Here is a 47,797-nt window from a genome sequence, read left to right on the forward strand (position 1 = left end):
GGCGGCGGCCGGAGCGGCCTCGGCGGCAGTGGCGCCGGGCGGGCCGGCGGGCCGGGACGCGGCACGACGACGCCTGCGCGGCGGCAGGCTGTCGCTCGGGGTCGCGCTGTCGGCGTTGCCGGCGGCGGTGGGGTTGGTGTTCTCGGTCTCGTTGTCGAGCATGCGGGCGGTTCTCCCGTCACGCTCCCGGGCGCCGCGGCTGACATCCGGTCCGGCACGGCTTCGCGCGATGGGCGTGGAGCCGGCCTCCGGGGCGCGTTCGCCACACGGGAGCTCAGTTCGTGGCCGCCGGTTCCGTACGCGTTGTCGGTACGGCCTGGCGGAAGTCTTCAGGTCTGTGCGCTGCCCGACCCGGTTGGCTCCCGGGTGCCAGGGCGGCGCGACGACGGCGTTCCTTACGCGGCGGGACCTTCCAGAGCCTTCGCGTCGGCTGCTACGGCGGCCGTGGATGGGGCGGCCGTGTCAGCCTCGCGGTCGGGCGCGAGCGGGTCGGTCACCGTGCCGGACTCCTCGTCGAAGAGCCCCTGCGCCAGCCTGGTCACCGCTGCGGGGACCGGCGGCGCCAGGTCGGCCACAGCTCGGAGACCGGACAGGACGTCGTCGGGTCGCACGGCAGGTGTCAGATGCCGAACAACCAGCCGCAGTATCGCACAGGCATTGTCCAGTGGCCTATCAACCGGAGCGGGATGCGCTTCGAGGCTGACCACCGCGCTTCGGGTGTCGAAGGTCCTCATGCCGTTCTTGGTGCGGCGCTGGACCTCGACGGTATCGGCGGCGAGGAAGGCGGTCACGGCCCGTTCGGCGTCCGCGAGGTCCACGCCGTCCAGGCGCAGCTCCCACACGGAGGCCGTGAGCCGCTCGGCCAGCCCGGAGGTCCGGGCCTCGACGGCGTCGACGATGTCGAGTCCGACCGGCATCGACTCGTCGAGCAACTCGCGGAGCGTCGCGGGGTCGCGGGGCTCGGCGAGGGCGATCTCCAGGTACTCGGCTTCGCTGCCGGTGCCGGTGGGCGCGGCGTTCGCGTACGAGACCCTGGGGTGCGGGGTGAAGCCGGCCGAGTACGCCATGGGCACCTCGGAGCGGCGCAGGGCCCGCTCGAAGGCACGCTGGAAGTCCCGGTGGCTGGTGAACCGGAGGCGGCCGCGCTTGGTGTAGCGCAGTCGGATGCGCTGCACCACCGGTGCGGGAGGCGGGCCTTCGGGCTGTCGCTTGCCCAGTGGTTCTTCTCCTTGTGCGGGGCTCCGCGGCTCGCGCGTCGCCCTGAGGTCTGGTGAGCGGCGGGCCACTCTCCGCCCGGCGGCTCACCCCTGCGGCGCGCGCAGGGGGGTCTCGCGGGCGGGCGTGTCGCCCACGGCTGTCGTACTACCCAGAGTACGCGCCCGTGACCTCCCCGGTTCCCGGCCGGGGCCCCCGAACAGCACCTTCCGCACGTCGGCCCGGACCTCGCGGACGGTGGCGCGGACGGTGCGCCACACCTCTCGCACGACATGTCCGACCGGTGTCAGCACATGCCGGTACACCCGCGACAGGGGCCATCCCAAAAGCACCCACCCGATCAGCCGGAACGCCCGCCACACCGTCCGTACGACCAGGCCGGCGACGCGCCAAGCCCAGACGAGCGCCCGGCCGAGCGGCGCGAGCACATACCGGTACGCCCCGAGCGCGACGGGCCGCAGCAGGTACCGCCACAGCACCGCTGCGGTCCACGCGCACGCGTGCCCGACGGGGGTGAGCGCGTACCGGTAGAGGACGCCGCCCAGCCACAGCAGGCCCCGGCCGATCCGGGAGAACGCCCTCCCTAGCGGACGGAGCAGGTGCTCGTACAGCAACCGGCCGCCCGGAGCGAGCACATGGCGGTACACCGGCTCCAGCAGGAACCGCCACAACCCGACCCACGGCCAGACGAACACCAGCTTGAGCAGCACGGTCAGCGCCCACGCGACGCCGCGCAGCACCGGCCGGAGGACGTACACGAAAAGGGGCCGCAGCACATGCCGTCGCACGCCCCGCCCGAAGGCGACGAGCAGATCCCACACCACCCGTACGGGCAGTACGACGATCAGCGCCACGATCTTGACGGGCACCCGGACGACCCCCACCAGGCAACCGTCGCCGGGCTCCGCGTGCTGCCGCTTGTCGAGTTCCATACCTGTAAGGACACGCGAAACCCTCCGACCGTTGCGGCGAAGGGCCCGATGAACGTGCCCCCCACCGGATCGGGTGGGGGGCACGCCGAAGAGCGCGGGCTCAGGTCACTTCACGACCGTGAGCGGGAGCAGCTTCTTGCCGGTGGGGCCGATTTGTATGGCCGTGTCCATCTGGGGGCACACGCCGCAGTCGAAGCACGGCGTCCAGCGGCAGTCCTCGACCTCGGTCTCGTCGAGGGCGTCCTGCCAGTCCTCCCAGAGCCAGTCCTTGTCCAGGCCGGAGTCGAGGTGGTCCCAGGGGAGGACCTCCTCGTAGGTGCGCTCGCGGGTGGTGTACCAGGCCACGTCCACGCCGTAGGCCGGCAGGGTCTTCTCCGCCGCCTGCATCCAGCGGTCGTAGGAGAAGTGCTCGCGCCAGCCGTCGAAGCGGCCGCCCGATTCGTAGACCGCGCGGATGACGTCGCCGATGCGGCGGTCGCCGCGGGAGAGGAGGCCCTCGACGATGCCGGGCTTGCCGTCGTGGTAGCGGAAGCCGATGGAGCGGCCGTACTTCTTGTCTCCGCGGATCTTGTCGCGCAGCTTCGTCAGGCGGGCGTCCGTCTCCTCCGCCGACAGCTGCGGGGCCCACTGGAAGGGGGTGTGCGGCTTCGGCACGAAACCGCCGATCGACACCGTGCAGCGGATGTCGTTCTGGCCGGAGACCTCGCGGCCCTTGGCGATGACGTTGACCGCCATGTCGCCGATCTGGAGGACGTCCTCGTCGGTCTCGGTCGGCAGGCCGCACATGAAGTACAGCTTCACCTGGCGCCAGCCGTTGCCGTACGCGGTGGCGACGGTACGGATCAGGTCCTCTTCCGAGACCATCTTGTTGATGACCTTGCGCATCCGCTCGGAGCCGCCTTCGGGGGCGAAGGTCAGTCCGGAGCGGCGGCCGTTGCGGGTCAGCTCGTTGGCCAGGTCCACGTTGAACGCGTCCACGCGGGTCGACGGCAGGGACAGCCCCACCTTGTCGTCCGAGTAACGGTCCGCGAGGCCCTTGGCGATGTCCGCGATCTCGGTGTGGTCCGCGGAGGACAGCGACAGGAGGCCGACCTCCTCGAAGCCGGTGGCCTTGAGACCCTTCTCGACCATCTCGCCGATGCCGGTGATGCTTCGCTCCCGCACGGGGCGCGTGATCATGCCGGCCTGGCAGAAACGGCAGCCGCGGGTGCAGCCGCGGAAGATCTCGACGGACATCCGCTCGTGGACGGTCTCGGCGAGCGGGACCAGCGGCTGCTTGGGGTACGGCCACTCGTCGAGGTCCATGACCGTGTGCTTGGAGACCCGGTACGGGACGCCCGACCGGTTCGGGGCCACGCGCGCGATGCGGCCGTCCGGCAGGTAGTCGACGTCGTAGAAGCCGGGGACGTAGACCTGGCCGGTCTTGGCCAGCCGCAGGAGGACTTCCTCGCGCCCGCCCGGGCGGCCCTCGGCCTTCCAGGTGCGGATGATCTCGGTCATGTCGAGGACGGCCTGCTCGCCGTCACCGATGACCGCGCAGTCGATGAACTCAGCGATCGGCTCGGGGTTGAAGGCCGCGTGGCCGCCGGCGAGCACGATGGGGTGGTCGACCGTACGGTTGCGGGCCTCCAGCGGGATGCCCGCGAGGTCCAGGGCCGTCAGCATGTTGGTGTAGCCGAGCTCGGTGGAGAAGGAGAGCCCGAAGACGTCGAAGTCACCGACGGGGCGGTGGGAGTCGACGGTGAACTGGGGGACCTGGTGCTCGCGCATCAGTTCCTCAAGGTCCGGCCACACGCTGTAGGTGCGCTCGGCGAGCACGCCCTCCCGTTCGTTCAGTACCTCGTAGAGGATCATGACGCCCTGGTTGGGCAGACCGACCTCGTACGCGTCCGGGTACATCAGCGCCCAGCGGACGTCGCACTCGTCCCAGACCTTGACGGTGGAGTTGAGCTCACCACCCACGTACTGGATGGGCTTCTGCACATGCGGGAGCAGCGCTTCGAGCTGTGGGAAGACCGACTCGGACATCACGCGACTTTCGTGAAGCGGGCAGGGGGGCGACTCTCAAGCGTACCGCGCGGCTCGGTCGCCCCCCGCCGCTGTGATCACCGACCGCGGGCGAAGGCGGCGCCCCTGCGGGAGGTCTTCGCCCACACCCGCGGCAGCTCCCGTTCGTAGCGCTCCGCGAGCGCTTCCTCGCGGCCGTGCAGCAGGCCCCAGGTGAAGGAGGTCTCTCCGGCGCCGGCCGCCTGGACGGCCAGTGCGCGCAGGGCGTCCCGGGCGACGACGCTGTCCTGGTGGTCGCCGAGCAGGGTCTGCACCTTCTTGGTGGCCTTGGCGAGGCGCTCGGCGGGTTTGCCGATCGCGGGGGCGGCGGCGTCGGCGGCGTAGCGGGCGCGTTTGGCCGCCTTGCGGGCCTCGTGCAGGGCCAGGTCCCGCTCGTGGCCGGCGCTCGCGGCGAGGGCGCGTCGGACCCTGCGGGCGAGCCGGTCGTGGTCGCGTCGTACCGCCTTGGCCAGGACCTTCGCCGCCGGGCGGGACGCGGCCTTGCGCAGCGGCGGGGCGGCGAGCAGCGCGTCGAGGGAGTCCAGGAGGTCGAGGTACCGCTCGCTGTCGAGCGCGGCGAGCACCCGCAGGCGGGTCTCGGCGCTGCGGGCGGTGTCCCAGACGCGCAGGCGGGCGCGGACGGGGCCGAGCAGGAGGGTGACGTCGACCTCGTCGAGCCGGGTGCGCAGTCGGTCGCGCAGGACTTCCTGGTCGCGGTCGGCTCCGAGTTCGGCGGCCAGCCAGCGCAGTTCGGCGCGCAGCGGTTCGGTGGCCGTCCGGTCGAGCACCGTGCGGTAGGTGGCGAGGGCGCTGCGCAGGCGGCGGGTGGCGACGCGCATCTGGTGGACGGAGTCGGGCAGCTCACGGCGTACGGCGGGGTCGTGGGCGATGAGGGCCTCGCGCTGTTCGCGCAGGTACGCGAGGACGTGGCCGCCCGCGGTGTCGTCGGCGGGGCCGGGTGCGGGGCGGGCGGGCGGGGTGGCGCCCGTCTCCGCGAGCGCGCGGGCCAGTTTGGAGGGGGCGTCGCTGACCTTGAGGCCGGCCTTGCGGAAGGTCTTCTCGACCGCGTCGAGCAGCTTCGGGTCGACCCCGTCGGCGAGTTCGACCTCGACCTCGGTCCAGGCTGCGCCGGCCCGGCCGCGCTCGGCGGTGACGGTGTCGGTGCTCAGTTCGGCCAGCAGGGCGCCCTCGGCGTCGAGGAGGTGGGTGACCTTGCGCCGGGAGACGAGCCGTACCTGCGGCACGAGTTCGGCCTCGCGGGTCCTGGAGCGCAGGAGGGAGGCGAGGGACCGGGGGACGGTGTCGTCGCCGAGCGGGGCCGTGAGCTCGTCGCGGACGCCCGGGGCGACGGGCAGTTTGAGGTGCCAGCCCTCGTCCGCGCCGCCGGTCCGGCGGCGCAGGGTCAGGCCGTCGGCGGCGAGGCGCAGGTCGGGGGTGTCGTAGTAGACGGCGTCGAGCGTCGCGGTGCCCCGGCGGCGCACGGCCGTGATCGCGGCCGTGCCCGTCAGGTCCGGCAACCGTTTCTTCGCGGCCTTCCCCGCCGCCTTCCCCGCGCTCTTCCCCGCGGCCTTTCCCGCCGTCTTTCCGGGGGCTTCACCAGCGGCCTTCCCCGTGGCCGAAGTGAACTCGAATTTCCGTTCGATCTCTCGCTTCGTGTCCGCCATGCTTCGAACGTAGTCCTGAACGGATCACGACGTGAACGGAAGGCCACGGGTCGCCCCGCCGATCGGCCGGATCAGGCCGATATCGGCCGCTGGACCCTGATCGACTGCAACAGCCCCACCGCCACCCACACGGCGAACATCGACGACCCTCCGTAGGACACGAACGGCAGCGGCAGGCCCGCCACCGGCATGATGCCCAGGGTCATCCCGATGTTCTCGAAGGCCTGGAAGGCGAACCAGGCGATGATCCCGGCGCACACGATCGTGCCGTACAGCTCCGTGGTCTCCCGGGCGATCAGGCAGGCGCGCCACAGCACCACGCCGAGCAGGACCAGTATCAGTCCGGCCCCGATGAAGCCCAGCTCCTCCCCCGCCACCGTGAAGACGAAGTCGGTCTGCTGCTCGGGCACGAACTGGCCGGTGGTCTGGGAGCCCTTGAAGAGCCCCGAGCCGGTCAGTCCGCCGGAGCCGATCGCGATCCGCGCCTGGTTGGTGTTGTAGCCGACGCCCGCCGGGTCGAGCTCGGGGTTGGCGAAGGCCGCGAAACGGTTGATCTGGTACTCGTCCAGGATGCCGAGCTGCCAGATCAGGACCGCGCCGGCCGCTCCCGCGCTCATCAGGCCCAGCACCCAGCGGTTGGAGGCGCCGGAGGCGAGCAGCACTCCGAGCACGATCACGACCATGACCATGACCGAGCCGAGGTCGGGCATCAGCATGACGATGCCCATGGGGGCGGCGGCCAGGCACAAGGCCTTCACGACGGTGCGGTGATCGGGGTGTTCCAGGTCACCGGCGTCCACCCGGGCCGCCAGCAGCATCGCCATGCCCAGGATGATCGTGATCTTCACGAACTCGGAGGGCTGGAGGGAGAACCCGCCGCCGATCACGATCCAGGCGTGGGCGCCGTTGATGGTCGCGCCGAGCGGGGTGAGCACGGCGAGGACGAGCACGAGCGAGAGCCCGTACAGGATCGGCACCGCCCCCCGCAGGGTGCGGTGGCCGAGCCAGACGGTACCGATCATCAGCACCATGCCGATCCCGGTGTTCAGGGCGTGCCGTTCCAGGAAGTAGTACGGGTCGCCCTGGTTCAGGTGGGTGCGGTTGCGGGTGGCCGACCACACCAGCAGTGAGCCGATGAAGGACAGCGCGATCGCGGAGAGCAGTATCGGCCAGTCGAGCCGGCGCAGTACCGAGTCTCGTGCGGTGAGCCTGGTCAGCGTCCCGCGCTGCCGGGGCGCGTAGCGGGAGACGGAGAACTTGTTCGCGGTCTGCATCGGGTCCTCAGTCCTGCTTCGCGACGGGCGGAGCCGGCGGTCCCGCGAGGGCGGGTGGCGCGTCCTCCGGGGACGGCGGCACGTACGGCTTGATCTCGGGGGCGTCGATGGAGCCGTCCGGCTGGATGGTCGGCAGCGTCGCCTGCGGCTTGGGCAGCAGGGCCTTCGACAGGTCCTGCTTGCCGGCCATGTCGAGGCCGTAGATGGCGTTGTAGACGTTGCGCACGGCGGGTCCGGACGCGCCGGAGCCGGTGCCGCCCTGGGAGATCGTCATGACGATCGCGTAGTCGTCGGTGTACGTGGCGAACCAGGAGGTCGTCTGCTTGCCGTAGACCTCTGCGGTACCGGTCTTGGCGTGCATCGGGATCTGCTTCTGCGGCCAGCCGCCGAAGCGCCAGGCGGCCGTACCGCGGGTGGCGACGCCCTCCAGCGCTTCTCCTATCTGCTGCCTGGTCTTCTCGTCCATGGGGAGCTTGCCGTGCGCCTTGGGCTGGATCTCCTGGACGCTCTTGCCGTCGGCGCTGACGATGGCCTTGCCGATGGTCGGGTTCCACATGGTGCCGCCGTTGGAGATGGCGGCGTAGATGGTGGCCATCTGGATGGGGGTGACGAGGGTGTCGCCCTGTCCGATGGAGTAGTTGACGGCGTCACCGGCGCGCAGGATGTTGCCTTCGAGGCAGTTCTCGTAGTTGAGCAGCTCGATGTAGGTGCCGCCCTTCTTGCCGGTCTTGCACCACTGGTCCTTGTTGGCCGCCCAGAAGCGCTGCTTCCACTGGCGGTCGGGGACGCGGCCCTTCTCCTCGCCCGGGAGGTCCACGCCGGTCTCGGCGCCGAGGCCGAACTGGTGGGCGGCCTTGAAGAAGATGTCGCCGGGCTGCTTGACGGGCTTGAGCCCGCCGTCCTTGAGCCACTGCTGGTGGGCGAGGCCGTAGAAGACGGTGTCGCAGGAGACTTCGAGGGCCTGGCCGAGGGTGATCGATCCGTGGCCCTGGGACTCGAAGTTCTTGAAGACCTGGCCGCCGATGGAGTACGAGCTGGGGCAGGGGTAGCTGCCGTCGAACTTGTACCCGGCGTTGACCGCGGCGGTGGTCGGGATGACCTTGAAGATGGAGCCGGGGGCGGCCTGGCCCTGGATCGCCCGGTTCATCAGCGGGACGTTGGATTCCTTGGAGGTGAGCTTGGCGTAGTCCTTGCCGGAGATCCCGCCGACCCAGACGTTCGGGTCGTAGGTGGGGTTGGAGGCCATGGCGACGACGCGGCCGGTCTTGGCCTCCAGGACGACGATGGCGCCGGCGTCGGCCTTGTAGGGGACGCCGGTGTTGCGGTCGATCTCCTTGCGCGCCTGGACCATCGCGTTGTTCAGCTCGTACTCGGCGACGGCCTGGACCCGGGCATCGATGCTGGTGACGACGTGCGCGCCGGGGACGGCCGGGTCGTTCTTGGCCTCGCCGATGACCCGGCCGAGGTTGTCGACCTCGTAGCGGGTGACGCCGGACTTGCCGCGCAGTTCCTTGTCGTAGGTGCGCTCCAGGCCGAAGCGGCCGACCTGGTCGGAGCGCAGGAACGGCGAGTTGGTGTTCTTCGCCTTCTGGATCTCGTCGTCGGTGACCGGGGAGAGGTAGCCGAGCACCTGGCCGGTGTTGGCGCCGCCGGGGGCCGGGTAGCGGCGCACGGCGGTGGGTTCGGCGGTGATGCCGGGGAAGTCCTCGGGGCGTTCGCGGATCTGGAGGGCCTGTTGGGTGGTGGCTTCCAGGGTGACCGGGATCGGCTGGTAGGGGGAACCGTTCCAGCAGGGCTGCGGGGTCTTGGAGTCGCAGAGCCGGACCTTGTCCATGACGTCCTGCGGCTTCATGTCCAGTACGTCGGCGAGCCGGGTGAGGACGCCTTTGCCCTTGTCCTTTATCTTCATCAGCTCGGTGCGGCTGGCGGAGACGACCAGGCGGGTCTCGTTGTCGGCGAGCGGCACCCCGCGGTCGTCCAGGATCGAGCCGCGCACGGCGGGTTGGACGACCTGTTGGACGTGGTTGTTCTTGGCCTCGTCGGCGTACTCGGAGCCGTTGCGGATCTGGAGGTACCAGAGGCGGCCGCCGAGTGTGAACAGCAGCGAGAAGACGAGTACCTGGATGATGACGAGCCGGATCTGCACCCGGGGGGTGCGGCCGGTCTCCGGAATGTTGGTCACGCCTGGTCCCCCGTCACAGCTTCCTGACGCTCTTCACGCCTTTGACGCCCTTTATGCGGCCGGCCCGGTTCGCGCGTCCCCGCGCGGTCTTCAGCCGCAGCCCGCCGCGCTGGCTGCCGATCCGCAGCCCTGTTCCGCCGGCGAGCCAGCCGGAGGACAGGTCCTTGCCCTTGGGGGGTCCGCCGCCCGCTTCGACGGCCAACGGGTCGTTCTCGGCACGGCGGGCGAGCGCCATGACGAGCGGCACGGTGAAGGGCGCGAGCAGCAGGTCGTAGAGCATGGCGGTGAACAGCAGTTCGGTGAGACCGACGTGTCGGGCGGCCGTGTCGCCGACCAGGGCGCCGACGCCCGCGTAGAGCAGGGTGGAGCCGATCGCGGCGGCCACGACGGCCGTCAGCGGCCCCCAGGCCGAGCGGAAGCGCCCGTTGTCGGGGCGGGCCAGGCCGACGACGTAGCCGACGACGCAGAGCACGAGGGCGTACCGGCCGGCGGCGTGGTCGGCGGGCGGCGCGAGGTCCGCGAGGAGGCCCGCGCCGAAGCCGACGAAGGCCCCGCTGAGGTGCCCGTAGACCAGGGCGAGGGCGACCACGGTGAGCAGGAGCAGGTCGGGTACGGCGCCGGGGAGTTGCAGCCGGCCGAGGACGGTGACCTGGATGACGAGTGCGACCACGATCAGCGTGGCGGAGAGCAGCATCCGGTTGAAGCGCATGGGCGGTCGGCTCCTACTCGTCGGCCGGCTTGGCGGGGGCACTGGCGGACGCCGACGGGGTCACGGTGACGGTGACGGTCGGGGTGGGCTTCACTTCGGGCTTGGGCGGCAGGACGGCGTCGCGCGGGTCCTCGCGCGGCGGCATCACCACGACACCGACGATGTCCAGGCGCGAGAAGCCGACGAACGGACGCACCCACACGGTGCGGGTGAGGTCGCCGCGCGAGGGGTCGACCTTGACCACCTCGCCGATGGGGACGCCCGGCACGAAGGGCTTGTTGCCGCGCGAGCCGAAGGTGACGAGCCGGTCCCCCGGGGCGATCTTGGCCTTGCCGTTCAGCATCTGCACCGAAAGGGCGCGGTCGCCCTGGCCGGTGGCGAAGCCGAGTTCCCCGGTCTTCTCCAGGCGGGTGCCCACGGTGAAGTCGGGGTCGTTGGCGAGGACCACGGTGGACGTGTCGGGGCCGACGGTCGTGACGCGGCCGACGAGGCCGTCGCCGTTGAGGACGGTCATGTCGCGCTCGATGCCGTCCTTGCTGCCGGCGTCGATGGTGACGGTCCAGGAGAAGCCCTGGGCCGCTCCTATCCCGATGACCTCGGCGCCCTTGATGCCGTACTGTCCGGCGCCCGCCCGCTTGAGCATCTGGTCGAGTTCGTGGATCCGGCTGCGGGTCTGGTCGTCGCTGCCCAGCTTCGCCTTCAGCGCGGTGTTCTCGCGTTCGAGCGTCTTGATCCGGTTGTGGCGCTCGTCGGAGTCCCGTACGGCGCCTATGGCGTGGGCGACCGGGTCGACCGCGGTCGCGACGCCCTTCTCCACGGGGCCGAAGGCCGCCGCGGCGGCCTGCCGGGCGCCGTCGACCGGTGACTCCTCGCCCGCCCTGATGTCCACCGTGATCAATGCGAACGCGATGGCGATCAGAAGCACCAGGAGCAGCCGGCTCTCTCGTGTGTCCCTCACGTGCGGCGGCGTGCCTTCCTCGTAGGTATTCGCGGTGCCGGAGCCGCTCCGACGGAGCCGGGGCTCGCACCGGACTGTGCCTGTATATCAACGATCCGCCGCACAGGCGCGGTAGCACCCGTACGGCGGATCCTTGTGTTCCACATGCCCCGATACGGGGATTTCGATCAACGCCGGGGCTGGGCGTCCAAGACCTGCTGGAGTGCTTCGAACTCCTCGACGCACTTGCCGGAACCGAGTGCCACGGAGTCGAGGGGGTCCTCGGCGATGTGGATCGGCATGCCCGTCTCGCGGCGCAGCCGCTCGTCGAGTCCGCGCAACAGGGCGCCGCCGCCGGTGAGGACGATGCCTCGGTCCATGATGTCGCCGGAGAGTTCCGGCGGGCACTTGTCGAGGGTGGTCTTCACCGCGTCCACGATGGCGTTGACCGGTTCCTCGATGGCCTTGCGCACCTCGGCGGCGGAGATGACGACCGTCTTCGGCAGGCCGGAGACGAGGTCGCGACCCCGGATCTCGGTGTGCTCGTCCTTGTCGAGGTCGTACGCCGACCCGATCGTGATCTTGATCTGTTCGGCGGTGCGTTCACCGAGGAGGAGCGAGTACTCCTTCTTGATGTGCTGGATGATCGCGTTGTCCAACTCGTCGCCGGCCACCCGGATGGACTGTGCCGTGACGATTCCGCCGAGGGAGATGACGGCGACCTCGGTGGTGCCGCCGCCGATGTCCACGACCATGTTGCCGGTGGCCTCGTGGACGGGCAGGCCCGAGCCGATGGCGGCGGCCATCGGCTCCTCGATGATGTGTACCTGACGGGCGCCGGCCTGGGTGGACGCCTCGATGACGGCGCGGCGCTCCACTCCGGTGATGCCGGAGGGGACGCAGACCACGACGCGCGGACGAGCCAGGTAGCGGCGCTTGTGGATCTTGAGGATGAAGTACCGGAGCATGCGCTCGGTGATCTCGAAGTCGGCGATCACGCCGTCCTTGAGGGGCCGTACGGCGACGATGTTGCCGGGCGTCCGGCCGATCATCTTCTTCGCCTCGGAGCCGACCGCCAGGATTCCACCGGTGTTCGTGTTGATGGCGACCACGGACGGCTCGTTCAGGACGATCCCCCGGCCCCTCACGTACACCAGCGTGTTGGCGGTCCCGAGGTCGATCGCCATGTCACGGCCGATGAACGACATGTTGTTCCCCTTGTTCCCCATGAGGAGCGTCTGGCCTTCCAGTTGATAGCGGCTGCTGTCAGGTCGGCGAGGTGGGTGTGTGGGTGGAGGCCCCATCGTAGTGCCGCGGGTACGGACATCGCGCGACGGGACTCCGGCAATCCCGCCGGAACGGATACCCGCCCCCTTAGTGGTGACGTCGTGTCCTGCACATGCGTTCCCGCTCGCCGCCCGTCATACCGAAGGGCGACCGAAATTACTTCGGTCGCCCCAGGTCATGAGCGCTGTTTGGCTGATGCCGCGTCGGGGCGACGGGTGCTCGCGCGGCGCGTCGCGGGTTCCGCTTCGGCTCAGAGAGCGGGGAAGAAGAGCTTCAGCTCGCGCTCCGCCGACGCCTCGGAATCCGAGGCGTGGATGAGGTTCTCCCGGGTGATGGTGCCGAAGTCACCCCGAATGGAGCCGGGCGCCGCGGCGATCGGGTCGGTGGGGCCCGCCAGCTGTCGGACGCCCTCGATCACGCGTTCGCCCTCGACGACGAGGACGACGACCGGCCCGCTCGCCATGAAGCCCATGAGGGGCTCGTAGAAGGGCTTGCCCTTGTGCTCGCCGTAGTGGGTCTCCAGGGTCTCCTGGTCCAGCGTGCGCAGCTCCAGCGCGGGAACGGTCCAGCCGGCCTTCCGCTCGATCCGGCCGATGATCTCGCCGATCAGGCCACGACGGACGGCGTCGGGCTTGAGGATGACGAGCGTGCGCTGGGTCATGTGGTAACTCCTTGCGACATACGGGTGCGGTCCGACGAGGCTACAGGGGGCCCCGGGGCGGGTTACGCCTCGGCCGGCGCCTCGTTCTGCGCCGCCCAGCGGGCCTTCGCGGCGTCGACCTTGCGCCCGTAGTGCACGGAGCACCACCACAGGCCGGCGAAGACCGCTCCGAGGAAGAACATGGTCGGGACGACGAACCCGCTGAGGACCAGCCCGATCTGCAGGGCCCAGCCGAGCCCGACCGCGCCGGGGCGCGACAGCATCCCGCACAGCAGCACGGACAGCAGCATCGCGATGCCGCACACCGTCCACACGGTCGCCTGGGTCAGCTCCGGGTCCTTCATCGCCACCAGACCCGCGAAACCGATCACGAAGAACTCGCCGATCAGCGTCGAAGCACACAGCGTGCGCATTCCTCAACCCCTCTTCAGCAGGAGGCGGGCCTCGCCCACCGTGATCACGGAGCCGGTCACCAGGACCCCGGCCCCACCGTATTCGGCCTCTTCCTCCGCCAGGGTGATGGCCGCCTCCAGCGCGTCGTCCAGCCGCGGCTCCACCTGCACCCGGTCCGGCCCGAAGACCTCCACCGCGATGGCGGCGAGTTCGTCGGCCGAGATCGCCCGGTGGCTGGTGTTCTCCGTGACGACGACCTCCGCGAAGATCGGCTCGAAGGCCTCGAAGACCCCCTTGACGTCCTTGCCCTCGCTCGCGCCCACGACGCCGATCAGTCGGCTGAACCCGAACGCCTCGGTGACCGCCTCCGCGGTCACCCGCGCCCCCGCCGGGTTGTGCGCGGCGTCCAGGACCACGGTCGGGCTGCGCCGGACGACCTCCATGCGGCCCGGCGAGGTCACCGAGGCGAAGGCCCGACGGACGGTGTCGGCGTCCAGCTCCCGCGCGTGCTCGCCGCCGACGCCGAAGAACGCCTCGACCGCGGCCAGCGCCACCGCCGCGTTGTGGGCCATGTGGGCGCCGTACAGGGGAAGGAAGATGCCGTCGTACTCGCCGCCCACGCCGCGCAGGGTCAGCATCTGGCCGCCGACCGCCACCTCCCGGGAGACGACCCCGAACTCCATGCCCTCGCGGGCCACGGTCGCGTCGACCTCGACGGCCTTCTTCAGGAGCACCTGCGCCGCGTCCACCGGCTGCTGGGCCAGGATCACGGTCGCGCCCTGCTTGATGACGCCGCCCTTCTCCTGGGCGATCTCGGCCGGCGTGGAGCCGAGCCGGTCCGTGTGGTCCAGGCTGATCGGGGTGATCACGGCCACCGCGCCGTCGATCACGTTGGTCGCGTCCCAGGAGCCGCCCATGCCGACCTCGACCACCGCGGCGTCGACGGGCGCGTCCGCGAAGGCCGCGTAGGCCATCCCGGTGAGCACCTCGAAGAAGGAGAGCCGGTACTCCTCGGCGGCGTCGACCATCTCCACGTAGGGCTTGATGTCGTGGTAGGTCTCGACGAAACGCTCGGCGCTGATCGGCGCCCCGTCCAGGCTGATCCGCTCGGTGATCGACTGCACGTGCGGGCTGGTGTAGCGGCCGGTGCGCAGGTCGAAGGCGTTCAGCAGGGCCTCGACCATACGGGCGGTGCTGGTCTTGCCGTTGGTGCCGGTGATGTGGATCGAGGGGTACGCGCGCTGCGGCTCGCCGAGGACGTCCATCAGCGCGGCGATGCGCGAGACGGACGGCTCCAGCTTGGTCTCGCCCCAGCGGCCGGCCAGCTCCTGCTCCACCTCCTGGAGCGCCTTGGCCACCTCCGGGTCGGCGGGCACGGCGGGCACCTGCTCCTCCCGCGGCGCTCCGCCGTGTGCGCGCAGGGTGCGGCTGCCGGCCTCGATCACCGCCAGGTCGGGGTCGCGGTCGGACTCTTCCGCGACGATCCGGTCGAACTCGTCGGTCGCGTCGCTCGCGTCGAAGGGTCGGCCGAGGTCGTCGGGGCCGTGGCTGTCGGGCTGCTGCTCACTCACGGGGACCAGTCTACGGACGAGGGGCGGGGGGACCTTCGGCCCGGCCGTTTCGGGACCTTCGGCTGCCATCGCGACCGTTTCGTTATGCAAGCCTTGCGGGCAGCAGAGAGGGGAACGAATGCCGCAGACCAGCACCGACAAGACGACGTCCGGCCGTGACATAGCGATCGACCTGGGAACCGCGAACACCCTCGTCTACGCCCGGGGACACGGGATCGTCCTCGATGAGCCGTCCGTGGTGGCGGTCAGGACCGGTACGACGACGGCCCTGGCCGTCGGGACGGAAGCCAAGGAGACCCTCGGCCGCACCCCGGGTTCCATCACCGCGATCCGCCCGCTCAGGGACGGCGTGATCTGCGACTTCGAGGCCGCCGAGGAGATGATCCGGCACTTCGTGCGCAAGGCGGTCCCCGGTCGCCGGCCACGCACCCGGATGGTGATCTGCGTGCCGTCGGGCGTCACCCCGGTCGAGCGGCGGGCGATCATCCAGGCCTCCACCCGGGCCGGGGCCAAGTCCGTCCACCTGATCGAGGAACCGATGGCGGCGGCGATCGGGGCGGGGCTGCCGGTGTCCGAGGCGCGCGGCTCGATGGTGGTGGACATCGGCGGCGGCACCTCGGAGGTCGCCGTCATCTCGCTGGGCGGCATCGTCACCTCGCGGTCGCTGCGGGTCGGCGGCGACCGGATGGACGCCGCGATCACCGACCACGTGCGCAAGGAACACGCGCTGCTCATCGGCGAGCGCACCGCCGAGGACGTCAAGGTCGCCATCGGCTCGGCCTGGCCGGTCCCGGGCCTGCCGGAGTTGGAGGGCCGCACCCACACCGTGCGCGGGCGCGAGAAGGTCGGCGGCATGCCGAAGACGCTGGAGCTGACCGCACTCGACGTGCGGGCCGCCCTCGACGAGCCGGTGGAGGCGATCATCGCCGCCGTGCGCACCACCTTGGAGGAGTGCCCGCCCGAGCTGTCCGGTGACGTGATGGAGCGCGGCATCGTCCTGACGGGCGGCGGGGCGCTGCTGCCCGGGCTGGACCTGCGGATCGCCTCCGCGACCGGCATCCCGGTGTTTGTGGCGGACGCGCCGCTGAACTGCGTGGTGCTCGGCTCGGGCCGCTGTGTGGAGGACATGGACACGCTCGGCAGCGTGCTCGCCCCGGCGAAGGCGTAGGGGGAGGCGAAGGAACAGGCGCGGGAGTAGGAGCGTGGCCGGCCCCGCTCCTACCCGCGCGGCAGGGTCGCCTCGACGACGTACGCGTCCTCGGTGCGGGCCGCCGTCAGGGTCCCGCCCAGGCTGTGGACGCGTTCGGCCATGCTCGCCGTCCCCGAGCCGGCCGAGACGGGCGCGCGCGCCGGGGTCCGGTCGGGGAGCGCGTTGGCCACGCGGATGCGCAGACACCGTCCGTCGACCGTGACCGACACCTCGATGGTCTCGCCCCGGGCGTGCTTGGCGGCGTTGGTCAGGCACTCCTGCACCACCCGGTAGACCGCCGCCTGGCGCAGCGGCGACACGTCCCGCGCCTGAGGCTCGATCACCAGCCGTACGGGCGAGCCCGCTTGCCCGCTCCGTCGGGCGAGTTCTTCCAGCCCGTCCACCCCCGGGGTCGCCGCCCGCTCCCCGCGCTGCACGATGATCTCGTTGAGCACGAGGTGGGCACGGCGCGCCGTGTCGGCGAGCTCCTCGAACTCCTTCGCGTACTCGCTCTCGCGGGCCCGCACCGCCAGCACCTCCGAACGCACCGTCAGCAGGGTCAACTCCCGGCCGACGAAGTCGTGGACGTCGCGGGCGACGGAGGTCCGCTCGTCCCGGACGGCTTCGAGTACGGCGGACTCCGCCCGGCGCGTGTCGAGTTCGCGCACGAGGTCGTGCCGGTAGGCGGCGATGCCGACGGCGGAGGCGAGCACCCCGATCGGCACGACCAGGCTGAGGAAGGCGCTGAGGGTCTCCGCCCTCGGTTCGGGCCAACCCGGCAGGCTGAACACGGCGAGCGCGAAGGCCACGTAGCCGGTGGTGGCGAGGATTCCGGCCCGGCGGCCCCGATAGCGGCCGACGGAGTACAGGGCGAACTGGATCAGCGTCAGCTCGTGCAGCCAGCCGATGAACAGCAGCGCGGTGAGGTAGGCGACCCAGGGCAGCCGGCGCCGTACCAGCAGGCTCGCGCAGCCCGCGGTGAGGACGGCGGCGGCGGCCGGACCGTTCGGGGAATGGTCGGCGGCGGCGAGTCCCGGCAGGTCCAGCGCCATCAGAGCGAGGCAGCCCAGCGCCGTCAGGACGTCCAGGGCCCGCGGTGACCCGGCCCGACCCTCGGCGACCCGGCGACCGGCGGACACGACCCGGTGGAGCGCCGAGGCGACGGGCTTGACGTGCATGCCCCCCATCATGCGTGGTCGGCTCAGGCGATCGGATCGGGGTCGCGGGGGCGCGGGGGTGAGATGCCGCACTCCGGGCACGTACGGCGAAGGCCCCCGCACCGGCGGACGGTGCGGGGGCCTTGGCGGCCAACCCCGAAGGGGGCCCGGCGGCTACGCTGCCGGGAGCCCGTCCAGCTGGGCCTGGATGCGGGCGATGTCCGCCTCGGCCTTGGCGAGACGGCCCTTGATCTTGTCCACGACGTTGTCGGGCGCCTTGGCGATGAACGCCTCGTTCCCGAGCTTCGCCTCGGCCTGCTGCTTCTCCTTCTCGGCGGCGCCGAGGTCCTTGGTGAGGCGCTTGCGCTCGGCCGCCACGTCGATGGTCCCCGACAGGTCGAGGGCGACGGTGGCCCCGGCGACGGGCAGGGTGGCGGTGGCGTGGAACTCCTCGCCCTCCGGCTGGAGGCGCAGCAGCTGGCGGATGGCCGCCTCGTGCGCGGCGAGCGCCGTACCGGTCAGGTCCAGGCGGGCCGGGACCTTCTGACCGTCCTGGAGCCCCTGCTCCTTGCGGAAGCGGCGGACCTCGGTGACGACCGCCTGGACGGTCGCGACCTCGGCCTCGGCGGCCTCGTCGCGGAAACCGCTGTCCTTCGGCCACTCGGCGATGACGAGGGACTCGCGGCCGGTCAGCGTCGTCCACAGCGTCTCGGTGACGAAGGGGACCACCGGGTGCAGCAGGCGCAGCATGACGTCGAGGACCTCGCCGAGGACCCGGCCGGAGACCCCGGCCTGCTCGCCGCCCGCGAAGAACGTCGTCTTCGAGAGCTCGACGTACCAGCTGAAGACCTCGTCCCACGCGAAGTGGTAGAGCGAGTCCGACAGCTTCGAGAACTGGTAGTCCTCGTAGAACGCGTCGACCTCGGCCACGGTCTTGTTGAGCCGGGACAGGATCCAGCGGTCGGTCGCCGACATCTCCTCGGGGGTCGGCAGCGGGCCCTCGATGGTGGCGCCGTTCATCAGCGCGAAGCGCGTGGCGTTCCAGATCTTGTTGGCGAAGTTGCGGGAGGCCTGGACCCAGTCCTCGCCGATCGGGACGTCGACGCCCGGGTTGGCGCCGCGGGCCAGGGTGAAGCGGACGGCGTCGGAGCCGTACTCGTCCATCCAGTCCAGCGGGTTGACCGCGTTGCCGAAGGACTTCGACATCTTCTTGCCGAACTGGTCGCGGACCATGCCGTGCAGGGCGATGGTGTGGAACGGCGGGGTGCCGTCCATCGCGTAGATGCCGAACATCATCATCCGGGCGACCCAGAAGAAGAGGATGTCGTAGCCGGTGACCAGGACGGAGTTCGGGTAGAACTTCGCCAGGCTCTCGGTCTGGCGGGGCCAGCCGAGGGTGGAGAAGGGCCACAGGCCGGAGGAGAACCAGGTGTCGAGGACGTCGGTGTCCTGGGTCCAGCCCTCGCCGGCGGGCGGCTGCTCGTCCGGACCGACGCAGACGACCTCGCCGTTCGGGCCGTACCAGACCGGGATGCGGTGGCCCCACCAGAGCTGGCGCGAGATGCACCAGTCGTGCAGGTTGTCGACCCAGTCGAAGTAGCGCTTCTCCATCTCCTGCGGGTGGATCTTGACCTTGCCGTCGCGGACCGCGTCACCGGCGGCCTTGGCGAGCGGACCGACCTTGACCCACCACTGCATCGACAGACGCGGCTCGATGGTGGTCTTGCAGCGCGAGCAGTGGCCCACGGAGTGGGAGTACGGGCGCTTCTCGGCGACGATCCGGCCGTCGGCGCGCAGCGCGGCGACGATGGCGGAACGGGCCTCCAGGCGGTCCAGGCCCTGGAAGGGGCCGTGGGCCGTGATGACGGCGTGCTCGTCCATGACCGCGAGGTTCGCCAGGCCGTGGCGCTGGCCGATCTCGAAGTCGTTCGGGTCGTGCGCCGGGGTCACCTTGACGGCGCCGGTCCCGAACTCGGGGTCGACGTGCTCGTCGGCCACGACCGGGATGCGCCGGCCGGTCAACGGCAGCTCGATCTCGGTGCCGACCATGTGCTTGTAGCGCTCGTCGTCCGGGTGGACGGCGACGGCCGTGTCACCGAGCATCGTCTCGGCGCGGGTCGTCGCGACGACGATGGAGGCGTCGCCCTCGCCGTAGCGGATGGAGACGAGCTCGCCGTCGTCGTCCTGGTACTCGACCTCGATGTCGGAGATCGCCGTCAGGCAGCGCGGGCACCAGTTGATGATCCGCTCGGCGCGGTAGATCAGCTCGTCGTCGTAGAGCTTCTTGAAGATCGTCTGGACGGCCTCCGACAGGCCCTCGTCCATCGTGAAGCGCTCTCGCGACCAGTCGACCCCGTCGCCCAGACGGCGCATCTGGCCGGAGATCTGACCGCCGGACTCGCCCTTCCACTGCCAGACGCGCTCGACGAACGCCTCACGGCCGAGGTCGTGACGGGACTTGCCCTCCTTGGCCAGCTCGCGCTCGACGACGTTCTGGGTGGCGATGCCCGCGTGGTCCATGCCGGGCTGCCACAGCGTCTCGTAGCCCTGCATGCGCTTGCGGCGGGTGAGGGCGTCGATCAGCGTGTGCTCGAAGGCGTGCCCCAGGTGGAGGCTTCCGGTGACGTTCGGCGGCGGGATGACGATGGCGTACGGAGGCTTCTCGCTCTTCTCGTCCGCCTCGAAGTACCCACGCTCTACCCAGCGCTCGTAGAGCTTCCCCTCTACCTCGGCCGGCGCGTACTGGGTCGGCAGTTCGGAGTTGGGGCTGCTGGGTGTCTGCGTGTTCTCGGTCACGCACCACAGGATACGGGCGGCCCCGCCCCGGTTACGAATCCGTTCCACCCTCCGGCCCGCCTTGACCGGGGCATGACGGATCGGTCTCACTGTGCGCATGAACGAGATCACCGGGCAGCCCGCCGCGGCCCCTTCGGTACATCCCTACGCGTCCGTCCCCAACGTCCCGCCGAAGAAGCGGGTGCTCGTCAAGGTCGGGGTGGCACTGGGGGCGGTCGTGGGCGTGATCGCCGGCAAGGTGGCCGTGAGCGCGGTCCTCGACGGCGGCCCGTCCGACGCCGGACGGTACCGGCTGACGCCGCCCGCCTCCTTCCAGGGCCTGACGCTCCAGGACTCCGGGCCGCGCGTCGACGCGATCAAGCTGGGGCAGGGCCCGCGGAAGCCGGGCACCGAGCAGGTCGCCGTGGTCTACGCCGACGGGTCGGGCACCGCGCGGCTGGTGGTCAGCGGGGCGGCCGGCCGATTCGACGACCGGGACCCCGGCTCGGTGCTGACCCGCGGCCTCCACGACATGGGGGCGGCGGACACGGTCCCCAAGCCGGCCGGGACGCCGGAGGGCGCCGCCATGAGCTGCGGCACGGTCCGCATCGACGCCGGCACGCTCCCGGTGTGCATGTGGGCGGACCACAGCTCGCTCGTCACGGTCACCGTCCCGGTGGAGAACGAGCCGGTCGCGATCGCCGCGCTCGCGGAGCAGACCCGGGCGTTGCGGGGCGTGATGGAGGTCCGGGCGTCGTAGTTCGGTAACGCCTGGGGCCCCGGAGCCCGGGCCTGCGGGAACCTCGGCCAAGATATGACCAACATAAGAAGTTCCTAAAGGGGGACGCGGGTCATGAGTTACAACCAGCCGGGACCGTATGGTCAGCAGCCGCAGCAGCCGGGACCGTACGGGGGCCCGCCGCCGCAGCCCGCTCCCCCGTACGGCCAGCCCGCGCCGCAGCCCGGCTACGGCTACCCGCAGCAGGCCCCGCCGCCGGCCTACCCCCAGCAGCCGGGCTACCCCCAGCAGCCCCCGCAGCCGGCCTACGGCTACCAGCAGCCGGGCATGCCGCCGCAGCCCCCGTACGGCGGGATGCCCCCGCAGCAGCCGCCGAAGAAGTCCAAGGCGGGCGCGGTGATCGCGGTCCTGGTGGTCCTCGGCGTGATCGCGGGCGCCGGCTGGTACTTCACCAAGGGCGGCGGCGCCTCGGGCACGGTGGCGGCGGACACGAAGGGCTACAAGCTGGCCTTCCCGGCGTCGGTGGACGCCTACCAGTTGCAGCCGCAGAAGGCCGGCGCACCGGACCCGAACGCCCCTCTGCAGGGAGAGGGGAAGACGAAGGCCGAGGCACTCGGGGTCATGAACCCGCACAACGCGACCGCCTCGTACGCCAACAGCCCCGGCGGCAAGGGCAAGGTACTGAACGCCAACGGCATGTGGGGTGACGTCGGCTCACCGGAGAAGTCCGTGGACGCCTACTTCGCCAACATCAGCGCGAGCAACAAGGACACCGCGGCGCTCGGTTTCAAATACGAAGTGGTCGGCACTCCGAAGGCCTACACCCCGGCGGGCTTCAAGGGCGCCGTGATGAAGTGCGCCGACCTCAAGGCGACCGCCCTCAAGCCCACCAAGCCCGGCGAACCCAGCTCGGTCACGATTCCCCAGTGCGCTTGGGGAGACCACTCCACCGTCGTCGCGGTCAACGTGATCGACGCTGCCGCCGTCGCCATGGGCGGCAGCAGCGGCACCCAGGACGAGCTGTCCCAGCTGGTCGCCAAGCTCTACAACACCTCGCGCACCAAGGCCTGACGCCGGCGCATACGCGAAGGGGCGCCCCGGTGGACCGGGGCGCCCCTTCGCGTATGTCCGTTGCGGCTAGGCCGACTTCTCCTGCGGGCCCTGGTCCTTCGGGACGATGCGCGGGACCAGCGTCGGGTTGACGTTGGAGCGGACCACATCGGCGGTGATGACGACGCGGGCCACGTCCTTGCGGGACGGGACCTCGTACATCACCGACATCAGGACCTCTTCCATGATGGCGCGCAGGCCGCGCGCGCCCGTCTGGCGGAGGATCGCCTGGTCCGCGATGGCCTCCAGCGCCTCGCGCTCGAAGTCCAGCTCGACACCGTCCAGTTCGAACAGCCGCTGGTACTGCTTCACCAGCGCGTTGCGCGGCTCGATCAGGATCTGGAGCAGCGCCTCGCGGTCCAGGTTGTGGACCGAGGTGATCACGGGGAGACGACCGATGAACTCGGGGATCATCCCGAACTTCACCAGGTCCTCCGGCATGACCTCCTGGAACTGGTTGCTCGCCTCGATCTCGCGCTTCGAGCGGATGGTGGCCGCGAAGCCGATGCCCTTGGCGCCCGCACGCGACTCGATGATCTTCTCCAGGCCGGCGAAGGCGCCGCCCACGATGAAGAGCACGTTCGTCGTGTCGATCTGGATGAACTCCTGGTGCGGGTGCTTGCGGCCGCCCTGCGGCGGGACGGAGGCCGTCGTGCCCTCCAGGATCTTCAGCAGCGCCTGCTGGACGCCCTCGCCGCTCACGTCGCGCGTGATCGAGGGGTTCTCGCTCTTGCGGGCGACCTTGTCGATCTCGTCGATGTAGATGATCCCGGTCTCGGCCTTCTTGACGTCGTAGTCGGCCGCCTGGATCAGCTTGAGCAGGATGTTCTCGACGTCCTCGCCGACGTAACCGGCTTCCGTCAGCGCCGTCGCGTCGGCGATGGCGAACGGGACGTTCAGCATCCGGGCCAACGTCTGGGCCAGCAGGGTCTTGCCCGAGCCGGTGGGGCCGAGCAGCAGGATGTTGGACTTCGCGAGCTCGATCGCGTCGTCCCGGCCCTGCGCGCCGCCGTTCTCGCCGGCCTGGACCCGCTTGTAGTGGTTGTAGACCGCGACGGAGAGCGCCTTCTTCGCCGGCTCCTGGCCGACGACGTAGCTCTCCAGGAACTCGTAGATCTCACGGGGCTTGGGGAGTTCTTCCCACCGGACCTCGGAGGTCTCCGCGAGTTCCTCTTCGATGATCTCGTTGCAGAGGTCGATGCACTCGTCGCAGATGTACACACCGGGTCCTGCGATGAGCTTCTTCACCTGCTTCTGGCTCTTTCCGCAGAACGAGCACTTGAGCAGATCGCCGCCGTCACCGATGCGTGCCACGAGGTGCTTCCCCTTCGCCTGGGAGACGCCTGGTTCAGCGCTCCTGGTGCCTCATATCCGACGGTACCTTGCCGGGGGCCCCGAACGGGGCCCCCTTGACGTGGTTCACATCGCCGAATGCGACAGCGTGACCACGCCAACTCGCGGCAAGGATCAGACCGCGGTGCTCTTGCGGGTGGAGACGACCTGGTCGATCAGGCCGTACGCGAGTGCGTCCTCGGCAGTGAGGATCTTGTCGCGCTCGATGTCGTCGCGGATCTTCTCGATCGGCGTGGTCGAGTGCTTGGCCAGCATGGTCTCCAGCTGGTCGCGCATGCGCAGGATCTCGTTGGCCGCGATCTCCAGGTCGGAGAGCTGCTCACGACCGGTGCCGCCGGACGGCTGGTGGATCAGGACACGGGCGTTGGGCAGGGCCAGACGCTTGCCGGGGGTACCGGCGGCGAGCAGGACGGCGGCGGCGGAGGCCGCCTGGCCCATGCAGACCGTCGAGATGTCCGGCTTCACGAACTGCATCGTGTCGTAGATCGCCGTCAGCGCGGTGAAGGAGCCACCGGGGCTGTTGATGTAGATGGAGATGTCGCGGTCCGGGTCCATCGACTCCAGGCACAGCAGCTGCGCCATGACGTCGTTGGCCGACGCGTCGTCAATCTGCACGCCGAGGAAGATGATGCGCTCCTCGAAGAGCTTCGCGTACGGGTCGTACTCGCGCACACCCTGCGAGGTGCGCTCGACGAAACGCGGGATCACGTACCGGTTGTCCACCTGAGGGCCGGTGTAGAGGCCGCTCGCGGGAGAGAGGTTGTTCATGTGCATCTGGGTGTTCACCATCCTGGTGGCGTTCTGCGGGCGGGAGCTTGCCTGGTGCGGGGCCGGGGATCAGGCCCCGGTGCCGCCACCGCCGGGGACCAGGGACGCGGCGGAGATGATCTCGTCGATGAGGCCGTACTCCTTGGCCTCCTCCGCCGTGAACCAGCGGTCGCGGTCGCCGTCGCGGATGATGGCCTCCACGGTCTGGCCGGAGTGGTGAGCGGTGATCTCGGCCATCCGCTGCTTGGTGCGCAGCAGGTACTGGGCCTGGATCTTGATGTCCGAGGCGGTGCCACCGATGCCGGCGGAGCCCTGGTGCATCAGGATGTCGGTGTTCGGCAGCGCGAAGCGCTTGCCGGCCGTACCGCCGGTGAGCAGGAACTGGCCCATGGAGGCCGCCATGCCCATGCCGATGGTGACGATGTCGTTCTTGATGTACTGCATGGTGTCGTAGACCGCCATGCCGGCCGTCACCGAGCCGCCGGGGCTGTTGATGTACAGGTAGATGTCCTTCTCCGGCTCGGCGGCCAGGAGGAGGAGCTGCGCGGTGATCTTGTTGGCGATGTCGTCGTCGACCTGCTGACCGAGGAAGATGATGCGCTCGCTGAGCAGCCGGTTGTAGACATGGTCGCCGAGGCCACCACCGATGGACGGCTCACCCGCGGCGTAAGGCTTCAGATTCGTCACGTATCCACCTGCTCGTCTCCGACGGCCACATGCCGTCTCAGCGTCTCGTTCTGGGGCGCGGACCAGCCGGTGCGAACGATGTCCGCCGGCGTCGGGTACTCCCGTGCCCTCGTATTCATGGACCCTAACGCGCAGGTCGGACAACGCCATCCCGCTTCCCGAACTGTTCGCTCGGAGCGCAAGGTCCGGGGCCCTTCGCGCGGTACGACGGAGGGCCCGGACGCAGTCGCGTCCGGGCCCTCCGGGGCACTGCCGGGTGGGCGGGACCTGGGGCCCGCCCGGGGGCGTTACTTGGCCTCGTCGCCCTCGGTCTCGGCGTCGGCCTCGACGGCCGCCTCGACCGTCTCGGCGGCCGTCTCGACCTCGTCCTCGTCGTCGGAGAGGTCCACGACCTCACCGTTGGTGTCGACGACCTTGGCGGCCTCGACGACGACCGCGAGGGCCTTGCCGCGGGCGACCTCGCCGACCAGCATCGGGACCTGGCCGCCCTCGACGACGGCCTGGGCGAACTGGTCGGGGGACATGCCGGAGGACTGCGCGCGGCGCATGAGGTGCTCGGTGAGCTCCTCCTGGTTGACGCCCAGCTTCTCCTTGTTGACCAGGGCGTCCAGCAGGAACTGGGTCTTGATGCCCTTGACGGCCTGCTCGGAGGTCTCGGCGTCGAACTCCTCGACCGTCTTGCCCTGGATCTCCAGGAACTTCTCCAGGTTCAGACCCATCTGGCCGAGCTGGTGGTGCTCCAGGTTGTGCTTGCGGGTCTGGACCTCGTCCGCGAGCAGCTTCTCGGGAACGGGGATCTCCGCGAGCTCCAGGAACTTCTCCAGGACGCGCTCCTGGGCCTGGGTGGCCTGGTCGTACTGCTTCATGTTCTCGAGGCGCTTGCGGCTGTCCGCCTTGAGCTCTTCGAGGGTGTCGAACTCGCTCGCCATCTGCGCGAACTCGTCGTCCAGCTCCGGCAGCTCGCGAGCGGAGACCTTGGTGACCTTGACGGTGACCTCGGCGTCCTTGCCCTCGGCGGAGCCGCCCTTGAGCTGGGAGGTGAAGGTGGCCTCGCCACCGGCCTCCAGGCCCTTGACGGCCTCGTCGATGCCGTCGAGGAGCTCACCCGAGCCGATGGTGTAGGAGACGTCCTGGGCGACGCCGTCCTCCAGCACCTCGCCCTCGACCTTGGCCTCCAGGTCGATGGTGACGACGTCGCCGTCCTGGGCGGCGCGCTCGACGTCCTTCGTGGACGCGAAACGGTCGCGCAGCTGCTCGACCGACTTCTCGACGTCCTCGTCGGTGACCTCGACGGCGTCCACGGTGACCTCGATGCCGGAGTAGTCCGGGATCTCGATCTCGGGGCGGACGTCCACCTCGGCGGTGAAGGTCAGCAGCTCGCCGTCCTTCAGCTCCGTGATGTCGACCTCGGGCTGGCCCAGCGGGTTCAGGTCGGCCTCGTTGACCGCCTCGGTGTAGAACTTCGGGAGGGCGTCGTTGACGGCCTCCTCCAGCACCGCACCGCGGCCGAAGCGCTGGTCGATGACGCGGGCCGGGATCTTGCCCTTGCGGAAGCCCTTCACCGTGACCTGCTGGTTGATCTTCTTGTAGGCCGCGTCGAGGCTGTCCTTGAGCTCCTCGAAGGGCACCTCAACAGTGAGCCGAACCCGAGTCGGGTTCAGGGTCTCCACGGCGCTCTTCACGGTTCGGTCTCCTTGTGGCTGACTGCTGGGGGTTCTGCCGTCACGCTGTGATTCAGCGGTTCGGCGGATTCGGCCCGGCATCAGACACACGGGCACGCAGCTTGCATAGTAACCGCAAGCGGCAATCAGCCCACAACGCGATCACCGCGGCGATCTTCGGCGAGAGGGCCCGGGGACGACGCCCCGGGACACTGCGTGGAGAAGGTGCTACTGGTCGGGGTGGCCGGATTCGAACCGACGACCTTCCGCTCCCAAAGCGGACGCGCTACCAAGCTGCGCCACACCCCGTCGGTGCGACACGTAGGGTACATGCCCGAGGACGGTCCGACGCGCGGGTTTCCCTGGGATCCGGCCGCGCCGGCGGACACGAGCGCGACCGCGGACCGAAATGTGGTGTGCGATCCCCCCGCGCGACCCGCTAGGATGCTGTCCGTGCCGCGGTCCCCCGGACCTGCGGCGCGCGCGATGCGGGTGTAGCTCAATGGTAGAGCCCTAGTCTTCCAAACTAGCTACGCGGGTTCGATTCCCGTCACCCGCTCTCTACAGTTCAGGGCCAGGTCAGAGGACATTTCCTCCACCTGGCCCTGAGTCGTTCCCGGGGGCTGTGATCAGCCGTCCGTGTCCCCCGCGTGCCCCTTGCGCTCGTCCGTGTCTTTTCTGCCCCTCTCCACGAGCCCGCTCAGCGCGTCGGCGATCAGCCGGTCCCGGTCCGCACTGGCGTGCTGGTAGATCAGCGCGGCGCGGGCGGTGCTGTGGCCCATCCGCGCCATCAGTTCCCGCGTGCTGGCCCCCGTAGACGCGGCCAGGGTGTTGCCCGTGTGCCGAAGATCATGGAAATGAAGCCCCTTGATCCCTGCCTCGCGACACGCCTTGTGCCACAGCCGGTTGAAGTGGTTCCGGCGCGGCGTGGCCTTCTTGGCCCCGATGAAGACACGCCCGTCGGCACCCGGTTCGGCGTACAGGTTCAGATGGACGCGGATGTCCTGGATGATCACGCCGGGGATGGAGACCGTCCGCTTGCCCGCGGCGCTCTTGGGCGCCTTGATCTCCCGTTGCCCGTTCCCCAGCTCGGCGACGGACCGCCGGACGCGCACGCTGCCGCGCTCCAGGTCGATGTCCCGCCGGTGCAGGCCGATCAGCTCACCCCAGCGCAAGCCGAGGAACCCGGCCATGAGCACGAGGGTGCGGTAGCGCGGCTGGATCACATCGGCCAGCGCATACACCTCCTGGACGGTGGCGGTCGGCCGCTCCGGCGTGTGGACGGTGCTGGCTCCCTTGACCTGGCAGGGGTTCCGCCGGATCAGCTGATCCGACACGGCGGTGCCCAGGATGGCGCGCAGGAGGGCGTACGCCTTGGCCACGGTGGTGGGCCCGGTGCCGGCGGCGAGCTTGTCGGCACGCCAGCGCCGCACGAGGGGCGGCGAGATCTCCGCCAGGTTGACGGAGCCGAGGACCGGCTCCAAATGGTGCTTGAGGAGGGACCCGTAGAGCTGCCGGGTGGTGCTGGTCAGCTCGCGCTCTTTGATCCAGGCCAGGGCGTAGGGACCGAAGGCGACTTTCCCCGCGTCCGGGTCGTGCCAGTCACCCCGCCGCATCTCGATCTGCTTGTCGGCGAGCCAGTCATCCGCGTCCCTCTTGGTGCGGAACGTCTCCGGAGCGGGACGCAGCTGCCCGTCCGGGCCGACGTAACGAGCCTGGTACCGACCTGAGGGCAGCTTCCGCACCCGCCCGAACTGCCGGCGCTTCGCGGCCATCAGGCAGCCACCCCCATAGGGCGGCGGCGCGGCTCGACGGTGCGGGCGGCGATGTACTCCCGTACGGCGCTCTCCGGGATGCGGACGTGCCTGCCGACCTTCACATAGGTGATCCGTCGCTCCTCGATCAGGCGGCGGGGGAACCGCACAGTGGTGCCGAGCAGTTCGGCGACCTGGACGACGCTGAGATAGCGCTCATTCATGCTGCTCTCCTTGCAGGGCTTCGCGGGCGGTCTGGCGGTTGAGTTGGATGTTGCGAGCGATGGTGGCGGCGAGGACGGATTCGCCGGGTGTGTGGCCGTGGCCGGCGTACTGCCAGGAGGTGAGGACGAGGACTGTGTCCGGCTCGATGTCGCCGAGGCCGCGAGCTTTGCGTTCCTGGGCGGCTCGGTAGTCGGCGCGGGTCTGGCGGAGGGCGCCGAGGGTGGTGGAGTACTGGCGGGACTTGGTGCAGAAGTGGCCGCGGAAGCCGAGCATGTGGGCCCAGCGGGTGAGCGGGCGGTCCGGGTAGAGGGGTTGCAGGGCGGCGCAGGCCCCCATGAGACGGCGGGCGTGGTCCGAGACGGACATCTGGGCGAGGTCCTCACCCAGCCCGGTGCCGTGGCAGCGGGCACAGCGACTCAGCGCGGAAGCAGAGCTGCTGTACCGGCTGGAGCGGCCCGATCCCCCGCACATGCGGCAGTGCACGGCTGTGTCGGAGGCTCCGGTGGCCTCGGCGGCCTTCGTCGAGTATTTGGCGACGTAGGAGGCTACGGCCTGCTCCGTGATGTCGGAGTGATCGCCGAAGGCCTTGATCGGGCGGACGTCAAGCTGGGTGCCCCAACGGAACGTACGGGCGGGCTGGTCGGCTGCGGCCGGAACCGACGCCGAGGTGTAGGGGTGGGCGATAGCCGCCCGGATGCAGCGGTCCAGGAGTTCGGTGCTGGCCCAGGATGGCGGCGAGGTCGAGGGGCCGGCGGGGCCGTCGATACGGATGACTGCGTGGAAGTGGATGGCGCCGCGCTTTTGGAACTCGGCGACCTTGCCGTAGGAGATCCGGGCTTCTTCCTTCAGTTCGCGTTGGGTGAGTCCGGCGTGGGCGGCGATCTCGCGGCGGAGGCGTGTGGTGAAGCGCTGCCAGAGCTGTCCGGCGTGGTTGTTGAAGAGGACGGCGGCGGCGTAGTCGTAGGTGTTCGGGTCGAGGGCGGTACCGAGTTCGGGGTCGCGCTCCTGGTGGTGCTTGCCGCAGCGGCAGGGGCGGCTGGCGGAGCGGTTGTGGACCGGGCCGAAGGACGGGGCGGTGAGGGTGGCGAAGACGCGGGGGTGCTCGCGGACGGTGGCGGGGATGTCGCGGCGGTCGTCGCCCGCCAGTCCGGCCCGGATCAGGTGGTAGGTGTCGCCGGAGCAGGTCCACGCGCAGGCGGGACAGCGGGAAGCGCGCCGGTTGCCGCAGGCGATGCGCAGGCGGGCCCCGGGTTCGGTCTCGGTGGAGTACCGGTGAAGGATCTCGCCGCTGGTCTTGTCCTTGGCGACGGTCCAGCCGGTGATGTGGATGGGGTCGGAGCACCCGCCGGTGCGGTGGATCTGGTCGGCCCAGCGCTGGTAGTCGGGGGCGGAGGCCACCCTCAGCATGTCGCCGAAGGTGGCCGGGTCCTGGAGCAGGTCGGTCACGCGGTCACCATCCGACGGGGGCGGCGGATGGAGCGCGTGCCGGTGCCGTGGCAAGCCGGGCAGTGGGTGGTGATGGTGCGCAGGGCGCCGGTGCGATCGCGGCCGCCGAGGGTGATGTGGACGGCGGGGAAGCCGCCGCAGTCGGGGCAGGGCTCGGCGGGCAAGGCCATGGGCTGGGCCATGATGTGGGTTCCTTCCGGTTCGTTGGATCGGGCAGGAGCACGGCGCCGGGACGGCGGAGACTTGGCGGTTGAGGCCGTCCCGGGGCCGGTCAGTGGCTCTTGAACTCCTGGCGCAGGGCGCGGACGAGGAAGAGCAGGACGACGGCGCTGACGGACAGGGCGACCGCGGTGACGGCGACCGCCAGGAGCAGCGAGACGGCGACGGAGGCCAGGGCGAGGACTCCGGCGACTCCGCCGGCGGCGAGAGCGAGCGCGGTGCCGGGCGACTGCTGGACCAAACCGCCCAGGGCGGTCGGGTGCTTCGCGGGAACCGTGGACGGTGCCGGCTGCTCAACGGGTGTGGGGGTGGGGCGGATGGTCGCCGGGGCGTAGGTGTCGGGGCTGGGGTACTGGGGCTTGAACACGGCTGTTCTCCTTCCGGGGCGGGCTACTTGTTGATCGCGGTGTCGATCGCCGGGGCGAGGAAGCTGTCCGCGAGGAGGAAGCCGCCGAGGAGGATCACGGCGACGAGCCAGAGCGGCGGGCGGATGAGCTTGTAGCCGAGGACACCGACGACGAGGAGGGCGAACCAGAGCGGGACGTCCATGGCGTTGGCCTTTCGGGTCAGCTGACGCGGCAGCGGTGGGAGCGGGCGGCGAGCTGGGCTGCGGTCGAGGAGTTGTAGTCGGAGGACCAGCCGCAGCCGTCGGCGGTGCAGACGGCGGTGTCCTTGCTGCGCCCACGGCGGTCGCGGTAGGTGCCGATCTGGACGGGGCCGATCTTCATGAGCGAGCGGAAGTTGATCCGGGCGGGCATGGCGGTCTCCTGTCAGGCGAGCTGGGCGGCAATGGCCTCCGCCATCTGGGGCGGGACGCCGAGCCGGGTACGCAGGGCGTCGGCGTCGATGTCCGAGCCGGTCCGGGCGCGGTGGTCGGCCGCGATCTTCTGGGCGTGGGCGACGAGGGCGGGCGGAGCCGTGACCGGCGGGGCTGGGGTGGGTGCAGGGGCGAAAGCAGGCTGGGCGGGAACCGGGGTGTCCTGTACGCCGGGTTCTGTCGCCCGGTCGACCACGGGCAGAGGTGCTTGGACAGGCTCCGAATCCGGCTCAGGGCGCGGCGTAGGCCGGTGGACCAGGAGGGTGCCGCCGAGGAAGGCGAGGGCGGGCCATCCGGCGACGAGGATGCGCAGCCAAGCGGGTACGTCGCCGAGGTCGAGTAGGCCGGCGGTCGCGACGTTCGCGCCGAGCGAGGCTGCCAAGGCGACGGCGAACCAGGACCAGGCCGAGCGCGAGGGCTCTCCGACGTCCCTCAGGGTGCGGAGGCGGTGCCAGGCGGCGACGAGGAGCAGGTCCACGCTGACGGGGTAGGCCCAGGCTTTCCAGCCGTCCTGTCCGGCGGCCGCGGCGAGGTCGTGAAGGTGGGCGAAGGAGAGGGCTCCGGCGATGACGGCCTGGACGAGGACGGCGTCCGGGCGAACCAGGCGGGTCATGGTCTTCACCTCCGTTTCGGGCATGGGGTGGGTAGGGACCTGGCGCGTTGCGGTCGCGCCGACCGGGGGTGGGCCAGGTGCTTAGAAGGCACCTGCTGTACTGGGCTTCGGCTGCACTTTGCCGACGAGCACTCGGGCCGGGAGCACGGGCCGGAAGGGATCCAGCTCCGGAATCGCCGGGGTGCGGTGGGCGTGGGCATTGCAGATGTCCACGGCCTGGCGCAGCGTCGTGTGCGGGGCCCGGATGCGGGACCAGCCGCCGGAGGAGTCGCCTGCCACGGCGGTGCCGGGGCGGTCCTTGCCGATCTGGACGGCGGCGAGGACGGCGTCCGGGGAGATGTCGCCGAAGGCCATGTTCGCTGAGGTCTCGTCGTTGACGCGATGGGCGGTACGGCCGGTGAGCTGGGCGCGGAGCATGGTGATGCCCTTGCCGAGTTCGGAGCCGAAGCGCTGGCCGCAGACTTCCAAGTAGATGCCGGCGGCGCGGCCGAGCTGGGCGAGTCGGACCAGGTTGGTGATGATCTGGTCGCGCCGTACTTCTTCGACCTTGTTGGCTGTGAGGGCCAGCTCCGCGACTTCGTCCACCAGGAGTACGACGGGTACGGGGCGAAGGTGCGCGGGCAGATCCCAGAGGTCGGCGGTGATCTCCGTATCCGGCAGGTCTGCGCTGATGCGCTGTTCGGCTCGGATGACCTCGTAGACCCGGGCCATGTACTGAACGAGTGCGCCCAGCAGATCAGCCGCGGCAGCAGGGTTGTCCGCGAGGGCGGTGAAGCGCCGTGCCAGCGGGGAGAGTTCCACACCGTTCTTGCAGTCGATGCCGACGAGCGCGACGTTCTGTGAAGCCAGCCCTGCGACCAGCGTGCGCTGGTAGACGGACTTGCCTGACTGGGTCGCCCCGACGTTCAGGGCATGCGGGACTGCTCGGTAGTCCCGGTAGTGAATCTCCCCGTCCTCCCGCAGCGCTACGGGTATCCGCAGCACTTCGGTAGATCGGGTGACTGGCATCCGCACCCGCTTGAGTACGTCGTATCCGGTCATCCGCAGCTCCACGACGCCGGAGCGGATCTCCCGGGAGACGACGTTGTGCAAGACGAAGGAATGCCGGAGCCTGTCGGACGAGGCGGAGAAATCGAACGCGTCCTGACCGGGACGGAGTTTCAGCCGCAGGACGAGGCCGGTCGCGGTGGGCCGCAGCCGCAGAATGCGGGGCGAGCGGGACTCGGGGACGGGGCGGTTGGCCACTCGGGCCAGGGTGAGCCGCCAGCGGGAGGGCGGGACGGTGAGCCCGCAGGCGTCCATCACCGCGCGGTAGCGGACCAGGACCCGGATCACCGCGAAGGTGACGCCGAAGGTCATCCAGTACCAGGTGGGCCGCTGCCAGCGCAGGACGAGCGCCAGCACGAGGACCACCAGCAGCGTGACCCATAAGGCGGTCATGCTCAGCCCGCCTTGGCCAGCGAGGTGACGGCGACGGCACGGAAGCTGATCCCGTGGCGCTTCTGGCCGTTGAACTCATTCTCCCAGGGCCGGGCGACCAGGCCGGTCAGGGCAACGGGGGTGCCCATGGCCAGCTCACCGGAGATGTCGGGCTCCGCCACGGTCACGGAGATGACCTCGGCGTTGCCGTTCATCACGAACAACACGTCCACGTTCATCAGGTTGTTGCCGCTCTCGTTGTCGACGGCGACCTGACCGGTCTTCTTGTCACGCATCTTGAGCTGCGGGGGCTGGGCGACCATCACGGTCGCGCCGTTGGTGTCGACGGGAATCTGACGCACAGCAGATCACTCCTCTATAGATGCCGAACTCCGTCACTCATGTACATGAGTGACATGAAGAAGAGTGCCCGACTCCTATACATGAGTCAACCCGCTACGCGAGGAAATCGCAGCGGGCTGTGGAGAGTTGAGCGCGCGTCAGTCGCGGGCGGGGATCCGGTACTCGAAGACGAACTGGTCAGCGGCCATGAGGGTGTCGCAGACCTCCACCACCCGGCCTTCCTCCGTGACGGCGTCGCGGAGCAGGTGCACCACCGGGGCGCCCGGACTGAGGGCCAGCTCCGTTGCCTCCGCTTTGGCGGCCGGCCTTGCCTGGAGTGTCTCTACGAACTCCGCGAAGACGTGACCTTGATCCTCAAGCCGGGCGTAGATGCCACCCGGGCCGGGGTTCTCGGCGAACAGCTCCGGGATGTCCTTCACCACGTCCCAGGGCAGGTACGAGGTAGCCGTCTCCACGGGTGTCCCGTTCCGGAAGTACAGGCGTCGCCGAGCCAGGACCTGAGTTCCCGCAGTGACTCCGAGCCGCTCCGCGATCTCCTCCGGAGCCTCCATCGGCCCGATGAAAAGCACGCTCACCTTGGCCTCGGCCCCGGACTGCGCGGACTCGGCGAGGTACGCCGCCCTGCCCTCCTGCCGATGCGTGCGCCGGAAGCGGTCCGAGGACCGGTGCCGTACCGGCGGCCGGGCCTTCACCAGAGACCCCTTGCCGTGCCGGGTTTCCACCAGGCCGCTCGCGCGGACCTCCACCATGGCCTTGCGGATCGTTCCGCCGGAGACGCCGTAGCGCTCCACCAGCTCGGACTCACTCGGCACCATGTCGCCGGCACTCAGCACCCCGGCGCGGATCTGCTGGACGATGTCGTCGGCGATCTGCACGTACCGAGGTACGGCCCTGCCACCTCCCACTGCGGTTCCCATAGTCCTTCTCTTCCTCCTATGCTCCTGTACATGAGTACGGGTTCCCCGCAGGACAAGTCAACGCCACTGCACTCCGTGTCCGTCGCCGGGGCAGTGCTCCGCGAGGACGGCCGACTCCTGGCGATCCGTCGCGCGGACAACGGGACGTGGGAACTGCCGGGCGGCGTACTCGAACTCACCGAGGCCCCGGAGGCCGGCGTCCGCCGTGAGATCCTGGAGGAGACGGGCATCGAGGTCGAGGTAGACGAACTCACTGGCGTCTACAAGAACACGACCCGAGGCATCGTCGCCCTGGTCTTCCGCTGCAAGCCGTCCGGCGGAACCGAGCGCACCTCGGAAGAATCGACCGCGGTCGCTTGGCTCACCCCGGACGAGGTCGCAGCCCAGATGTCAGAGGTCTACGCGATCCGCCTCCTGGACGCCCTGGACGACGCGGGCCCCCACGTCCGCAGCCACGACGGCCGACATCTGATCAAGGCGTCGGCTTGAGCGGGGCAGAGCAGGAGCGACGCAAACCTCGGCATCCCAACGAGCTACACGATGTCTACGACTTCTTGGATGAGGTACGACTACGGCCTGGCATGTGGGTACGCCGTAGTTCTCTGCTGCACCTCGACTCCATGCTCACCGGGTTCTGGGTTGCCGAGCAGGTCCATGACGCCCACACCGAGTGGGGCTTCAGGGACGGCAAGTGGGACTTCAGCCACCTCGGTCCGTTCAGCACGTGGCTATGGTCGCGACTCGGCATGAAGCACCCGAGTGCCCTCGGCTGGGCTGTGGAGATCGAACGAGCGGCTGAGGCCGAGGGCAAGCCCGGCATGGAGTTGTTCTTCGAGCTGTTGGACGACTTCCGAGCCGAGCAGACTGACGCTGGTCCCTAAGGCGCGGTAAGAGTTTCTCTACTTCATCAAGCACCCGGCTGCGCTCCGCTCCGCCGGGCGGGCTTCCCGGCTCCGCTCCGCGCGACGCTCCTGCCTTCGGCCCGCTCCGCGCGCGCTGCGCCGACGCCCGCCCCTGCAAGGCGGGATAGGCCCAAGGCATGAGTCGAGCCCCGCGAGCCGCTGGTTCCACACTCACCTACATGCCTCCGGCGGGGGCGCTCCGACTCCGGGATGGGAGGGGGCACCGTACGCGGGTGCCGGCCCGTGGATGGTTGAGGCGGGGAACTCCCATACCGTCTGCCATCGCCCCAGGACAAGCCGAGCAGACACGGCACCGGGCGTCCAGGTCGTTCGTACAGTGGCGCGCTCCACCTGGACGCCCGGCACCGCGTCCGCTCCACATGCGTGTGGGCCGACGGCAGACGGGATGGGAGTTGGGGCGGCTTTGGGTGACGCCCGTTGGTCCGCGCGCCTTGAACGGAGAGTGGCTTACGCTCGCACCGTGGAAGGCATAGAGCAACCGGATGCCGTCTGGTCACTGGACGGGTTTAGCAAGGAAGACGAATTCCTGCGTACCCAACACCTCATCAGCCCGGAGCAGGTAGTCAAGCTGCGTGAGGTGATCAAGCCGGACCCCGATGACCCGTGGATGCTGTACGGCTATGACGTGCCACTGGCGGTTTGGCCCGCAGTGGACGCCATGCTGCATTGTGGCCCGCCCGATCCGAACCTGGACTATCAGACGTCTGCCACTGCTCCCGACTGATCAGGTTCTGCGGGGTACGTGCGGTATAGCAGCGTCGTACCGCAACCCGGGCGGCCGCCCCTGCCCAGTAGCGTGCTTCCGTGGCCATGAAGCAGCCGGTATGACCGTCGCTGACCGTTCTGGCTAGAGCTACTGATCAGAAGGCTGACCGGCGGCGAGAGGGCCATAACCGCGTCAGGGTTCCGGGCCAGGGCACAGCCTACGCGATAGGAGGCAGAATCCGGTGATTCGTGATCCGGCTTCCCTCAGCCCCGGTCACGCGAGGGCCTTGAACCGGCGAGACGCTATCCGCAAGAGTTTGATTCAATGCGAAGAGCTGAGCCAGGATGTCGTCATCGGACGAGAACCCGTAGGCAACTCGAACCGCTTCATTAAGGTCAGAATGCAACTCGCCCAACTCGTTCCGCCCTGGGCGCTGCAACGAAGCGTACTGGGCCTCCAGAGGGATGCCTCTTTCATAGTAGCGCTGACGAACATCCAGAATCTGTGCAGACACCTGCACCACATCCGCCACCTGCGCAGGGGTGGGGAACTGTGGCCAGGGAAAGCTAGACCATACTGTGGTCGACGTGTAGCGAGGGTCACCTTTCAAATATGAGCAGCGAGCTCGCACCCATGCACCATGAAAGTCACTACTCAGGACGCCGAAGGAGTAGTCATCATCCAGCGCAAACGCTGTCATCGAATCTCCAGGATGGATGGAAGAATCGACAAAAGCGAAAACCGTTGGCCTATTCACGCTCGCATGCCGAGAGGTAGCCAAGTAGCGGTCCGAGCGCGAAAGCTCCGACAGCATCTCAGTGCGCCGATAGGCCAGATTCCACCAGCGAGCAAGAAAATTGGCGTGATGCTTATTTACCTTGGCCTTCGGGTTAGCGCTCAGTGCGACTTGATTTCGGGAGGCCTCTTTCGCCGCCGCCTTCTCGCGCTCAGGCAGCACCCACTCCTCTAGATATCGCAGCAGAGCAGGGTGCGCAGACCGGGCCTCAAGGAGGTCGTCGAGCCCAATGTCGATCACCCAGCGATCAATGGAAGTCTCACGCAGCATCTCGCGCCCACCCAGATAGGGGTGCATCGCCGATCCGTTACGGGCATCTTTTGTGAGTGCTCGCCTGACTTCTCGATCCACAATGAAACCTTTCCCCTTGGTGATTCCCGGCGTCTGCCCTTGGAAGCACACTTGAGGAGTCAGGTTTTGCTTAATATCGCGAGCTTTCCGAACGTCGAATCCGGGGCGAAGGGTGGGCGAGATTTCCTCTACATCCAGTCTCAGCTGCCCATCGTTAAGCCAAAGAACCTTGGGGGCTACGTCAACCCCCTTGCTCCAGTTGACCAGTGATACGTGCACGGCAGCATCCCCTGACCAAGCTTGACTAGAGACAGCGTCAAAGATATGCCCATCATTGTCTGCGATATAGTCCAGGCTGGATTTCCTTGAGTCGTTCTCCCGGATCGAATTTGTCGCAACCATACCCGCGCGACCGCCCTGGGGAAGATGGTCGTGCGCTTTCGGGAACCAATACGTGACGAAGTCCGAGACGCCGGCGACCTTGGGGTACTCACGACCCAATCGCTGACAGTATTCGGACCCAAGCTCTTCGATCATTTTGCGTCGACCGAGATACGGTGGATTTCCGACAATCGCATCAACCTTCGGCCATGCGGAAAAAAGTGCATCGGCCGCGACAATAGTGCTGTCCAGGTTGTCCAGTGGAAGGACCTGCTGCTGATCCCCTAGTTCATCGGTGGAAAGCTTCTTGGCGAGCATCATGGTGACCTTCGCCACCTCGACTGCAAATGGATTGATATCAATCCCAAAGAAGTGATCCGTCGGAACGTATGAGATTGACTGCTGACCTGCATGACGCCCGCGTCGGCGCTCAGAAATTAGCTCCTGAATCTCATTCTCTACGCGCCGCAGTTCACGATAGGCGACGTAGAGAAAGTTCCCAGAACCACAGGCCGGGTCGAGAACCCTGTAGTTAATGAGTTCACCCAGGAGCTTTTCTAGCTCCGGGATTGATCCGGCTTTCAGAATCCTTTCACGCCATGGATTGACAATAACGGGTCCTACGATCTTTGCAATATCTGCCTGGCTTGTGAAGTGGGCACCTTGAGCGTGGCGTTCCCCTTCTTCCATCGAGCCTTCAAAGAGGGTGCCGAAAATCTCGGGACGCACGGCCGACCAGTCAGTCTGACAAGCGCGTCGGAGATCCTCCATTTCATCGTCAGTCAGCTCAACCGGATAGACTTCCGAGAAGAGCCCGCCATTGAAATAGGGAGTTCCCTTGTACCGTCCCGCTGGCGTGATGCCCGGCGAATTCATCTCACGGAAGAGTCCGAAGAGAAGGTCGTAGGCATCGCTACCAGAGGAAGAGTCTTCCAATGCGCGCGAGAAGAAATGACTAGGCAGCAACCCTATGTCTTCTGCGAACATAGCCATCACAGACTGGAGCGTGAACAGCTGTGCCTTGATACGCGGAACACCGCGGCTATGAATCTGCTTAAAGACTCGGGCTACGTCGGTAGCTGCATCGCGCGTGACTGCCACCAAGTCATTTTGAAAAATTGGCTTCTGCTCATACGGCAGCATGAAAGCGAGAGCGTCGGACCTTTGGGGCAGGTCATTTAGGTCAACCCGGTCGACAGGTTCATCCAATTGTTGATCAAAGTCGTAAATGAAGAATTGATCAAAATTGGACAGGACCACATAGCGTGGCCTATCAGGAACGGCCTGTATCCAATACTCGAACGCTTGCCGGTAATGCTTTGACAGGTCCGTTCCCGCCCGCTTCATCTCGATGAGACATCGAGGCTTCCACATGAGATCAGCAAAGGCTGTACCTTTATTGTCCCGCTTCTTTATGCGCATTTCCAGAGTGGCCCCGGCCTCTCGAACACCTTCATGCCCGAGGGCCCGAAAGAACCGGTCCAGATAGACTTGCGCTTCCCCTTTTTCGTCACCAGTGAGGTGTTCCTTACGGTAGCGAACGAACTCAGCAAGGCGCGAACGAAGGGCGTCGGAACTTTGGCTCACCATGACCGTAGATTAAGGGATGCGACCGCCACGGATGTGGCTTGCGCCAAGAGTCTTTGCAGTGAAACTGGAGGCCTGCCGCAAGATCGCACCATACGCACCCATATCGTCTGAACAGCCGCCGGGGAGGCGGTGCACCACGTCTCGCTGTCACTCTGGCGCACGCAGGACAGGTGATCCCTCACGGATGGACGACAGTCCGTGGCCGTTGTCGTCGATTGGGCGGGGCAGGGGGATTGCGCTCTGCCGTCGTACCGATGCGGCCCAGCCGCCACCTCAATCTGACCGTACACGCCAGCAGAGGGCCGATATTGCCGTCCGCAAGCCGCGGCGTTTGCTTGGACGACGGAGGAGGCGTAAGCCGCTCAAATGATGCATCAAAGTGGCCCCCGACTGGGTCCGGGGCCGCTCCGTTGTCTCGTGAGAGGTCTTGCTAACTGAGGTGTGCCAGCCGTCCACTGTCAGCAGCGTAGGTCTGCTGATGGAGGCGGTGGCCGCGGCTGGTTGCTACGCGAACCACGTCCCGGCGGGCGCCGGCCAGATCCCTTGCCAAGAGGCGGAGTTCTTCCGGATCTGCGTCCATGGCGGCGAGCACTTCGAGGGTGTGGGCCACGAGCTCGGCTCCCCATTCGAGTTGGGTCTCTTCAGCGTTGTTGGCCAGGCGGGACAGGCAGCCGGTGGTGTCGTCAGCGCTCAGGTAGCAGGGTTTGTCGTCTGGGCCTGTCCATGGGAGGAGGCGCAGTTCGTTATTCACGGTCATGCGCTTGGGGTCCTCTCCTCGGTGTTCAGGCGGGTGGTGAAGAGTGCGTCTGCTCTGTCGCCGGGAAGGACCAGGAGAGCTGCCTCGACCACGATGCCGGTGGCATCGGTCGCCACGCGTGTGAGGGAGAGGACCGCCAAGGATGTGCTGATGCGGAGGGCACTTGCCCCTTCCTGGGTGGGGAGACGGGCGCTGAGGCGTTCTTGGACTTCGGCCACCTGTGGGCGGTGGTCTGGCGGGCTTACCGCTATCTGCTCGGGCGAGGGCGTTCCACTTCCGATCGTGCACTTGAGTGATTGTGACCCGCTCGGGAAAGGGGTACGTTCGCGCGCACTAGCCGTTTCGGTGGGGAGGGCCTGGTGCCTGGATACGGTCGCACGGACAGTGAGTGGGACGAGCTGGTCAGCGAGGGACGGGAGTTTCTCCTTGAGCGCGCCAAGCTCGGCAGACCCACGTCGTACACAGAGCTCAACGTCACGTTGGCGCGGCGGACAGACATCCGCCCCTTCGACTTCGAGCACCACGGCGAGCGGGTCGCCATGGGCCACTTGCTGGGCCTGATCGTGGAGCGAGATCAAGCATTGGAACCGTCAGATCCTCCACTGATGCTCTCTGCGCTGGTCAGCTATCTGAACGCCAACGACGCCGGCCCGGGCTTCTACCAGTTGGCGAAAGAACTCGGGCTTCTCTCGTTGAGCGCGTCGAAGGACGAACGGGACGCCTTCTGGATCCGGCAGCTGAACGGGCTCTACGCACGTCACCGGTCGTGACTCAGCTTGGCTTGAAGGCGGGAGCGGTACAGGCATGACCGCCGACAGCCAGAAGGCAGCACGGCTCTTGGCCGACCGGGCTCACAAGGTGGCGCGGGTAGAAGGACGCGAGCGCTGGCGCGAGGCCCTGCAGTGGGTGAGCCGCGGGCGGCTGGGGCGGCGGCGTGGGTGGACCCCGGTGCCGGAGCTGGATGGTCCGTGGCAGGACACCGTCTCCGCAGAGCGTGAGGGCTGGCGCCAGCGGGCGGCCAACCTGGACGGTGAGTTCGCGTTCAGTGTTGACTACCGGCTGTGCCAGCACTGTCGGCTCGGATGGGTTGAGCAGCCCTTCACGCTGCCGGAGTATCGGGGGTGCGGTCTGGCTTCGGCTGGTCTCGCGGCCATCCGGAGCGAGCACCCGGGGCTGTCATGGCACACCCTGGGTGGACACCTATCGGAGTCCAAGGCCTTCTGGACGGTGGTGGGGGCCGGAGTACCCGGTGGCTACGCGCAGCACCACCTCTGCGCTCACGTCCACGCTCGAAGCTGACGACCACCGGGGACCGCCCTTGTGGCCTATTCGTGGACACGTGGCGCCCGGCGACGCACAACCAGGCCGCTGACCTGCTGAGACGTGTGAGACGCACGGGGCCTCCGGAGCCGTGTGTCGGTCTGTGTGGAAGCTAAGCAGTGAAGCCCCAGACGAGGTGCGGGGCTTCACTGTCCTAGGTGGTCCGTTCCGCTAGGCGGGCGACGGGTCTTCGATGTGGTCGGCTGCCTCGTGAGGAGAATGAGCCGGTATCGGTAGGCGGTGGCCGCGGCTGGTTGCTACGCGGACCGCATCTCGTAGGGCTCGGGTCAGGTCGGTGGCCAGGGTGCGCAGTTCGTCCGGCTCCGCCTCTTCGTCAGCGAGGAGGTCGAGTGCGTGTTTCAGGAGTTCGGTCCCCAGGGCGAGCTGTGCTGCTTCTGACCGGTCGGCCAGACGCGACAGGTAGCCGTCGCTCGTGCCGGCGCTCAGGAAGCAGGGCTTGCCGTCTGGGCCCGACCACGGGAGGAGTCGCAGCTCGTTGTGTGGCGTCATGTGTTCGAGCCCCTCTCGTCCGTCGGGTGGCGGGTGGTGAAGTGAGCGTCGGCTCGGTCGCCGGGGAGCAGCAGAAGGCTTGCTTCGACCACGCGACCGGTGGTGTCGGTCGCCACGCGCCTGATCGAGAGGACAGCCAGGGATGTGCTGATCCGAAGGGCCGCCGCGTCTTCCGCTGATGGGAGGCCGGCACTGACTGTCTCCTGGACCTCGGCCAGGGGTGGACGCAGCGCTGCCAGCTTCGCCGCTATGTCTTCGGTGTCAGACCATGCAGCGGCGAGGTCGGCCGGTGTCAGGTCACGAGGGACGTAGATGCGGGCCAGGCTGTGCGCCGACTTCCCCTCGTGGCTGAGGCAGAGGAATTCCGTCAGGGGGCTTCCAGGCGAGACGTTGAGCAGGGCAATCAGGTGCGCTTGCGCGCGGAGCTGCGTGGCGCGAACGCTGACGCGCAGGGCCCGATCAGTTGCGAGCTGCACGGCCGAGGCACGACGCCCGCCGACGTAGGTGATTCTGGGGCGGGGGTGCCGGACGAAGTTCCCGCTGCCGTGGAACTTCTCCACCAGACCTTCGCCCTGGAGCAGCGCGAGGGCGCTCCGCAGCGTTGGCGTGCTGACCTCGTAGCGGGCGGCGAGTTGCGCCTCGGAAGGGAGACGCGCGCCAGCCTCGATGCGGCCCGAAAGGATTTGGTTTCGCAGGTCATCGGCGATGGCGTGACGACGAGAGGTCATGAGCCGGCTCACCACTTCCTCTGCATTCGAAGGGCGATGAGGCGGGTCCGGGCGTGCACGGTCAGCAGTTCACCCGATTCAAAGCAAAGCCTTTTAGCTCCGGCTGGTAGCTGGATGAGGTCGGCGACGCGACACGGCTGGCCGCCGATCTGGATGACGTCGCCACGCTGGACGGTGGCCGAGGTGATCTCGATGTTCGCGGCGAGGGCACCGCTCGGTGTCCACCTCCTCACCGGATCACCCGCTGCGGTTCGGACCGCTCGTCGACCGGATGGCAGGAGCAGACGCATGCCTCGTAGATCACGGGTACACCGACCGGTGCCGTGGCGGGAGACGACTGCGCGCACTCTCGATGAGCGCCGATCGCACAGGAGCTCGACAGATACGGGGTGGCTGGGGCGTAAGCCGCTGAGCGCTGTTGAGGAGTCATCAGACGGCCTCCGCCCTTGCGGGGAAGGTCTGGGCGGGGAGAGGGCGGGAGATGGCACTAGAGGCCCCTCCTGGGTGCTCCTTGCCGCCAAGCAGGTTCGGTGGCGGTCCCGTTAAGGCAAGGCGGCGCCAGCCCTCAGATGGGTAGCGCCCACTGGTGTGGGTAGCGGCGGGGCCCATACGGTTGGACACGCTGATCAGCTCCTATCGCTGATGGCCAGGTCCCCGGACGTCGCCCGTCGCGGGGACCACTTTGTCTACGGCGGCCCAGAGGGAGCGGCCGGTCAAGCTGCTGGCGAGAAGACCGAATCGATCGGCTTCCGCCACCACGTCCAGGACCTCCCGCCACGATTCGGCGGGCAGCGCTTCTGGTACCTCCGCTTCGATCGAGGTGTATGTGGCGTGCGGCTCCACACGCGTGGTCAGCCCGAGGGCCGACAGCCGGGCGGCTAGGTCCTCGGCCCTTGCTTGCGAAGCGGGCACAGAAGGGCCTCCGTCGCCGATCGATCACGTTGAGTGAAGCTAGTTAACTAGATTAGAGCTAGTGGACTAGATTTTCCACATGCCTGAGCAACCGCCTTATCTCCGCATCGCCGACGTCCTGCGGCAGCGGATCGCGGAGCACGTATGGACGGCCGGGGATCGGCTCCCCTCTCGCGCCCAGATCGCCGAGGAGTGCGGCGTCGGCGAGAACGTGGTCCGTCGGGCGCAGGAGCTACTGATCTCCCAGGGCGTGCTTGAAGGTCGCGCCGGGTCGGGTACGTACGTCGCCGAGCCTCGTCGGCGTGTGCGGGTCGTTCGCTCCTCAGCCCGTGAGCAGCCCGGCGGATCTCCCTTCCGGGCGGACATGCAGGCTTTGGGCAAGCAGGGCAACTGGGAGAGTCGGACCGAAGCGAAGGTGCCGGCCCCGGCTGAGATCGCGGCGCGGCTCGGGATCGCCGAGGGTGGCCTCTGCGTGCGTACGGTCTACGAGTTCCTCGCTGATGGACGGCCGGTGCAGTTGTCGACGAGTTGGGAGCCGTACGAACTCACCGCGGGCACGCTCGTCGTCCTGCCGGAGGGTGGACCGCACGCCGGCGTTGGCGTCGTGAACCGGATGGCCGCGATCGGGATTACCGTCAGCCATGCTGTGGAGCAGCCGGAACCGCGGCAGGCGACAGCCGAGGAGGCGTCGCTCCTCGGGATCCAGAAGGCCGCTCTGGTGACCCACATCCGGCGGACGTACTACAGCGACCAGGGGCAGCCCGTGGAGACCGCGGACATCGTCATCCCCGCCGCACTGTGCGAGATCGTCTACGAGATCCCTGTGGGCCGCTAGCGCGGCCAACGCAAGGGCCGGTCACAGAGAACGGCTCCGCTGCGAAAGATCGGTGATGCTCAAGATCTACTCCTGCGCGAATCTGCCCAGATACGGTGCCGGCATGGACGACAGCGCAAACGGGGGCAGATTGAGCCCCGAGGAGTTTCAGCAGATGAACGCGCTCCTCCGCAGGTTCTGCACCTACGAGTTGGACCAGTGGGAGAACCTCCAAACGGAGACGCCTTACGGCCCGGTCTACGTGACGTTCAGCCGCCAGCGCCTCCCCGGCTTCGAGGCCCAGACGTTCCACCCGTTCTAACCCGCCTCGTGTGTCGAATGTGGCGTTGTGCCATGCAGTGCCCCCGCTGCAACCGCCATGCGCCTGTTGCCCGCCGCACTTCTTCGACACCGTGTGCCGGGGGCCCATGGGGGCCAGCGAGGGGGCGTGGATGGCTAAGCGTCGACGGCCGCAGCCGAGGGACAGCCGAGGAAGATTTACGAAGACCGGTATACCTCTGTGGGCTGGTGTCTTGGTCGTGATCTTGCTGGTCTGGTCCTTCGCCCGTTAGAAGTGTGCGCGAAGGGTGGCGATCGATGCGGTGGCCCAGTCAGCGTGCCCCTGACGTGCCCGGTCCAGCGAAAACCAGCGGGGACTTGCGGGGAACCGGGGTGAGCAGTCCACCTTCCCGCAGGTCAGCAAGGTGCCAGCTCGGCAGCCATCCGCATACGCGATCTTCCAAACTAGCTACGCGGGTTCGATTCCCGTCACCCGCTCTTGATGGCTCAGGGCCAGGCAGAGGATGTTTCCTCCGCCTGGCCCTGAGTCGTTCCCGGGGCTCCGATCGGCGAGCGGGTGGCGAGGTCCGGGCCCTTGCAGCCCGCCGCGCGAGCGGCCACGAGGTCGGCGTCGATCATTGACGGCATCGTTGATCGAGTGGAGAGGGGCGGGGATGGCGGGCGGTTTCCGGTTCGCGTGGGAGCTGGACGGCGCCGGGTGGGCTACGTGCCGGATCTGCGACGGCACGTCGGAATGGAAGGACGTCGTCAGCTACCTGACGGACGCCTTGGGCGACACCTTGCGCGCGGTGGCCGGGCTCTACGGGGCCTCGGCCGTCCAGCGGATCTCGTTCGCGCTCGAACCGGCGGAGGCGCGGTGGCGACTGCGGCGTCAGGGTGTGGACGTGCGCGTCGACATCTATCGGTTTCCGGACACGATGACGAGCTGGGACCAACCCGGCGACGCGGGCAGCCTCTCGTGGAGCACCACACTGCCGCGCAGGGTGCTGGGCCACGCGGTTTTGGAGGCCGCCGAGGAGGTGTTGCGGACGCACGGCGAGGTCGGATACCGGAAGAAGTGGGGTGAGCACCCCTTCCCCCTCGCGGCTCTGCGGGATCTTCGGCGGCTGCACCGGCATGGGACTCTTGCCGGCACTGACGTGCCGCGGCCGCGGGAACCCGTTGCGCCTCGAAGGTCCGCGCCTGCGCGGGCCCCGGCGGGAGGGCTCCGCGGAGAGTCCCGGGAAGCGACGGGGCGGCCGGCGGGGGCCCGGTCGGGGCCGTCCGGGGCGAGGGTGAGCGCGCTCGGCCCGCAGCGGGGCCGCACAGCGGCTCGTCGATCGGCGCGGGGTGGGGTGGGATCAGAGCTTGATGCCCGCGATGGTGTCCGCCAGGGAGTTCAGGAAGCGGTTGACGTCCGGGGCGATGGAGCTGGACGCGAGGAAGAAGCCGAAGAGGACCGCGACGATCGCGGGGCCGGCCTTGATGTGGCTGCCACGGATCAGCACCACCAAAATGATCGCCAACAGAACCACCACTGACAGCGAAATGGCCACTACTGATCACACCTTCTGTCGTCCCTCGGCCGGCCCGGGGCGCATGCCCCCACAAGGACCATCCTCCCACCAACCGGGCCCTGCTATCCGTCTCGTGACGAATCGCCATCGCTCGTTTTGCACCAACCGGGAGTGCGGGTCGCATATTTCGGGCGGGGGACGGGCGTCAAGGGGTGGGCAGCCCGAGAAGGGAGCGGACATACGCGTACTTGGCGGACAAGCGGTCGCGGGTGGGGCCCTCCAGGCCGGCGAGGCGGGCGGGGTCGGCGTTGTGCGCCAGGTCCGCCTCCTTGACCAACAGGGCGCCCGGGGTGGCGAGGACGCGGGCCGCGTACTCCTCGACCGGCTCGCCCGGGATCTTGGTCAGCGCGCGGACCATGGCCTTGACCCCGTCGGGCAGGGCGGCCGATTCGAGCCACGCGGGGGTGAGGGCGTCGTCCTCGATCGCGTCGTGCAGCCAGGCGGCGGCCTGCTGCTCGGGCGTGCCACCGCGCAGGCGGACGCCTTCGGCCACGGCGGCGAGGTGCTCGGCGTAGGGCCGGCCGGCCTTGTCGGTCTGGCCCTCGTGCGCCGCGCGGGCGAGGGCCTCCACTTCGAGGAGGGTCAGGTCCCGGTCCGTCACACGAGCTCCCTTGCTGCCGTCCGGAGGGCCTGCGCGGCCCGGCGCGCATCCGCCTCGGTGGTGCGCCAGTTGGAGAACGCGGCACGCAGGGCGGCAGTTCCCCGGTAGACGGTGGGGGTGACGAACACTTCCCTCCCGACGGCCTCCCGCAACGCGGTGAGCCGGGCCGGGGTGGGTTCGTCGGCGAGGGTGAAGCAGACGACGTTGAGGCGGACGGGCGCGAGGACGGCGAAGGCCTGGTCCCCGGCCAGGTCGGCCCCGAACGCACGGGCACAGGCGATGTCGCGCTCGACGATCTCCCGGTGGCCCCGGCGGCCGTACGCGCGGAGCGTGAACCAGGCGGCGAGGGCGCGCAGCCGGTGGGAGTTCTCCGGGGTGAGGTGGACCAGGTCGGGGTGGTCGCCGAGGGGGCCGAGGTAGGCGGCGGCGTTCTGGAAGACGCGGGCCTGCAGGTCACGGCGACGGGTGAACTGGACGGCGCTGTCGTAGGGGACGTTGAGCCACTTGTGCAGGTCGACGCAGACGGAGTCGGAGGCGTCGAGGCCGGCGGTGAGGTGGGCGTGCTCCGGCGAGAGCGCGGCGAAGGCGCCGAAGGCGGCGTCGGTGTGCAGCCAGAAGTCGTGCCGGGCCTTGAGGGCGGCGACGGCGCGGAGGTCGTCGAAGTCGACGGTGTTGACGGTGCCGGCGTTGGCCACGACGACGGCGGGGCCGGGGAAGTCGGCCAGGGCGCGGTCGAGGGCGGCGGGGTCGACGGCCTCCCGGCCGGGCAGGGTGGGGACCGCGACCAGAGCGTTCCGGCCGAGGCCGAGGAGCGAGAGGGCCTTGGCGATGGAGGAGTGCGGGGCGCCGGAGAGGACGCGGACGGGGCCGAGGGCGGCCGCCCCGTCGTCCGAGGGTGAGACGCCGGCCCGTTCGCCGAGCCATTCGCGGGCGATGGCGAGCCCGGCGGTGTTGGACATGGTCGCGCCGCTCACGAAGGTCCCGGTGTGGGCGGGGCCCAGGCCGAAGAGGTCGCGGAGCCAGGTGACGGTTTCGCGTTCGAGGTCTTGGCCGGCCCCGTCGAGGGCGGAGTTGCTGTTCTGGTCGTGGACCGCGGTCAGCCAGTCGCCGGCCAGGGCCGCCGGGGTGGCGCCGCCGGTGACGAAGCCGAGGTAGCGGGGGCCGGCGGAGGCGGAGAGGCGGGGCGCCCAGCGGTGCCGGAAGGCGGCGAGGGTGGCCTCGGTGCCGGAGCCGTGCTCGGGGAGGGGCTCGGGGGTGAGGGGGGTGGCCGGGGGGATCACGGGCCGGGTGTGGAGGGTGGCGAGGTTCTCGGCGGCGGCGTGGCGGGTGGCGTCGAGGAGGTCGGGGAGGCGGGCGAGGTCGGTGGCGAGGGTGGGGTCCATGGGGGCACGGTAGGCGGCGCGGGGGTCGCTCGGGCGAGCCAATCCGGGGCGGATGGCGGACGGCGGACGGCGGACGGCCCACGTCGGGCCGGTCCGCTCAGGCCGGGCGGGCTGAGCCGGGCGGGCTCAGGCGGGGCGCGCTCAGGC

Annotated in this window: 49 protein-coding genes and 2 tRNA genes; 11 read left to right on the forward strand and 40 right to left on the reverse strand. The window is 69.0% G+C overall.

The annotated features are described in order from the left end of the window. Positions 1-395: 395 nt before the first annotated feature. The 12 genes from E6R62_RS31715 to E6R62_RS31770 form a co-directional block, all read right to left on the reverse strand. Positions 396-1,175 carry a TIGR03936 family radical SAM-associated protein gene (locus E6R62_RS31715; protein ID WP_136216976.1) on the reverse strand — a complete coding sequence of 260 codons (780 nt, stop codon included), beginning with the start codon at positions 1,173-1,175 and terminating at the stop codon, positions 396-398. 126 nt (positions 1,176-1,301) lie between these two features. After that, complete coding sequence (locus E6R62_RS31720; protein ID WP_136216932.1) at positions 1,302-2,147, reverse strand: hypothetical protein; 846 nt, start codon at positions 2,145-2,147, stop codon at positions 1,302-1,304. Positions 2,148-2,252: 105 nt separating this feature from the next. Then, positions 2,253-4,178 carry a TIGR03960 family B12-binding radical SAM protein gene (locus E6R62_RS31725; RefSeq protein WP_206308906.1) on the reverse strand — a complete coding sequence of 642 codons (1,926 nt, stop codon included), beginning with the start codon at positions 4,176-4,178 and terminating at the stop codon, positions 2,253-2,255. Between the two features lie 74 nt (positions 4,179-4,252). Then, positions 4,253-5,857: a CYTH and CHAD domain-containing protein gene (locus tag E6R62_RS31730; RefSeq protein ID WP_136216934.1), complete on the reverse strand. Its 1,605-nt coding sequence runs from the start codon at positions 5,855-5,857 to the stop codon at positions 4,253-4,255. 71 nt (positions 5,858-5,928) lie between these two features. Then, entirely contained in the window at positions 5,929-7,131 is a 1,203-nt protein-coding gene (rodA, locus tag E6R62_RS31735; RefSeq protein ID WP_136216935.1) for a rod shape-determining protein RodA, read from the reverse strand. Between the two features lie 7 nt (positions 7,132-7,138). After that, entirely contained in the window at positions 7,139-9,313 is a 2,175-nt protein-coding gene (gene mrdA, locus E6R62_RS31740; RefSeq protein WP_136216936.1) for a penicillin-binding protein 2, read from the reverse strand. A 13-nt stretch (positions 9,314-9,326) separates the two neighbouring features. Further along, entirely contained in the window at positions 9,327-10,022 is a 696-nt protein-coding gene (gene mreD, locus E6R62_RS31745; protein WP_136216937.1) for a rod shape-determining protein MreD, read from the reverse strand. A gap of 13 nt (positions 10,023-10,035) precedes the next feature. Further along, complete coding sequence (gene mreC / locus E6R62_RS31750) at positions 10,036-10,980, reverse strand: rod shape-determining protein MreC (RefSeq protein ID WP_136216938.1); 945 nt, start codon at positions 10,978-10,980, stop codon at positions 10,036-10,038. 167 nt (positions 10,981-11,147) lie between these two features. Continuing rightward, on the reverse strand, positions 11,148-12,167 hold the full coding sequence (locus E6R62_RS31755; protein ID WP_008738981.1) for a rod shape-determining protein: 1,020 nt from the start codon (positions 12,165-12,167) through the stop codon (positions 11,148-11,150). 329 nt (positions 12,168-12,496) lie between these two features. After that, a complete protein-coding gene (gene ndk / locus E6R62_RS31760; protein ID WP_136216939.1) occupies positions 12,497-12,907 on the reverse strand; it encodes a nucleoside-diphosphate kinase in 411 nt (136 codons plus the stop codon). Positions 12,908-12,969: 62 nt separating this feature from the next. Continuing rightward, positions 12,970-13,320 carry a DUF4233 domain-containing protein gene (locus tag E6R62_RS31765; RefSeq protein ID WP_136216940.1) on the reverse strand — a complete coding sequence of 117 codons (351 nt, stop codon included), beginning with the start codon at positions 13,318-13,320 and terminating at the stop codon, positions 12,970-12,972. Positions 13,321-13,323: 3 nt separating this feature from the next. Further along, the gene (locus E6R62_RS31770; RefSeq protein WP_136216941.1) at positions 13,324-14,871 is read right to left on the reverse strand and encodes a folylpolyglutamate synthase/dihydrofolate synthase family protein; all 1,548 of its coding nucleotides are present in this window, start codon (positions 14,869-14,871) and stop codon (positions 13,324-13,326) included. A 118-nt stretch (positions 14,872-14,989) separates the two neighbouring features. On the opposite strand from E6R62_RS31770, the gene E6R62_RS31775 reads away from it, so the two are divergent. Then, positions 14,990-16,039: a rod shape-determining protein gene (locus E6R62_RS31775; protein ID WP_136216942.1), complete on the forward strand. Its 1,050-nt coding sequence runs from the start codon at positions 14,990-14,992 to the stop codon at positions 16,037-16,039. Positions 16,040-16,089: 50 nt separating this feature from the next. On the opposite strand, the gene E6R62_RS31780 is transcribed toward E6R62_RS31775, so the two are convergent. Together E6R62_RS31780 and E6R62_RS31785 are read right to left on the reverse strand one after the other, a co-directional pair. Continuing rightward, positions 16,090-17,238, reverse strand: coding sequence for a sensor histidine kinase (locus E6R62_RS31780; protein ID WP_136216943.1), 1,149 nt, complete (start codon positions 17,236-17,238; stop codon positions 16,090-16,092). Positions 17,239-17,391: 153 nt separating this feature from the next. After that, positions 17,392-20,013 carry a valine--tRNA ligase gene (locus E6R62_RS31785; protein WP_136216944.1) on the reverse strand — a complete coding sequence of 874 codons (2,622 nt, stop codon included), beginning with the start codon at positions 20,011-20,013 and terminating at the stop codon, positions 17,392-17,394. Between the two features lie 97 nt (positions 20,014-20,110). Between E6R62_RS31785 and E6R62_RS31790 the strand changes: the two genes are divergently transcribed. Both E6R62_RS31790 and E6R62_RS31795 read left to right on the forward strand, forming a co-directional pair. After that, the gene (locus E6R62_RS31790; RefSeq protein WP_136216945.1) at positions 20,111-20,752 is read left to right on the forward strand and encodes a hypothetical protein; all 642 of its coding nucleotides are present in this window, start codon (positions 20,111-20,113) and stop codon (positions 20,750-20,752) included. A gap of 93 nt (positions 20,753-20,845) precedes the next feature. After that, positions 20,846-21,802: a hypothetical protein gene (locus tag E6R62_RS31795; protein ID WP_136216946.1), complete on the forward strand. Its 957-nt coding sequence runs from the start codon at positions 20,846-20,848 to the stop codon at positions 21,800-21,802. Between the two features lie 66 nt (positions 21,803-21,868). Here E6R62_RS31795 and clpX read toward each other — a convergent pair whose 3' ends face one another. The 5 genes from clpX to E6R62_RS31820 form a co-directional block, all read right to left on the reverse strand. After that, the gene (gene clpX, locus E6R62_RS31800; RefSeq protein ID WP_008738998.1) at positions 21,869-23,155 is read right to left on the reverse strand and encodes an ATP-dependent Clp protease ATP-binding subunit ClpX; all 1,287 of its coding nucleotides are present in this window, start codon (positions 23,153-23,155) and stop codon (positions 21,869-21,871) included. A gap of 153 nt (positions 23,156-23,308) precedes the next feature. Beyond that, positions 23,309-23,983, reverse strand: coding sequence for an ATP-dependent Clp protease proteolytic subunit (locus E6R62_RS31805; RefSeq protein ID WP_136216947.1), 675 nt, complete (start codon positions 23,981-23,983; stop codon positions 23,309-23,311). 48 nt (positions 23,984-24,031) lie between these two features. After that, entirely contained in the window at positions 24,032-24,649 is a 618-nt protein-coding gene (locus E6R62_RS31810) for an ATP-dependent Clp protease proteolytic subunit (RefSeq protein WP_136216948.1), read from the reverse strand. 287 nt (positions 24,650-24,936) lie between these two features. Further along, positions 24,937-26,331 (reverse strand): trigger factor, encoded by a 1,395-nt coding sequence (tig, locus tag E6R62_RS31815; RefSeq protein WP_136216949.1) that lies wholly within the window; start codon positions 26,329-26,331, stop codon positions 24,937-24,939. Positions 26,332-26,542: 211 nt separating this feature from the next. Continuing rightward, positions 26,543-26,619: transfer RNA gene (locus tag E6R62_RS31820), tRNA-Pro, on the reverse strand. A gap of 179 nt (positions 26,620-26,798) precedes the next feature. Between E6R62_RS31820 and E6R62_RS31825 the strand changes: the two genes are divergently transcribed. Next, positions 26,799-26,869, forward strand: a tRNA-Gly gene (locus tag E6R62_RS31825). A 70-nt stretch (positions 26,870-26,939) separates the two neighbouring features. Here the strand turns inward: E6R62_RS31825 and E6R62_RS31830 are convergent. The 11 genes from E6R62_RS31830 to E6R62_RS31880 form a co-directional block, all read right to left on the reverse strand. Beyond that, on the reverse strand, positions 26,940-28,085 hold the full coding sequence (locus tag E6R62_RS31830) for a site-specific integrase (RefSeq protein ID WP_136216950.1): 1,146 nt from the start codon (positions 28,083-28,085) through the stop codon (positions 26,940-26,942). Next, entirely contained in the window at positions 28,085-28,288 is a 204-nt protein-coding gene (locus E6R62_RS31835) for an excisionase family DNA-binding protein (protein WP_136216951.1), read from the reverse strand. The genes E6R62_RS31830 and E6R62_RS31835 overlap by 1 nt, the downstream gene beginning before the upstream one ends. Further along, on the reverse strand, positions 28,281-29,735 hold the full coding sequence (locus E6R62_RS31840; protein ID WP_136216952.1) for a replication initiator: 1,455 nt from the start codon (positions 29,733-29,735) through the stop codon (positions 28,281-28,283). The genes E6R62_RS31835 and E6R62_RS31840 overlap by 8 nt, the downstream gene beginning before the upstream one ends. Next, a complete protein-coding gene (locus tag E6R62_RS31845) occupies positions 29,732-29,917 on the reverse strand; it encodes a hypothetical protein (protein WP_136216953.1) in 186 nt (61 codons plus the stop codon). The genes E6R62_RS31840 and E6R62_RS31845 overlap by 4 nt, the downstream gene beginning before the upstream one ends. A gap of 89 nt (positions 29,918-30,006) precedes the next feature. After that, positions 30,007-30,321 carry a SpdD protein gene (locus E6R62_RS31850; RefSeq protein ID WP_136216954.1) on the reverse strand — a complete coding sequence of 105 codons (315 nt, stop codon included), beginning with the start codon at positions 30,319-30,321 and terminating at the stop codon, positions 30,007-30,009. 23 nt (positions 30,322-30,344) lie between these two features. Next, positions 30,345-30,503: a hypothetical protein gene (locus tag E6R62_RS31855; protein ID WP_136216955.1), complete on the reverse strand. Its 159-nt coding sequence runs from the start codon at positions 30,501-30,503 to the stop codon at positions 30,345-30,347. A gap of 17 nt (positions 30,504-30,520) precedes the next feature. Continuing rightward, positions 30,521-30,712: a mobile element transfer protein gene (locus E6R62_RS31860; RefSeq protein WP_136216956.1), complete on the reverse strand. Its 192-nt coding sequence runs from the start codon at positions 30,710-30,712 to the stop codon at positions 30,521-30,523. A gap of 12 nt (positions 30,713-30,724) precedes the next feature. Next, complete coding sequence (locus tag E6R62_RS31865) at positions 30,725-31,384, reverse strand: DUF2637 domain-containing protein (RefSeq protein ID WP_136216957.1); 660 nt, start codon at positions 31,382-31,384, stop codon at positions 30,725-30,727. A gap of 81 nt (positions 31,385-31,465) precedes the next feature. Continuing rightward, the gene (locus E6R62_RS31870; RefSeq protein WP_136216958.1) at positions 31,466-32,824 is read right to left on the reverse strand and encodes an FtsK/SpoIIIE domain-containing protein; all 1,359 of its coding nucleotides are present in this window, start codon (positions 32,822-32,824) and stop codon (positions 31,466-31,468) included. A 2-nt stretch (positions 32,825-32,826) separates the two neighbouring features. After that, on the reverse strand, positions 32,827-33,165 hold the full coding sequence (locus E6R62_RS31875; RefSeq protein ID WP_136216959.1) for a hypothetical protein: 339 nt from the start codon (positions 33,163-33,165) through the stop codon (positions 32,827-32,829). 138 nt (positions 33,166-33,303) lie between these two features. Then, a complete protein-coding gene (locus E6R62_RS31880; RefSeq protein ID WP_136216960.1) occupies positions 33,304-34,083 on the reverse strand; it encodes a GntR family transcriptional regulator in 780 nt (259 codons plus the stop codon). Positions 34,084-34,101: 18 nt separating this feature from the next. Here E6R62_RS31880 and E6R62_RS31885 point away from each other — a divergent pair, with 18 nt between their 5' ends. From E6R62_RS31885 to E6R62_RS31895, 3 genes are all read left to right on the forward strand, one after another. After that, entirely contained in the window at positions 34,102-34,572 is a 471-nt protein-coding gene (locus E6R62_RS31885; protein WP_136216961.1) for an NUDIX hydrolase, read from the forward strand. 92 nt (positions 34,573-34,664) lie between these two features. After that, entirely contained in the window at positions 34,665-34,964 is a 300-nt protein-coding gene (locus E6R62_RS31890; RefSeq protein WP_240802019.1) for a hypothetical protein, read from the forward strand. 502 nt (positions 34,965-35,466) lie between these two features. Continuing rightward, the gene (locus E6R62_RS31895; RefSeq protein WP_136216963.1) at positions 35,467-35,730 is read left to right on the forward strand and encodes a hypothetical protein; all 264 of its coding nucleotides are present in this window, start codon (positions 35,467-35,469) and stop codon (positions 35,728-35,730) included. A 199-nt stretch (positions 35,731-35,929) separates the two neighbouring features. On the opposite strand, the gene E6R62_RS31900 is transcribed toward E6R62_RS31895, so the two are convergent. From E6R62_RS31900 to E6R62_RS31910, 3 genes are all read right to left on the reverse strand, one after another. Next, entirely contained in the window at positions 35,930-38,770 is a 2,841-nt protein-coding gene (locus E6R62_RS31900; RefSeq protein WP_136216964.1) for a DNA methyltransferase, read from the reverse strand. A 430-nt stretch (positions 38,771-39,200) separates the two neighbouring features. Further along, on the reverse strand, positions 39,201-39,527 hold the full coding sequence (locus E6R62_RS31905) for a hypothetical protein (RefSeq protein ID WP_136216965.1): 327 nt from the start codon (positions 39,525-39,527) through the stop codon (positions 39,201-39,203). After that, a complete protein-coding gene (locus E6R62_RS31910; protein ID WP_306432495.1) occupies positions 39,524-39,745 on the reverse strand; it encodes a UTRA domain-containing protein in 222 nt (73 codons plus the stop codon). Before E6R62_RS31910 ends, E6R62_RS31905 begins: the two co-directional genes overlap by 4 nt. Before the next feature lie 141 nt (positions 39,746-39,886). Between E6R62_RS31910 and E6R62_RS31915 the strand changes: the two genes are divergently transcribed. Both E6R62_RS31915 and E6R62_RS40385 read left to right on the forward strand, forming a co-directional pair. Beyond that, a complete protein-coding gene (locus E6R62_RS31915) occupies positions 39,887-40,297 on the forward strand; it encodes a hypothetical protein (RefSeq protein ID WP_206308907.1) in 411 nt (136 codons plus the stop codon). 34 nt (positions 40,298-40,331) lie between these two features. Continuing rightward, positions 40,332-40,826, forward strand: coding sequence for a hypothetical protein (locus tag E6R62_RS40385; RefSeq protein WP_206308908.1), 495 nt, complete (start codon positions 40,332-40,334; stop codon positions 40,824-40,826). Between the two features lie 192 nt (positions 40,827-41,018). Here the strand turns inward: E6R62_RS40385 and E6R62_RS31925 are convergent, their stop codons facing one another. The 4 genes from E6R62_RS31925 to E6R62_RS41390 all read right to left on the reverse strand — a co-directional run bounded on the left by E6R62_RS31925 (position 41,019) and on the right by E6R62_RS41390 (position 42,997). Further along, the gene (locus tag E6R62_RS31925; protein ID WP_136216967.1) at positions 41,019-41,357 is read right to left on the reverse strand and encodes a hypothetical protein; all 339 of its coding nucleotides are present in this window, start codon (positions 41,355-41,357) and stop codon (positions 41,019-41,021) included. Next, on the reverse strand, positions 41,354-42,085 hold the full coding sequence (locus E6R62_RS31930) for a GntR family transcriptional regulator (protein ID WP_136216968.1): 732 nt from the start codon (positions 42,083-42,085) through the stop codon (positions 41,354-41,356). The genes E6R62_RS31925 and E6R62_RS31930 overlap by 4 nt, the downstream gene beginning before the upstream one ends. 8 nt (positions 42,086-42,093) lie before the next feature. After that, positions 42,094-42,318 (reverse strand): hypothetical protein, encoded by a 225-nt coding sequence (locus E6R62_RS31935; RefSeq protein WP_136216969.1) that lies wholly within the window; start codon positions 42,316-42,318, stop codon positions 42,094-42,096. 400 nt (positions 42,319-42,718) lie between these two features. Then, positions 42,719-42,997, reverse strand: a complete 279-nt coding sequence (locus E6R62_RS41390) for a hypothetical protein (RefSeq protein ID WP_136216971.1) — start codon at positions 42,995-42,997, stop codon at positions 42,719-42,721. Positions 42,998-43,076: 79 nt separating this feature from the next. Between E6R62_RS41390 and E6R62_RS31950 the strand changes: the two genes are divergently transcribed. After that, positions 43,077-43,832 carry a GntR family transcriptional regulator gene (locus E6R62_RS31950; RefSeq protein ID WP_136216972.1) on the forward strand — a complete coding sequence of 252 codons (756 nt, stop codon included), beginning with the start codon at positions 43,077-43,079 and terminating at the stop codon, positions 43,830-43,832. 154 nt (positions 43,833-43,986) lie between these two features. Next, positions 43,987-44,133, forward strand: coding sequence for a hypothetical protein (locus E6R62_RS31955; protein WP_240802020.1), 147 nt, complete (start codon positions 43,987-43,989; stop codon positions 44,131-44,133). Positions 44,134-45,451: 1,318 nt separating this feature from the next. On the opposite strand, the gene E6R62_RS31965 is transcribed toward E6R62_RS31955, so the two are convergent. The 3 genes from E6R62_RS31965 to E6R62_RS31975 form a co-directional block, all read right to left on the reverse strand. Then, positions 45,452-45,646, reverse strand: a complete 195-nt coding sequence (locus E6R62_RS31965) for a hypothetical protein (RefSeq protein WP_136216973.1) — start codon at positions 45,644-45,646, stop codon at positions 45,452-45,454. Positions 45,647-45,812: 166 nt separating this feature from the next. Further along, a complete protein-coding gene (locus tag E6R62_RS31970; protein ID WP_136216974.1) occupies positions 45,813-46,268 on the reverse strand; it encodes an HD domain-containing protein in 456 nt (151 codons plus the stop codon). Next, on the reverse strand, positions 46,265-47,650 hold the full coding sequence (locus E6R62_RS31975) for a pyridoxal-dependent decarboxylase (protein WP_136216975.1): 1,386 nt from the start codon (positions 47,648-47,650) through the stop codon (positions 46,265-46,267). Before E6R62_RS31975 ends, E6R62_RS31970 begins: the two co-directional genes overlap by 4 nt. Between the last annotated feature and the right edge of the window lie 147 nt (positions 47,651-47,797).

The sequence above is a fragment of the Streptomyces sp. A1136 genome, assembly GCF_004795055.1.
GTDB lineage: Bacteria > Actinomycetota > Actinomycetes > Streptomycetales > Streptomycetaceae > Streptomyces.

Excerpts from the sequence above, each read along its gene's own strand:
- E6R62_RS31775 (WP_136216942.1), top strand. The coding sequence starts at position 14,990 with ATGCCGCAGACCAGCACCGACAAGACGACGTCCGGCCGTGACATAGCG.
- E6R62_RS31955 (WP_240802020.1), top strand. The coding sequence starts at position 43,987 with ATGAACGCGCTCCTCCGCAGGTTCTGCACCTACGAGTTGGACCAGTGG.
- E6R62_RS31925 (WP_136216967.1), bottom strand. The coding sequence starts at position 41,357 with ATGACGCCACACAACGAGCTGCGACTCCTCCCGTGGTCGGGCCCAGAC.
- E6R62_RS31975 (WP_136216975.1), bottom strand. The coding sequence starts at position 47,650 with ATGGACCCCACCCTCGCCACCGACCTCGCCCGCCTCCCCGACCTCCTC.
- E6R62_RS31845 (WP_136216953.1), bottom strand. The coding sequence starts at position 29,917 with ATGGCCCAGCCCATGGCCTTGCCCGCCGAGCCCTGCCCCGACTGCGGC.
- E6R62_RS31930 (WP_136216968.1), bottom strand. The coding sequence starts at position 42,085 with ATGACCTCTCGTCGTCACGCCATCGCCGATGACCTGCGAAACCAAATC.
- E6R62_RS31880 (WP_136216960.1), bottom strand. The coding sequence starts at position 34,083 with ATGGGAACCGCAGTGGGAGGTGGCAGGGCCGTACCTCGGTACGTGCAG.
- E6R62_RS31905 (WP_136216965.1), bottom strand. The coding sequence starts at position 39,527 with ATGACCGTGAATAACGAACTGCGCCTCCTCCCATGGACAGGCCCAGAC.
- E6R62_RS31870 (WP_136216958.1), bottom strand. The coding sequence starts at position 32,824 with ATGACCGCCTTATGGGTCACGCTGCTGGTGGTCCTCGTGCTGGCGCTC.
- E6R62_RS31730 (WP_136216934.1), bottom strand. The coding sequence starts at position 5,857 with ATGGCGGACACGAAGCGAGAGATCGAACGGAAATTCGAGTTCACTTCG.
- E6R62_RS31860 (WP_136216956.1), bottom strand. The coding sequence starts at position 30,712 with ATGCCCGCCCGGATCAACTTCCGCTCGCTCATGAAGATCGGCCCCGTC.
- E6R62_RS31900 (WP_136216964.1), bottom strand. The coding sequence starts at position 38,770 with ATGGTGAGCCAAAGTTCCGACGCCCTTCGTTCGCGCCTTGCTGAGTTC.
- E6R62_RS31950 (WP_136216972.1), top strand. The coding sequence starts at position 43,077 with ATGCCTGAGCAACCGCCTTATCTCCGCATCGCCGACGTCCTGCGGCAG.
- E6R62_RS31830 (WP_136216950.1), bottom strand. The coding sequence starts at position 28,085 with ATGGCCGCGAAGCGCCGGCAGTTCGGGCGGGTGCGGAAGCTGCCCTCA.
- E6R62_RS31755 (WP_008738981.1), bottom strand. The coding sequence starts at position 12,167 with ATGTCGTTCATCGGCCGTGACATGGCGATCGACCTCGGGACCGCCAAC.
- E6R62_RS40385 (WP_206308908.1), top strand. The coding sequence starts at position 40,332 with ATGACCGCCGACAGCCAGAAGGCAGCACGGCTCTTGGCCGACCGGGCT.
- E6R62_RS31780 (WP_136216943.1), bottom strand. The coding sequence starts at position 17,238 with ATGCACGTCAAGCCCGTCGCCTCGGCGCTCCACCGGGTCGTGTCCGCC.
- E6R62_RS31865 (WP_136216957.1), bottom strand. The coding sequence starts at position 31,384 with ATGACCCGCCTGGTTCGCCCGGACGCCGTCCTCGTCCAGGCCGTCATC.
- E6R62_RS31890 (WP_240802019.1), top strand. The coding sequence starts at position 34,665 with ATGTGGGTACGCCGTAGTTCTCTGCTGCACCTCGACTCCATGCTCACC.
- E6R62_RS31720 (WP_136216932.1), bottom strand. The coding sequence starts at position 2,147 with ATGGAACTCGACAAGCGGCAGCACGCGGAGCCCGGCGACGGTTGCCTG.
- rodA (WP_136216935.1), bottom strand. The coding sequence starts at position 7,131 with ATGCAGACCGCGAACAAGTTCTCCGTCTCCCGCTACGCGCCCCGGCAG.
- E6R62_RS31795 (WP_136216946.1), top strand. The coding sequence starts at position 20,846 with ATGAGTTACAACCAGCCGGGACCGTATGGTCAGCAGCCGCAGCAGCCG.
- E6R62_RS31790 (WP_136216945.1), top strand. The coding sequence starts at position 20,111 with ATGAACGAGATCACCGGGCAGCCCGCCGCGGCCCCTTCGGTACATCCC.
- E6R62_RS31805 (WP_136216947.1), bottom strand. The coding sequence starts at position 23,983 with ATGGTGAACACCCAGATGCACATGAACAACCTCTCTCCCGCGAGCGGC.
- ndk (WP_136216939.1), bottom strand. The coding sequence starts at position 12,907 with ATGACCCAGCGCACGCTCGTCATCCTCAAGCCCGACGCCGTCCGTCGT.
- mreD (WP_136216937.1), bottom strand. The coding sequence starts at position 10,022 with ATGCGCTTCAACCGGATGCTGCTCTCCGCCACGCTGATCGTGGTCGCA.
- E6R62_RS31765 (WP_136216940.1), bottom strand. The coding sequence starts at position 13,320 with ATGCGCACGCTGTGTGCTTCGACGCTGATCGGCGAGTTCTTCGTGATC.
- E6R62_RS31885 (WP_136216961.1), top strand. The coding sequence starts at position 34,102 with ATGCTCCTGTACATGAGTACGGGTTCCCCGCAGGACAAGTCAACGCCA.
- E6R62_RS31855 (WP_136216955.1), bottom strand. The coding sequence starts at position 30,503 with ATGGACGTCCCGCTCTGGTTCGCCCTCCTCGTCGTCGGTGTCCTCGGC.
- E6R62_RS31835 (WP_136216951.1), bottom strand. The coding sequence starts at position 28,288 with ATGAATGAGCGCTATCTCAGCGTCGTCCAGGTCGCCGAACTGCTCGGC.